The sequence below is a fragment of the Rheinheimera texasensis genome (assembly GCF_964031785.1).
Taxonomy (GTDB): domain Bacteria; phylum Pseudomonadota; class Gammaproteobacteria; order Enterobacterales; family Alteromonadaceae; genus Pararheinheimera; species Pararheinheimera texasensis_A.
In genome coordinates, this window is record NZ_CAXIRE010000021.1 from 1152077 (window position 1) to 1209747 (window position 57671).

The window sequence follows — 57671 nt, forward strand, 5'->3', positions numbered from 1 at the left end:
CGTTGTTTTGAAGACGAAAACGTCATTCACGTTGCCAACAAAGTGGACCCGGCTGACGACATCGACACTATCAATATGGAATTAGTGCTGGCTGATATGGACAGCGCAGAAAAAGCCATTTTCCGCGTCAGCAAAAAAGCCAAAGCCGGTGATAAAGACGCCAAAGCTGAAATTGAAGTGCTGGAAAAGGTGAAAGCTCACTTAGAATCAGGCCTGACACTGCGCCAGCTGGAGCTGTCACCGGAAGAAACGGCGCTGATTGCTTACATGAATTTCCTCACCATCAAACCAACGATGTATATCGCCAACGTACTGGAAGATGGCTTTGAAAATAACCCGCACCTGGATGTTGTACGTGAAATCGCTGCCAAAGAAGGCGCTATTGTCGTGCCGGTGTGCGCTGCGATTGAGTCAGAAATTTCTGAACTGGAAGATGACGAAAAAGCCGAATTCTTAGAATCGATGGGCCTGAGCGAGCCAGGTCTGAACCGGGTGATCCGCGGTGGTTATTCGCTGCTGAATCTGCACACCTATTTCACCGCAGGTGTGAAAGAAGTGCGCGCCTGGACTATTCCGGTCGGTGCCACAGCGCCACAAGCTGCTGGCGTTATTCACACTGACTTCGAACGTGGTTTTATCCGGGCGCAAGTAGTGTCATTTGACGACTTTATCGCCTGTAACGGTGAAGCCGGTGCCAAAGAAGCCGGTAAACTGCGGGTTGAAGGTAAAACCTACGTCTGTAAAGACGGCGACGTGATGCACTTCCTGTTTAACGTCTAAGCTCTTTTTACCAATAAAAAAGCCCGCACTGCGGGCTTTTTTATTTTCTTACAGATCAGGCTGCCCGATAGTTATCCACCAGCTGATAACGTCTGGCATACAAAGCAAATACTGCGGCTGCCAACAGCGCAAACCCAGCAAAGAAATACATCAAAAACGCGGTTTGACTAAGGCCGGTACTGTCGACATGCGACAACACAGTTTCACTGCGGATACTGTTATTGGCCAGCAATACCCACAAATTGCCGATAGTCACCGACAACTGCCAGAAGCTGGTGATAATGCCTTTCATCGCGGCCGGCGCCTGACTGTAAGCAAATTCCAGCCCGGTCGCTGACACCATCACCTCACCAAAGGTTAATAATGCATAGGGCAACATCTGCCATAAAATACTGACGATATGACCGTTATCGAGCCAGACCTGCAGACTGCCGGCCACTATCCAGGCAAGACCGGAAAAAGCGATACCCGCCCCCATCCGGCGTAATGCGGTAATTTTTAAGCCTGACTTTTCCAGTAGTGGGTACAGTACAAAGTTATTAAACGGAATAAGGATCATCACCAGCAGCGGATTTAACGCCTGCATCATCGCCGGTTCAAACCACTCTGGCCGGCTCATTTGATTGGCCTGCAACACCCAGGTTGAGGCTTTCTGGTCGAATAAAGACCAGAACGGCGTCACTAAAGCAAACAACACTAAGACACGCAATACGACCCGTACACCGTCCACGGCGGCAGCCGGATGCACGGCACGGGCGCGGTCGAGCTGCAGCGCTGCACCGGCGCCGCCAAAGCCCATAATGCACACCAGTGCCAGACAAAAAGCCGCGACAAATCCCAAATTGGGCGTTTGTGATATGGAAAACAGTGCTAACGCCACACCAGCACAAGCTAAATACAAGCCTTTACCCGCCTGACCAGCTTGTTTGCTCAGCAAGGCGGTTTTCACCACCTGCAAAAAACTATGTGGATTGTCCGGTTCCGGCGCCACATGCACGTAGCGGGCACGGCCTAACCAGAAAAATAAGGTCGCCAGCGCCATCAAAGCTCCAGGCAAACCAAAGGCCCAGGCCGCGCCATAATGTTTTAACACCAGCGGCATCGATAACGAGGCGAAGAAGGAGCCGAAATTGATAGTGAAATAAAACCAGTCAAAGGCCTTACGCGCCAGATGTTTATTTGACTGATCAAATTGATCGCCCATAAAAGCCGACACCAGCGGTTTAATGCCACCCGAGCCTAAAGCAATTAAAAATAAACCGGCGTAAAAGCCTTCTTTATTGGTCTCAAACACCGCCAGAAAGGCGTGACCAATACAGTACAAAATACTTAAGTACAAAATAGTGCGGTATTTGCCGAGGAATTTGTCGGCAAGGTAACCGCCCAGCAAAGGGAAAAAGTACACGCCGATGACAAAGGAGTGAAAAATGTCTTTGGCTTCACCGGCGCGGAACTGTTCAGGGACAGATAACAGCAGCGCTGTCATCAAAAACGGCGTTAATATGTTGCGCATACCGTAAAAACTGAAGCGCTCGCAGGCTTCACTGGCAATAATATAAGGTAGCTGGCGCGGCCAGCGCGCAGTTTGTGCTGTCATAAGTCATCCAAATACAATTTTTTGCGTATAAAAGGTCGGGCTGATACTAACGTAAAAGCGCATGGCGCCAAACCTTATCTGTCCGGGCGGCGATGATTTCGCCAGAAAATGCTGCGAACTGCAGCAAGGCGAACAGAATTTCAGCAAACGATTCAAATGCATGGATTTGTGGCAAAAAAACGGTTGACGCAAAAAAGGCGGATGCGCATAATACGCGCCACTTGCTTAGGACAACTAAGACATAGTGGCTACATAGCTCAGCTGGTTAGAGCACAGCACTCATAATGCTGGGGTCGCAGGTTCGATTCCCGCTGTAGCCACCACTTTCTCTGCGTTGTTCGCCGTAGATTGCGGAAATGGCGAAATTGGTAGACGCACTGGATTTAGGTTCCAGCGCCGCGAGGCGTGAGAGTTCGAGTCTCTCTTTCCGCACCAAAGCAAGTAAGAATTCTGCAGTTTCTGCAGGGGTATAGCCAAGCGGTAAGGCAGCGGGTTTTGATCCCGCCATTCTGGGGTTCGAATCCCTGTACCCCTGCCATTAAATTTAGTGGCAGTATGGTCATCAGTTCATACAAATAGCGCCACAAAATTTCTGCAGGGGTATAGCCAAGCGGTAAGGCAGCGGGTTTTGATCCCGCCATTCTGGGGTTCGAATCCCTGTACCCCTGCCATTCTTTGATAACCCAGCTCCGGCTGGGTTTTCTTTTTCTGACGGCAAAAAAAATCAGGCTGCATATTTATAGCCTGACTCTATTCAAATATTTGATTTTTAAAGCGTCAGACTAAACCAGCCGCATATCTCCCAACGTAAGTTTTCAGTGGCCCTGCTTTCGCTGCGACCTGCAATCCGAGCCGACGCAGCTGGACTAAAGGTGTCAGCTTGCTACTGAATACCTGATAAAACACATCCATTGCCGACATCATCAGCAAGTTTGCTTTGCGACGTTCTGATTCATATTGTGCCAATAGTGCCGGCGCCGCCAAATCAGCACCTGCTGAGAACTGCTTAACCAATAATGCTGAAAGACATTCGGCGTCAGCAAACCCCAGATTCACACCCTGCCCCGCCAATGGATTGATGGTATGGGCCGCATCACCAACCAAGACCAACCGGCCTTTGACATATTGATTGGCGTGACTGCGCGTCAGCGGAAAATAACCTTGTTTCACGACGCAGAATTCCCCCAGCGCCGCCGGGAAATGCAGACGAATTTGTTGCTCCAGCTGCGCAGCTGTTAAAGCTGCCAGCTGCTGAATGCGCAAATGGTCGTCATACCAGACTAAAGACGCTTGTTTGCCGGGTAATGGCAAATAAGCCCGTGGCCCTTGTGGCGTAAACTGCTGCCAGGTCATAGGTAAAGCGTCATAGCTGGTATTCACGTGTACCAGCAAACAAGCTTGTTGATATTGCCAGCCTTGCGAGCCAATACCAGCCAGTTGTTTCAACTGTGACTGCGCGCCATCAGCGGCTATCAGCAAGCGCGCTTTAATCTCGCCTTGGTCGGTCTGCAGACAAGCGTGATCTTCGAACTGTTGATATCCACTGAGCTGCACCGGGCAAAACTGCTGAACGGTATCGGGCAATTGCTGCCATAACGCCTGCTGGATATGTAAATTCTCAATAATGTGCCCCAGGTGATTTTCACCCAGTTCTGCGGCGGTAAAATCCAGCGGCGCGGCATTGCCTTCAAAAGCCCGCAAAGTTGCGTATGGCGCCAGCCGGTTGACCGATAACTGCTGCCAGGCACCCAGCTGTTGCAGCCAGGCTTCACTGCGCCGATTGATGGCACTGACCCGCAAATCACAGTCGCTGTCATCAGTGATACGGCTGGGTTGTTGCCGCTCCAGCAGCGCCACTTTCATGCCGGCTTGTGCTGTTGCCACAGCCAAAGCCGCGCCGACCATACCACCACCGACAATTGCAATATCAAACACACCGACCTGCCTTATTCATGATGACCATCAATCACTTATTCTGACCCAGTATTTTACGCAGCTTCGACACCTGAAAGCTGCGGTAAATCACAAAATGATAATTTTTTTCATTCGTTGAACAAAAATACGCTGACTGCGGGTCTGTTGACTCCAGAGACTTTAAGCAACCAAAGGCCCAGGTTATGACCCGTATATATAAAATGTTGTTGTCCATCCCGCTGCTGCTCTGTACTTATTTTGCCAGTGCCGCAGACATCGCATTAAAGCCCGAGCAGATCAGGCCTCTATTAAACGGCCAGACAGTGCCTGCTGGCTTACAGGTACAGGACAGTGCCGGCAAAACTGTTGATCTATCCGCGCTGTTGAGCCAACAAAAAACCATTCTGGTATTTTATCGCGGTGGCTGGTGCCCTTATTGCAACACGCAGCTGGCCGGTCTGCGCGATATCACGCCGCAACTGCAGAAGCTCGGTTACCGCATTTTAGCCATCAGCCCGGAACTGCCGGCGGCCAGTGCCAAGTCTGAACAAATGACCAAAGATGCTGCTCTTAATTATCAGCTGTTGTCCGACGCCAATCTGCAGGCATTGCAGGGTTTTGGTATCGCCTACTACATGGATGCCGCCACTGAAAAAACTTACAAAAATACTTATGGCATCAAGCTGACTTACGATGCGACCGGCCAGGCCGTATTACCTGCGCCGGCAGTGTTTATCATCAGCAAAACCGGAGAGATCCAGTTTAGCTATGTCCATATCAACTACAAAACCCGGCTGCAGCCACGCTTGTTGTTGCTGGCCGCTGAGCTCGCCAATCAATAACCAATAATCAAAACACCGGCAAAACCGCATAAAAACCCGATGATTATCCGCGAATGACGCATAGAAATTCGCGGATAATTCATGTGTACCAAGCAGCAGAAAAATCAGCAAAATTTCATTGACCGCCGGGTGAAAATCCGGCATTTTGCGCGGCCAAACTGCATTATGTGCCAGTCCTTTGCGCGTTGTCAGTCTTTGCTGCGACGATGATAAGTGGCTAAAGTAATGTGTCCGTTTTTGTTCTTTTGCCAGGAGATGCTTTGCATGCGTAAGGTAACTGTTGCTGCCACTCAGATGATCGGTGGCTGGAATGTGGAAGAAAATATTGCCCGCGGTGAAAAACTGGTGCGTGATGCCGCTGCAAAAGGCGCGCAAATTATCCTGCTGCAGGAACTGTTTGAACGTAACTACTTCTGCCAGAAACAAAAACCAGAATATTTAGAATTCGCGACGCCACTGGAAAATAATCAGGCCGTGGCGCATTTCACTAAGATTGCCAAAGAGCTGAACGTGGTTTTACCAATCAGCTTTTATGAACGTGCCGGCAACTGCCTTTACAACAGCGTGGCCGTCATCGATGCCGACGGTTCTTACCTTGGCACTTATCGCAAAAGCCATATCCCGGACGGCCCGGGTTACAGCGAAAAATACTATTTCACCCCGGGCGACTCCGGCTTTAAAGTCTGGGACACGGCCTATGCCAAAATCGGTATCGGTATTTGCTGGGATCAGTGGTTCCCGGAATGCGCCCGCGCGATGGCATTGATGGGCGCCGAGCTGTTGTTCTACCCTACCGCCATTGGCAGCGAGCCGCATGACCCAACCATTTCTTCACGCGACCACTGGCAGCGCACGCAACAAGGCCACGCCGCGGCGAACCTGGTGCCATTGATTGCGTCCAACCGCATCGGCACTGAATCGGAGCAGGATTTCTCAATCACTTTCTACGGCAGTTCATTTATCGCCGACCAGTTTGGCGCCAAAGTGCAGGAAGCCGACGAAGTCAGTGAAGCCGTACTGGTACATAGCTTTGATTTAGACGAGCTGGCGCACATCCGCCGCAGCTGGGGCGTGTACCGTGACCGCCGCATCGATTTATTTGACACTTTGTTGACCAAAGACGGCAAAACAGTGCCAAAGAACTCGGCGCAGTAAACCGTTAACCGGTTCACAACTTCCTTTCCAGGCCAGATTTTCTGGCCTGTTTCGCTTTCACCGGGTCTTGAACCCAGCCGCCTGCAGAGTCAGGGCGGCATTTCAGAAGGATAAAGCTACAGTGAGCGGATTCATCTCTGATCGCACTTTAACCAGCACACCACGCGCCGATGGTTTTTATATGCCAGCCGAGTGGGCCCGTCACAAGCAAACCTGGCTGGTGTGGCCAGAGCGCACTGACAATTGGCGGATGGGGGCAAAACCAGCACAACAAGCCTTTACTGCGGTGATCCGCGCCATCGCCCGCTTTGAACCTGTCACAGTGATGGCATCGGCCAATCAATTCGCCAATGCTCAGGCCCAACTCAGTCTGGAGCCAACTGTACACCCTATCCGGGTCGTAGAAGTCTCCAGCGATGACGCCTGGTGCCGAGATACCGGGCCGACCTTTGTGACCAATGGCAAAGAAGTTCGTGGTATCGACTGGACATTTAATGCCTGGGGCGGCCTGAACGGTGGTCTGTACTTCCCTTGGCAGCGCGATGATCAGGTCGCACAAAAAGTACTGAATATTGAAGGGCTGCCACGCTACCGGACTGAAGGTTTTGTACTCGAAGGCGGCGCTATTCATACCGACGGTGAAGGCACTTTGCTGACCACCGCCGAATGTTTACTCAATCCAAATCGCAACCCGCATCTGACCAAAGCACAGATTGAGCAACAACTCAGCGATTACCTGGGTATTGATAAAGTGATTTGGCTGGAAGAAGGCATTTTCAACGACGAGACCGATGGTCATGTTGATAACATGTGCTGTTTTGTCCGCCCGGGTGAAGTGCTGCTGGCCTGGACCGATGACGAAACCGACCCGCAATATGCCCGCTCGCGCGCCGCGCTGACAGTGTTAGAAAACAGCACAGACGCCAAAGGCCGGCCTTTTATTGTGCACAAACTGCCGGTGCCAGGCCCGTTGCTGGCCAAAGCAGAAGAATATGCCAGTGTTGACCTGACCGGCGCTGCAGTACCGCGTGAAGCGGCAGCCCGTCTGGCTGGTTCTTACATCAATTTTTATTTGTGTAACGGCGGCTTAATTCTGCCCACTTTTGATGACCCAATGGATAAAGTTGCCGCTGATATTCTGGCCAAAGTATTCCCACAACATCAGGTGGTGACTGTGCCTGGCCGGGAAATTCTGCTCGGTGGTGGCAACGTCCACTGCATTACGCAGCAGCAACCGGCCTAATCTCAGGGTGATTGGCTCCAAAAGCCCCGCCATAGTGCGGGGCTTTTTATTGGCCGCACAAAAAACAATCAACAAAATTACATATTTTAACTTTTTAGTGACTTTCAATCCCAAAATGCTAGCATCCGGTGGAGCTGCCTGAAGCAGTCGCCCAATCAGGGTCAACCAAAAAAATCAGAATCCAGGATTTGTTATGCATTTTATTCAAAAATCTGCGCTCTCTGCTGCAGTGCTGCTTGCGCTCAGCGCCTGTGGTGGTGGCGGTGACAAAAATAACGCCCCAACTGCGGTCAACGTCAGTATTGCCGCCGGCAAAAGCTGGTTACCACAAACCGGCTCTTTTAAAGCCACTGATATTGACGGCGACAATCTGCAAGTCACCGAGCTCCTCGAAGGTGGCAAAGCAGTCAGCCCGGTTAATGGCGTTTACAACCTCAAAGGCGGCACTTTAACCGTCCAGGGCCTGAATTTCATTTATACGCCGCAGCAAGGCCAGGCCAGCAGCCTGCAATATGTGATCAGTGACGGTTTCCTCACTGCCAGTGCCACACTGGAGATCCCGGCTGCTGCAACAGATCCGCTGGTTAATCAGCAATGGCATCTGCGCAACACTGGCCAAAAAGCCTATGCCTTAGGCGAAGGCCTGTATGACTATCTGGTCGACAGTTTCCAGGCGCAAGGCCTGTCGGCAGAAGATGCCGTAAAACTGGCAAAAACCCGGATGGCCAACTGGGAAAAAATCCTGGTACCAGGTGAAGACATGAACGTTGCCGCTGCATATAGCCAGGGCGTTACCGGTCAGAATACCATTGCCGTCGTCGTCGACTCTGGCCTTGAAATCGCCCATGAAGATTTAGAAGCCAACGTATTACCGAACCGTTCACTGAACTTTGTCGAAGGCGCATTAAATCCAACAGATCCAACCAACGGCGCGGTAGACGGTGACCACGGTACCAGCGTGGCCGGTCTGATTGCAGCTGTGGGCTGGAACGGTAAAGGCGGCCACGGTGTGGCACCGGACACCAAGCTGATTGGCATGAACTATTTGGAAGCACAGTCTGACCTGGCCTATTTCCTGTCGCACGGTATTCCTGGCAGTGGTATCACGCCAAATGAGCCTGTCGCAGTGTTTAACCGCAGTTATGGTATTACCTACCCTTCAGCACTTGCCTATGACGAAATGGAAGAAGCACTGCAGGAATTCACTGCAACTGAACTGCGCAGTGGCAAAGGCGTGGTCAACACCAAGTCGAGCGGCAACTCTTTCCTGTCTGGTCGCAGTACACTGGAAAACAACTTCTGTAGCGCCAGCGGAGCCCGCACTTTGGGCCTGACCTGCTACAACGCCAACATGGAAAACTCTCAGTCATCGCCGTATTACTTCAGCATTGGCGCGGTGAACTCAGACGGCCGACACACCAGCTACTCCACTGCCGGTGCCAACCTGCTGGTAGTCGCACCTGCCGGTGAATATGGCGACACGGCGCCAGCAATGGTGACCACAGACCAGATGACCTGTCTGCGTGGTTACTCCAGCTTTGCCTCCGCTGATTTTTATGACGAATATTTTGGCCCGGGTTATTTCGGCGCCATTTATCCGTTTAACAATCCTGGCCATGAAGACAACAGCAGCTGTAACTATACCAACAGCTTTAACGGTACCAGTTCGGCAGCACCAAATACTGCCGGTGTGGTCAGCCTGATCCTGTCAGCAAATCCTGCGCTGACTTACCGCGACGTGCGGCATATTCTGGTCAGCACCTCCACCAAAGTGGACGCCAATAACGCGCCGGTGAAGCTGACGCTGCCGGACGGTGAATTTGTTGCGCATGCCGGCTGGGTGAAAAACAAAGCCGGCTTTGAGCACAACAACCTGTACGGCTACGGCCGGGTGAATGCCGGTAAAGCCGTCGAAATGGCCAAGAGCTATAAAGCGAACCTCGGCGAGCTGAAACTGACAGCCTGGACTGGCCTTGGCGTTTACGCGGCTAAACCAGAAAAACTGACCAACACAGTGCCGGACAACTCAGCCAAAGGTGCGGAATTTACTATCGACGTGGCGGATGACATGGTGCTGGAAGGCGCGCAGTTCCGTCTGACAGTGGCGAACAGTGAGATGACGCTGGGTGTTGATGCCAAAGGCGCGTTATACAAAGAGTTTCACACCACAGCCGGTGCCGACCTTGCCATTGAAGTCACATCGCCACAGGGTACCCGCAGCGTGCTGCTGAGCTCTAAACAAGCCATGCTGATGCCAGCCGCCGGCGCGAATTTCTTCCAGGGTTATATTCTGAAAGATTCGGTGATGTTGTCGCAGGCATTTTATGGTGAAAAAGCCAAAGGCACCTGGAAAATCAAGGTACTGGATGCCAACGGTGCGGATATCAACGCCACTGGCGGTTTGTTAAAAACCAAAGGTTATCTGAACAACACGGCACTTTCGACTGTTGAAGGTGTTGCGATCCGTGTCTATGGCCACTAAGCCGGGAGCAGAACAAAATGTATAAATCAATGATTACACTGGCAATGGTGCTGAGCCTGCCATTGGCCCAGGCACAGCAAGTTCGCGAAATCCCGGAACTGCAGGGGCAAAATGCTGCGATTACTGCCGAACAAGTGACAAGCGCCGGCAAAGAACAGCCGTTGCAGGCTACTTTTGGCACTTATGTCACAGTCGCCGGTTTCAGCGCAACCACGGCGGATACGGTGTTAACCGCAGACGCAGTGGCGACTTTGGGTGAGCACAAAGTCTACGCCAACCCGGCGCAGGCAAAACCTGCAGTGCTGACTGAAAACACTGTTGTACGTAACTTGCTCAGCGGTGAGCTGGCGATTGTAACAGGCCGCATCAGCGTACTGACGCAAGACGTTGCAGCGCTGAACGCTGCTGCGGCTAAGTTAGGCTTAAAGCCACTGAAAAGCCTGCGCAAAGGCCAGCTGCAGATGTTGCAGGCCGGTGCCAACGCCGATTTACTGCAGCTGACACAGCAGCTACAACAGGTTGCCGGCGTGAAGACCGTCAAACTGGATGTGCTGGACAAGCGCCACACGGCGCAATAACAACTCAATCCCTAAGTAAAAAGGCGCCCTGAGGCGCCTTTTTTATCACTTACTGGTATAGATTTTGTCAGCGGGCTATCAAGCAGCTTTTTTCGCCGCGATATACTGGTCCACTACCCGTTCCAAAATTGCCAGTGGCATAGAGCCGTTTTGCAGCACAACGTCGTGGAAATCGGTCAGCTTAAATTTATCGCCGAGTTCCTGCTGCGCTTTGCTGCGCAGTTCGAGTAATTTCATCATACCGACTTTATAAGCGCAGGCCTGGCCCGGCATCACGATATAACGCTCAATTTCAGACTCAACATCGGATTTCGCCATGCCGGCATTGCCGGACATATAAGCAATGGCCTGTTCCCGTGTCCAGCGTTTGTGATGGATACCGGTATCCACCACCAGTCGGATCGCACGGAATAACTCGGCCTGTAAGCGGCCTAAATCACCAAAGGGGTCATCTTTATACAAACCCAGCTCCGCCATCAGCCGCTCGGTGTAAAGCGCCCAGCCCTCGGCATAAACGGTAAAAGGCAGAATATTGCGGAAAGTCGGCAGGCCTTTTAATTCTTGCTGGATCGCAAGCTGGAAATGATGGCCCGGAATACCTTCATGCACGGCCAGCGTTTTCATGCCAAATTTTGGCGTGGCGCGGATGTCGTAGAGATTGGCGTAAAACAGCCCCGGCCGTGACCCGTCCATGGCCGGTGGATAATAATAAGCGCCTGGTGAGGTTTTTTCGGAAAACTCAGGTACGCGTTTCACTTCTAAAGCTGCTTTAGGCCTGATATTAAAAGCTGGAGCCAACAGGTGTTCATTTGCGTCTAACAGCAATTTATAGTCCGCCAGGATCTGGGCGCGTCCTTCGTCGGAATCCGGATATAAAAAACCTTTGTCATCGCCAAGTGCAGTCATCATCTGCGCGACATTATCACCACTGATGCCTTGAGCATGCAAAATTGTCAGCATTTCCTGTTGGATCCGCGCCACTTCCGACAGTCCCATCTGATGGATTTGTTCAGGTGTCATATCGGTCGTGGTATGTTGTTTCAGAATATAGGCATAGTACTGATCACCATCCGGCAACTTCCAGACACCATCATCCTGCGTTGCGGACACCACAGCGTCAGTCCAAAAATCAGTCAGTTTCTGATAGCCAGGTAATACTGATTTTTCTATCGCGGTTTTGGCATCCGCAGCGATCTTTTGCCGCTCTGCGTCTGTAAGCTCGGGCATTTTTGCCATCGCTTCGACCAGATGTTTATACATCATATTTTGTTCAGCCCCGCCCGCAGTAAAGCCTTTTACCTCAACCAGCACTTTTTCAAGGACAAAACGGGGCGGTACAATACCTTTGCCAGCGCGAATATTTAAATCTTCAATCACCTGGCTAAACACCCGGTCAAACTGGTTAAGCCGGCTGACATATTGCTCAGCGTCAGTTTTATCTTTTAATCGGTGGGTGGTGGTCATAAACCGCGGCAATACGTTCTGTACGCCAAATAACTGATTGACCGGATACTCGTGGTAACGCCACTTCTCCCCTTCTGCTTGGTGGGCCATAAACCATTCCAGCATGTCGTAGTTGAGTTTTTCACTGTCCGACATACCGTCCCGGTCATAACTGCGCAGAGTAGCCAAATCCTGCTTCACTTTGGCATATTGCTTGTCCCCGGCGGCTTGCGAGCGGTCATCCAATTCCGCATTGTGACCACGTAAGCCAAAACTTTCTAACAATCCGAGTTGGCTCAATAATTCTGGACTGTTGAAGCCAAATTCAAGGAAAACCCTTTCGTAAAATACCCGGGCTGAAAGCGGTTTAAACCAAACCGCATTCACGACAAACGCTGTCAAAACAAGCACCGCTAACAACAATAAGCGCCCTAACCACTTCCACATCTTCACTTTCCTTTTTTTAGTTATAAATTAGTTATCCAGATACTTTTTTGTTACATCTTTACCATACCCGTAACTGCTGAAAAAAAACACAACCAAACAGGTCCGATTAGCAGGTTTTTTTCGTCGTAAATTTCGATTAAACTACGCACCCAATGCAAAAGGTCCGCCCCGGATGGCAGAGCTGCTCAATTTAAGTGGTAGGAGTACTCAATATGGCCAAAGCCTGTGCATGTCATATCCTGGTAAAGACCCAGGAAGAAGCGGAACAACTGAAAAAACAACTGGCCAAAGGTGCCAATTTTCAGGACCTTGCGAAGAAACATTCCTTATGTCCTTCCGGTAAAAAAGGTGGTGATCTCGGTGAGTTCAGACCGGGTCAGATGGTCAAAGCTTTTGACGACGTCGTGTTTAAAAAGCCGGTACTGGAAGTACATGGCCCGGTGAAAACCCAGTTTGGTTTCCACCTGATTAAAACCTTGTATCGCGCCTGAAGCGCACTTCAAGCGAGCCCTGCATGCAAATTATTCAGTGCCAGTATGAGTCCGAAGCGGCGCAGATCCTCGAGATCTTCAACCACGCCATTTTGCATACCACGGCTCTTTATGAATACAAACCGCGCACTATGGCAACCATGCAGCAGTGGTTCGCCAATAAAACAACTGGTAATTTCCCGGTGATTGGCCTCAAAGCCGACGATGGGACTTTATTGGCCTTTGGCAGTTACGGTACTTTCCGCGCCTTTCCGGCCTTTAAGTATTCGGTCGAACATTCGGTGTATGTGCATCCGGCGCATCAGGGCAAAGGCCTTGGCCGCCAGATGCTGCAGTTGCTGATTGAAGCAGCAAAAACTCAGGGTTATCACTTATTGATTGGTGGTATTGATGCCAGCAACAGCGGCAGTATCGCGCTGCATCAGAAACTCGGTTTTGTGCACAGCGGTACTATCAGCCAGGCAGGCTTTAAATTCGGCCGTTGGCTGGATTTAGCTTTTTATCAGCTGACGCTGCCAACACCGCTGCAACCGCAGGATGATTAATACTCTTTATCGCAAAACGCCCGCTTAACGCGGGCGTTTTTTTCCGGTCAGTTCGGCGCGCAGCCGGGCTTTTTCCTGCGACAACTTGCGGTTATTGGAAAACTTCTTCTTCGGTTTCACTTCATCCTGCTCGTCAGCCGCTTTGTGCGTACCTTTGCTGGAATGGTTAAACCGCGGGTCGTGGTCGTAGCCGGGGAACACCTGCTGGGTGATGACTTGTTTGGTCAGAAGCTCAATCTCTTTAAGCATCGGCAAATCGTCTGGCGTCACCAACGTGACCGCGAGGCCGACGTTACCGGCCCGACCGGTGCGACCGATGCGGTGCACATAATCTTCCGCTTGATGCGGCAGGTCGTAATTGACCACTATCGGCAGCTCTTCAATATCCAGCCCACGCGCGGCGATGTCGGTTGCGACCAACACCCGTACATTGCCTTCTTTAAAATCCTGCAGCACCTTAGTGCGATGGCCCTGACTTTTATCGCCATGAATAGCCTGAGCATCGATGCCATCAAGCTGCAGCTGTTTACTTAAACGGTCAGCGCCAAACTTAGTGCGACTGAAAATCAGCACCTGCTGCCAGTTCTTTTTGCCGATGACTTCAGAAATCAATTCACGTTTACGCTGGGAATCAACCCGGTACGCCAACTGCTCAACGCCTGCAGCGGTGGAGTTGGCTTTGGCCACTTCCACCAGCACCGGGTTATATAACAAGGAATCCGCCAGCGTTTTTATTTCCGGCGAAAAGGTCGCCGAGAAAAACAACGTCTGCCGTTTGGGCGGTAACTTCGCCATGATGCGGCGAATATCGTGGATAAAACCCATATCGAGCATGCGGTCGGCTTCATCCAGCACCAGTACTTCCAGCTGATACAGGCTAATGCTTTGCTGATGTAAATGGTCCAACAAACGCCCCGGTGTCGCAATGAGAATGTCGAGGCCCCCAGCGGCTTGCTCCAGCTGCGGATTGACCGACACGCCGCCATAAAATACTGCGGTTTTCAGCGGCAGATGCCGGGCATAAGCGGCGACGTTGTCGGCCACTTGCTGCGCCAGTTCACGCGTTGGCGTTAAAATCAGGCAACGCACTTGTTTCGCCACTAAGGATATGGGGTTGGTGCTGAGCTTTTGTAGAATAGGTAAGGTAAAAGCGGCGGTTTTGCCGGTGCCGGTCTGAGCGCCGCCTAACACGTCTTTACCCTGTAAGATCAGCGGAATGGTTTGTTGCTGGATAGGCGTTGGCGTCTGATAGCCTTGTTCGGCGATGGCCGTTAGAATAGGCGGCGCAAGGGCCAAATCGGTAAATTGCATAACACCTCAAATAAAAAACCAGCTGCAGGAGCCGCATTGCAGAGCGCGATTATAGCAGAAACAGCCGAGGCGTCGCAGTGGCAGCTTTATCTGGTGCGAACCAGCAGCGGCAGCCTGTATGCCGGTATTTCGACAGACCCAAAACGCCGGCTGCGCCAGCATCAGGGCGAGCTTGCCGGCGGGGCCAGAGCCTTGCGCGGCAAAGGCCCGCTGCAGCTGGTCTGGACTTTCACCGCCTGCAACCGCAGCCATGCCAGCACGCTGGAATATCAGCTGAAGCAACTGAAAAAAGCCGACAAAGAACGCCTGGTTCAGGGCCAATGGCAGCCCGACTGGCTGCAGCACAGTCCTGCCCCTCAAAGCGTAATCGACTTACCGCAGCCAGCTTCCACCGAAGTCGCATAGGCAAGTGGTTGAAAAACCGCTAATCTCCTGCAGAACCTGTTGTCTTCTACTCTGAGATTTATTGCCCCGTGGACAATTTTATCCTGATCCTGATTTACCTGAGCCTGGGTTTTGCGATGCGCCGGGTGCCGAAATTCCCGTCTGAAACGCCGGTCGTGCTGAACACTTTTGTCATGTATGTCGCGCTGCCGGCGCTGGTGCTGCAGAAAATCCCGTCGCTGCATTTTTCCTGGGATTTGCTTATTCCGGCTTTAGTGCCCTGGATATTATTGCTCATCGTCAGCGCCTTGATAGTCACGCTCGGCCGCTTGCTGCGCTGGTCACGTGACATTATCGTCGCGCTGCTGATTGTGCTGCCATTAGGCAATACCTCGTTCCTCGGTTTTCCGATGATTGAAGCGCTGTTTGGCGGCGACTGGCTGCCTTATGCGATGATTTACGACCAAATCGGCTCTTTTGTTGCGCTGGCCACCTGGTCGACCATTCTGGCGGCGCTCTATGGCGTGAATGCGGCGCAAAGCAAAGTTTCCCCTACAGCGATGGCGATACGTATTCTGACCTTTCCGCCATTTCTGGCACTGATTGTCGGGTTATCGCTCAAAGCCTGGACTTATCCGCCACTGCTGCAAACCACGCTGGATAATCTGGCCGTCACGCTGGTGCCCCTCATCATGTTTGCCGTTGGTTTTCAGCTGAAGTTTTCGCTGGCCGGGGAGCGGTTGTCGCCACTGTTAAGCGGCCTTGGCATTAAACTGCTGTTGATGCCGTTGTTGGTGCTCTGTGGCGCCATGCTGTTGGGATTATCCGGCAAAGCGGTGCAGGTGTCGGTATTTGAAGCGGCGATGCCACCAATGATCTCTGCAGGCGCTATTGCGATGATGGCTGGCCTGGCGCCACGGCTGGTGGCGGCGCTGGTGGGTTTTGGTCTGCTCTTGAGTTTTATCACCTTGCCGCTTTGGGCATGGCTACTTCACCAAATCTGAGTCGTCACTCGTTTTTTTAACGCTCAGCTTTTTATCGCTGGCTTTTTATCGCTTAGTTTCGAGTCGCAGCACGCTCAAATCCGCCTGGTCCAGCAACAACAACGCGGACAAAATGGTGTCGCTGACTTTATGATAAAAACCAATGTCAGCGCGCTCGAAAGTGTCGGTCGGCTGATGATAATCCGGATGGTCCGGCACGCCGAAATAAACAAACGGCACCCCTTCTTTGGCAAAACTGCCGTGATCGCTGGCGTCACTCCAGTCCTGTACCCGCCCTGCCACTGCCGCGGGTCGGTCGTGGCCAAACTTCAGCGCCACCAGACTGCCCTGCTGCAACGGCTGTAACAGTGGCAATAACGCCGGATACTGATAAGTGCCGACCGCAAACAGTTGCGCTTTGGTATCGCGGCTTAACATATCCAGATTCACGTTCAGCGCCAGTTGCTTTGGCTGTAACAACTTACCGGCAAATAACTGTTTGCTGCCATGCATGCCTTGTTCTTCGTGATCCACTGCCGCAAAAATCAGTGAATGACGCGGCGGATGCGCCTGAAAATAAGCCGCCAGCGCCAGTAAAGCAGCCACCCCTGAAGCATTATCGTCTGCGCCCGGAAACATCCGGTCCTGATGCACACCAACATGATCATAATGGGCAGTGACCACTATGGCCGGTAACTGCGCGGCAGTGCCGTTGATTTTGCCGATAAAGTTCACGCCATCGCTTTGCCCGTCGGTCTGGTAGGTCTGAGCAAAGCCGTCTGTGCCGGCGGCAGCAACTATTGGTATCAAGCCAAGCTCAGTAAAACGACGTTGCAGAAACTGCCGCGCCAATTCACTACCGGGTTGACCTGGCCGCCGGCCTGCCATCTCTGTGGACGCCAGTGTGCTGAAATCTGCCGTTTGCTGCAGCTGGTCGAGCCGGGGCTGATAACTGCTGCGGCTGACACCTGGCTGTGCGTCAATGCGTGCCTGTTCTGAGCGGGTTAACTGCTGCTGACCGACCTGATAAAAAGGCCACAGCGTGGCTGCACAGACCACACCAACCGCCAGCAACTGGCTAACACGCCTCAACCATAACGCCATCGACACACTCCTGTTTTTTCTATGCGACCCAAGCTGCTTCTTGATCAAAAATGGCGGTTTGACCGCCATTTTTAAAACATCACTTTACAACCGGCGCAATCAATAATCCCGCGCCAGCTGCAGTAACTTGGGTAAAAACTCTTTATCCATTTTCGCCAGTTCAATTTGCTCATCCAGCACGTCGTGCAGGATTTGATCTGTCGTCAGCGGATTGGCCAGCACGATGCGAAACACCACTGTATCCTGCCGATAGTAACGAGCCGGCGTCAAGCGGGTGCGCGAGACAAAAGATTTGCCCTCTTCGCGCTGCCGCTTCTGGATAAATTTGGTGAGACCACTAAGCAAATCATTGAATTTTTTAAGTTTTTCAATGTCGCCGGCAGCTTTGGTTTTGTGCATGGCCTGCTGCACCGTTGCCGGCACATAACGATAGGTCAGCAAACAAAGCTCAGGCGCAGTGACTAATTCAAAATCAGCGTGCAAATCAATCAGGCCGGCAAAATAACGCGCTTTTTCTAAGGAGCGGTTGATCAGAATTTCATAACCTTTGCGGCCAATCACCTGCAAACAGGCGTGCACCAGCATCGCCATGCCCGGGCGTGAACCTTCTAAAGTCTGGCTACCTAAATCTTTGGAGCCTTTGCGCAGGATATATTCGGCGTGATGCTCAATGGCATGCGCACTGGACGGATGCTTAAACACCACCATGCCCGCGCCCATCGGCACGTACATTTGCTTGTGCGCATCGATCGTCACTGAATCGGCCAGCTCTATCCCTTTGAGCAGATAACGGTATTTGTCTGACAGCAAAGTCGCGCCGCCCCAGGCTGCATCGACATGGAAATGACACTGCAACTCAGCCGCCAGCGTCGCAAGTTCGGCTAACGGGTCAACATTACCGGTTTCAGTAGTACCGGCCACCCCAACAATCGCCATCACGCGGATATGCCGGGCCTGCAACTCCAGCGCTTTTTCGCGCATTTTCGCCACATCGACTTTGTTGTCATCGCCAGTTGGAATGGGGAGCAGCATATCGCGGCCAATGCCCAATAAATCAGCGGCTTTTTTCAGCGAATAATGGCCACGTTCTGACACCAGAATGGCCAAATCGTCATAACCATAATGCCGCATGGCGCGGAACAGGCCTTCTTTGGCGACACCTTTAAAATCGCCGTCCGGTTTCAGCAGGCGGTTACGCGCAATCCACAGCGCGGTCATATTGGCGACAGTGCCGCCCGAGCAAAAAGCCCCAAGCGAATGATTGGCGCTATGCTGCCATTTTTTGTAGAAACCTTCGGTTTCGCCATACACCAGATGATGCATCATGCCGAGCACCTGGCGCTCCAGCGGTGTAAAGGCTTTGGAAGTTTCGATTTTGACCAGATTCTGATTCAGCCCGACCATCATTTTTGACAGCGGCAACACAAAATACGGTAAGGCTGAGGTCATGTGACCAATAAAACTCGGTGCCGCAGTATGGACTGAATGCGCCACCAGCTTTTGCATAATATTTTCGGCGTAATCAGAGACAAAAGTCGGTTCCGCCGGGATCTGATAGGCCTGAAAATCGCGTTCGATTTGCCACAGCGGCTTTTCCACTGCGACAATACTTTCACGCAGGAAACCGGCCAGATTCTGCGAAATATTCTGCTCGATGATGCTGAGCGTAGAGTCCGGCGCTTCAGGGACGGTAAAGATCCGCCACAGAGCCTCTTCGGACGCTGTTGCCAGTCGTTTGTTATCTGTCATTTATCCTCGCCGTGGTGAACTCAGACTCTGTGGTCTGTTGGCGCTTAAAAGCGCGTGGGCTCTGTGATGGCCCAAAGGAAGCAATGTACTAAAACACATCGCAAAAGTCTTTAAAAAATGTGCAGACTGGTCTGTGCAGTATGAATTGCGCAGTGCGGCCTGCGGGCGCTGGCCAGCCACTGCACCATCTTATTCTTAGCTACGCAGGCCCGTGCCGCGGCGGATCAAACGCATCGCGATACCAAACAACACAACAATCAGGCCAATCAGCACTGAATACGCCAGCGTCAGACTGACGTCGGAATGTCCGAGAAAACCATAGCGAAAGGCATTGACCATATAAACAATCGGATTCAGTGTCGACACGCCCTGCCAGAGCTCTGGCAACAGGCTCAGCGAATAAAATACCCCACCTAAATAGGTCAAAGGCGTCAGCACAAAAGTCGGCACAATGCTGATGTCGTCGAAGGTTTTGGCATAGACCGCATTAATCAACCCGCCCAGTGAAAACACTGCCGAAGTCAGTAACACAGTGCTGACGATGACCCATAAATGATGGATACGGATATCAACAAAAAATAAACTCAGTACAGTGACAATCAACCCGACCAGCACGCCGCGCGCCACGCCACCACCGACAAAGCCCAGCACTATGATGTAGTTCGGTACCGGTGCGACCAGCAGTTCTTCAACATTACGCTGAAACTTGGCGCTGAAAAAACTCGACGCCACGTTGGCATAAGAATTGGTGATCACTGACATCATAATGAGGCCAGGCACAATAAACTCCATGTAACTGAAGCCGTGGATTTGGCCAATCTGGCTGCCGATTAAGTTACCAAAAATAACAAAATACAGCGTCATGGTAATGGCCGGCGGTACCAGGGTTTGCACCCAAATCCGCAGGAAACGATTAGTTTCTTTATTCAGAATACTTTGCAGCGCAATCAGATATCTTGGTTTAAACATCAGTGTTTCCCCTCACCAATCAGGCTGACAAACAGCTCTTCCAGCCTGTTGGCTTTGTTCCGCATCGACAACACTGTGATGTCCTCTGCTGCGAGTGCGGAAAATACGGCATTGAGGCCCTGATTTTTCTCCACATCCACTTCAAAACTATGTTCGTCGAGTTTGCGGGTGACAAAACCCGGCAGCGTCAAATCAGCGCGGCCAGCTTTTAAATCCAGCACAAAAGTTTCTTTATTCAGTTTGCCCAGTAACGCTTTCATCGAGGTGTTTTCAATGATGCGGCCTTTGTCGATGATGGCAATATTGCGGCACAACATCTCGGCTTCTTCCAGATAATGCGTGGTCAGAATGATAGTGACGCCTTGGGCGTTAATCTCTTTGAGGAATTCCCACATAGAACGGCGCAGCTCGATATCTACGCCGGCGGTTGGCTCATCGAGGATTAACAGTTTGGGTTCATGCATCAAAGCGCGGGCGATCATCAGCCGGCGTTTCATACCACCGGATAATTCGCGTGAGCGGGCGTGACGTTTTTCCCAGAGGCCGAGCTGGCCGAGGTATTTTTCCGCCCGTACCAAAGCAACACTTTTGGGCACGCCGTAATACCCCGCCTGATTGACCACAATCTGCAGCACAGTTTCAAACTGGTTAAAATTAAATTCCTGCGGCACTAAACCTAACTGGCTTTTGGCATCTTCAAGCTGAGTATCAGTATCAAAATCAAAGACTTTGACCGAGCCGGACGTTTTATTGACTAAAGCACTGATGATGCCAATCGTTGTGCTTTTACCCGCTCCATTGGGCCCCAGCAGTGCGAAAAAATCGCCTTGCTGTACATCTAAGTCGATGCCATTTAAGGCTTTGGTGCCACTTTTATAACTTTTGTGCAGATCACGAATGGATAAGGCCAGCGTCACAGCGTGTTCCTCTTTAATCGCCAGGCGATTGTATGTTTGGATTCAGTAATCCCTGATGTGAATTAATCTTTGGCAGTCTGAGGTTGATAACCCCAACGCGGCATCAGCTGCTGCGGCAATCCCAAATGGTCCAGCAATCGGGCCACCATAAAATCAATCAAATCTTCAATAGTCTTGGGCTGATGATAAAAGCCAGGCGCCGCCGGCATAATAGTGGCGCCAAGTTTGGCTAACACCAGCAGATTTTCCAGATGCAAGGCACTTAATGGCGTCTCGCGCGGCACTAAAATCAACTGGCCTTTTTCCTTGATAACGACGTCCGCAGCCCGCTCAATCAGGTTGTCGCTCATGCCATGGGCAATAGCTGCAACAGTGCCGGTCGAGCAAGGGCAAATCACCATGGTTTTGGGCGCAGCCGAACCCGACGCCACTGGCGAGAACCAGTCATCTTTGCCGTAGACAGCCAGTAAGTTGGGGGCACAGCCAAAGATTTCAACCAGCTGCGCCTGACAAGCCTGCGGATTGCCATTGAGTTTTAAATCATGTTCAGTGGCAAACACCACTTTAGCGGCGCTGGAAACCAGCAAATGCACTTTAACATTCAGACTCAGCAGCACCTGCAGCAGGCGCCAGCCATATAAAGCACCGGAAGCGCCGGTAAACGCCAGCGTGACTTCACGCTGGGGGGAAACATTGTGTTGAACGGTCAGATCATTACTCACATGCATAAAAGTGCCTTTTTGCTGAACGCAGCTGGCTTATGCCGCAGCCAGCGCCTGTAATAACTTATCGTGAATGCCGCCGAAGCCACCGTTACTCATCACCAGAACCGAATCGCCCGGCTGCGCCGTTGCGACAATAAGTTGAACCAGCCTGTCGATATCCTGTTCCACCGCCGCCGGAATGGCGCATTGCTGGCTGATTTGTTCTGCCAAAGCGCCAAGCGACCAGCCGCTGCTCGCCGGTTCAAATAAAAACACTTCGTCGGCTTTAGCAAGGGAAGCCGGTAACGCCTCTTTATGCACGCCCATCCGCATCGTGTTTGAACGCGGTTCCAATACGGCCAGAATACGGTTTTGGCCCACCCTGGCACGTAAGCCGGCTAAGGTCGTCTCAATCGCCGTCGGGTGATGAGCAAAATCATCATAGACGCTGATGCCATTGACCACGCCTTTTAATTCCAGCCGGCGTTTCGGCGCGACAAACTGGCTCAGCGCTTCAACCGCTACCGCCAGCGGCACGCCGGCATGTTGCGCTGCCGCGAGCGCCATCAGGCCATTGTCAACACTGTGCTGACCACATAAAGCCCAGTTCACCGTGCCTTTGACTTCGCAGCGGAAACTGACTTCAAAGGCAGAACCGTCGGCCTGCAGCAAGCGCACCTGCCAGTCAGTCCCACTTTGTTGCTGTTCACTCCAGCAGCCCATCGCCAGCACTTGCTGCACGGCCGGTACATCCGCTTGCGACAGCACTAAGCCATTGCCCGGCACCATGCGCAATAAATGATGGAACTGACGCTGGATCGCCGCCAAATCCGGGAAAATATCAGCGTGATCAAACTCAAGATTATTCAGGATTAAGGTCCGTGGCCGGTAGTGTACAAACTTGCTGCGTTTATCAAAAAACGCTGTGTCGTATTCGTCAGCTTCAATGACAAAAAATGGCGCTTCGCCCAAACGCGCCGACACATCGAAGTTCTGCGGAATGCCACCAATTAAAAAGCCAGGTTTTAACCCGGCAAATTCCAAAATCCACGCCAGCATCGTCGTGGTAGTGGTTTTGCCGTGCGTGCCAGACACCGCCAGTACCCAGCGATCGCGCAGCACTGTTTCCGCCAGCCACTGCGGGCCTGAGGTATAAGGGATATTGCGATTTAATACATATTCAACGCATGGATTACCACGGGACATCGCATTGCCAATGATGACTAAATCCGGTGCCGGCTCCAGCTGCGCCGGGTCGTAGCCCTGGGTCAGACTGATGCCAAGTTCTTCGAGTTGTGTGCTCATCGGCGGATACACATTGGCGTCAGAACCTGTGACCCGGTGGCCTAAACTTTTGGCAATGGCTGCAATGCCACCCATAAAAGTGCCGCAAATACCCAAAATATGAAGATGCATTCAATAATCCTGTTCTGCCTGAACCAGCATCGCTCTGCAAACAACAAATGCAGAGCCGCTCGCCGGTGTTTTGTCGCATTGTAACAAAAGAAAAGCCGGCTTTTTCGAAATAAAATCGGTGATAAAAATGCAATTTTTAGCCAGATTCTTTAAACTCTGGGCCCACTATCAAGTGCACGGTCAGGTACGCGGCCAACAGAGCCACAATTAAGCGACCGGCCTGGCTTCACCCCTACACTAACAGAAGGATATACCGATGCGCCGTCTGGCTCCTGTACTGCGACAAGATGGGGTCGATACCGACCTGATTGCTCTGATTAAAACCATTCTGGCCGCCTGTAAAGAAATCTCCTTCCGGGTCGGGCAAGGCGCATTAGCCGGCGTATTAGGCTCGACGCTCGATGAAAACATTCAGGGCGAAACGCAGAAAAAACTCGACGTGCTGGCCAACGAATTGCTCAAAGACATGATTTTGGAAACCGGTGTGGTCAAAGCGATTTCCAGTGAAGAAGAAGACCACACGGTCGCCGGCAATCCACAAGGCCGTTATCTGGTGACGTTTGACCCGTTGGATGGTTCTTCCAACACCGATATTAACAGCCTGATTGGCACCATTTTTTCAATTCTGCCGGCGCGTGATGACGTTGACGCCGCTGATGCCGCGCAGTTTTTGCAGCCCGGCACCGCCCAATTGGCCGCCGGTTATGTGTTATATGGCCCTTCTACTATGTTGGCGCTGACCACTGGCCAGGGCACTCGCCTCTACACACTGGATAAAACTTATGGCGGTTTCCTGCTAACCCAGGAAGAAGTGGCTATTCCGTCAGTCACCGCCGAGTTCGCCATCAATATGTCGAACCAGCGTTATTGGCAACCCGGCATGCAGGCTTATGTCGGTGATTTACTGCAAGGTAAAGCCGGCCCGCGCGGCAAAAACTTTAATATGCGTTGGATTGCCGCCATGGTCGGTGACGTGCATCGCATCCTCTGCCGTGGTGGCATTTTTATGTATCCAACCGACAACAAAGACCCGAACAAACCGGACAAACTGCGCCTGATGTACGAAGCCAATCCGATGAGTTTTCTGGTAGAACAAGCCGGCGGCGCAAGCTCCACCGGTTACCAGCGGATTATGGAAATTGAGCCGCACGACATTCACCAGCGTGTTGCGGTGATCCTTGGGTCTAAACACGAAGTGGACAGCTGCCTGAAGTATCATCAGGCCTGAGTGCGAACGACGCCCGACCAAAGTCAGGGCGGACAACCATAGCGATTTTTAGTGTCGCCGGTATAATAGGCGTCACTGCATGTTTAATAAATAAGGAAGCATCATGAGCTTAAGTCTGGTCCCGGCAGGTAAAAATCTGCCAGATGAAATCAACGTCATCATCGAAATCCCGGCCAATGCCGACCCAATCAAATACGAAGTCGACAAAGACAGCGGCACAGTTTGGGTTGACCGTTTTATGTCGACGCCAATGTTTTATCCATGCAACTACGGTTTTGTGAACCACACACTGTCTCTGGATGGTGACCCGGTTGACGTGCTGGTGCCAACGCCATATCCATTAGTACCAGGCGCAGTCATTAAATGCCGCCCGGTTGCAGTGCTGAAAATGGCTGACGAAGCCGGTGAAGATGCCAAAGTGCTGGCAGTCCCTATCAGCAAACTGACTAAAATTTATGACCACATTCAGGACATCGGTGACGTGCCTGAGCTGTTAAAAGGCCAAATCCAGCACTTCTTCGAACGTTATAAAGAGCTGGAACCAGGTAAGTGGGTCAAAGTGATTGGCTGGGGCGACAAAGCTGAAGCCAAAGCCGAGATCCAAACCTCATTTGAACGCGCGCAAAACAAATAATTTTGTGCTGTGTTAAAAGACAGGCCCGCACTGCCGGGCCTGTTTCATTAACTGAGCCAAATCGCGAATTTTCAGTACTATCCCATTCTTTACATTCATAAATTCTGTTCTAATGCCCTGAGATTGCTGCGCCAATCCAAATTGCTGTCTATACTCGAAAGTGATTTCAAATCAAAGATATTCAAAATAATACGGCCTTTGCGCTGATCCAACGGGGTAATCATCTATGGAATTTTTGCAACGCCTTTCGATTGCGAAAAAAATCTATTTAATCCCCCTCATTGGCACCCTGATGTTTGTGGTGTTTTTGGGGCTCTCAACAAAAACCGCTTTGAGTAACGTCAAAACTCTGGAAAGTACCAGAGATATTCAGTTCCCTGTGCTGCAAGCCTCTGAAAGCGCACTGGTTTCGCTGGAACGGTTAAAAGAATCGCTGGCTAGCGCCGTCACTACCGGTGACGAAGAAGCACTGAATGGCGCCAATAAACTCGCTGAACAGATGAAAAAGCAACTGACGACTGTTGGCCAGCTGGAATCTGAAGTCAGCCGCGAAGTCGGGCAAATCCTGCAATCTTTTGACGCTTATTACACCGTCGCCTTTAAAGTGTCGCAGGAAATGGTCAGTAATACCGCCGACATGGCAACCATTGGTGAACGTTCACAGAAAATGAACGCGGACTACGAAAACACCGTCAATAAACTTACTTCGTTTCGCGACGTGCAGTTAAAGCAATTTAAAAATGCCATTGATGATGCAAACGGCCAGGCGTCTCAGATGATTACGGTCGGTGTCATTATGATGGTCATCACTGTGTTGGCACTGTTTGGTACTGCGCTGCCAGTGGTCAAAGGTATCGACAGCAGTCTTGGTCATATCATTCGCTCGCTGCGGGATTTGGCGAAAGAAGACGGCGATTTGACAGTCCGGATCCAGACCAACTCAAAAGATGAACTCGGTGATTTAGCCTTCTGGTTTAACTCTTTTATGGAAAAACTGCAGGGCGTGGTCAAAGAAATCGTTAATACCGCGCTGCCATTGTCTTCGCTGGCTAAAGACCTGCACCAACTGACAGATGACACCAACAGAACTATCGCCGTGCAGCGCAAAGCGGCAGATCAGGCCAAAGTTGCTGTGGACGATATGAGTAACAGCGTCATCGCCGAAGCCAGCAGTGCCAATGAAGCATCAAGCGCTGCCAATGATTCCAACGTCGCTGCAGACCGTGGTCAGCAAACAGTTGGTGTCACAGTCAACAATATCCGCCAGCTGGCGAGCAATGTGCAGGAAGCTTCTGAAGTCATTCTGAAACTGGAAACAGATGCTAATCAGGTTGGTGCTGTGCTCGATGTGATTAAAGGTATTGCTGAGCAAACCAACTTGCTGGCACTGAACGCCGCCATCGAAGCTGCCCGTGCCGGCGAACAAGGCCGTGGTTTTGCCGTGGTCGCCGACGAAGTGCGTACTCTGGCATCCAGAACACAGAAATCTACTGAAGAAATTCAGAAAACCATTGAACAGCTGCAATCAGCCGCCCGCTCTGCAGTGCAGAAAATGCAGCAAAGTACGGTGCAAGCCGATCAGAGTGTGACTTCAGCCAATCAGGCCGGCGACTCTCTGCAGGCCATCACCACCAGTATCCGTCGTATTCGCGAGATGAACCAGCATATTGCTTCTGCCACTGAAGAGCAGCAAGTGATGGCCGGAACCATCGTGGGGCACGTGGTGGATATCGTCAAACACACTGAACACACTTCACAAAGCGCCGGCCACATCGCCAAGGCCAGCCGCGAACTGGCGAATCTGGCACAGAACCTGGAAAACATTGCCCGGTTGTTCCGCGTCTGATGCTTCCAAATGCAGCGGCTCCAGCCGCTGCAGCATAAAAAAATGCCGCTTAATGCGGCATTTTTTATGCTGAAAACTTCAGTATTTAAGGCTGCCAGCTGCGAATAAATGCCAGCAGTTCGGGGGTCGGCATCGGTTTGGCATACATAAAGCCCTGCACCTCATCACAGCCCATCGCTTTAACCACGGCCGCCTGCTCTGGCGTTTCAATGCCCTCGGCAATAGTCGATAAACCTAAGCGTTTACCCAGACTGACAATGGTTTCTGCAATGACAGAACCATTGGGCTTGGAACAATCCCGCACAAAAGCGCGGTCGACTTTAATCCGGTCCAAGGGCAACTGCTGCAGGTAACTCAAACTGGAAAAACCAATGCCAAAATCGTCAATGGCCACTTTAATGCCGTGCGCTTTGAGCTGACTCAAAGCCTCGATCACGATTTTCGGTTCGTCCATCACGACGGATTCTGTAATTTCCAGTTCCAGCATTTGCGGATCAATTTTTGCTGCCTGCACCGCATCAATCACCGATCTGACAAAATTCGGGCTGCGGAACTGTGGCATCGACACATTCACCGCAATGCGCAGTGGCTCCAGGCCTTGAGCGGTCAGATAGTGAATTTGTTGGCAAGCCTGCCGGATCACCCAGTCACCAATTTCCACAATCAGCCCGGAGTATTCTGCCAGCGGAATAAAGACTGCCGGCGAAATATAACCACCCTGCCCATCTGGCCAGCGCAACAGCGCTTCCATACCGATGACCTTATTGTCGCTCAGCGAAATCTGCGGCTGATACCACAATGCGAGTTTGTCCTGAGCAAAATCCTGCCTTAACCGGCGCAGCAAAGCCAGGCGTTCGGCCATCTGGTCTTCCAGCTCAGCGTGATAAAACTCATAGTTTTGCGACAAGCTTTTTTTCGCCCGGTTCAGCGCGATATAAACCTGCTTCAGAATCCCTAGCCCCTGACGCACGGTATCGGTCAACCGGCAAAAACCAAAAGTTGCGTTGATTTGTAAGCTGTGCTCTGACGCCTGAAACGGCGTGGCAAAAACAGCGTTTAACTGCTGTGGCGTTAACTGTGCTTCAGGTCCGATCAAACCAAAGACGTCGGCACCGATGCGGGCAATCTGGGCGATATCACCAAACTTTTCCACCAGCCGGTGCGTCACCGCGACCAGTAACTCGTTGCCGACTTCCTGGCCTAAGCCGTCATTGACGTCAGAAAAATGGTCAATATCAATCAGCACTGCGACCGTCTGCTCTGGCGCCAGCCGGCGGGTTTCCTGCAGCAGTTGTGTGTATTCATTGCGGTTCGGCGTTTTGGTCAGTGGGTCAATATACGCTGCATGCTTTAGCTGCTGGAACAACGTGACATTTTCATACCCAATCGAAATGTTACTGAGGAACACCTCTATCAGCTGGCGGTCAAAATCTTCAATAGGCCTGTTGGTTTCGATATACACTGCGGCACTGTGTTCGGCATTCCCGAGATACAGCACGGTATCAAAGGCGGTAAATATATGGCGTTTTTCCGCCAGACAATGCAGGATTTGTTGAATGATCCGCTCATTGCCCAAGCGCTCCAGCTTGCATTTAATATAAGGCGCATAGTGCCCGGCAGCCCCCAGCACGTAAACATTATCGCTGGCCGAACCGTCGTCTTCAATCTGGGCACACAACACACCTTCAGCATGCAGGCCAATCAACGAGGAGATTTGCGTCACGACGCCTTCAGAAAACTCATGCAGTGAATGCTGCTCGAGTAAATTGGCGCCGGCATTGATGATTTTCTGTAAACCCAGCCGGTTTTGATTGATAGTGCGAATTTGTTGATAAGAACGGATCGAAGAAATAATCGAAGTGACCAGCTTGCTGCGCGTCAGCTCAGTCTTGGTTTTGTAGTCGTTGATATCATATTCTTTGATCACACTTTCTTCTGGCGCATAACCAGGCTGACCCGTACGCAACACAATCCGGACTTCGTCCATGCCCAGTTGTTCGCGGATTTGTTGCACAACTAATAAGCCGGCATCGTCGGATTCCATCACAACATCCAGCAGAATCACGGCAATATGCGGATTTTTCTTCAGAAATTCGATGGCAGCGCGGCCAGAATAAGCATGATGAAACACCAGCTTACGGCCCTGTACCAGCAAGTCACTCAGGGCCAGTCGTGTGACAGTGTGGATTTCTTCATCGTCGTCAACAATGAGCAAATGCCATTCCCCAGTGACCTGAGGCGCCGGCGTATAAACACTCTCGTCTTCTGCGAGGAACAGAAAATCATCATCTGTTACTTTTGAAACCATTCAACGACCTTATCCTTAGAGTCTCACCGGGCAACACTGACGGGAATTCCATGTTGTTGTGCCTGAACGGGTCCGTTCATACCACCTGTGAGCCAACATCAACGACTGAATTAGTGCTTTCTTACACTATACCCTTAACTAAAAAAAGCAATCAATTTTACGTCGGGTTGCCGGGCAAACCGGCCTAAACAGGCATTGTGACAACCCACTGACAGAAGTTTTTAGTAACCAGCAGTAGCGGTCAGGGATCTGTGGCCGATACAATGAATTTGCCATACTTAGATAGGGAAGCGCGATGAGTAAAGTGCAACATATGTCGGGACAGCAGAGACTGAAACATCTTGCCAAACATCAGCTCGGTCAGGATTTGAATGCGCAGACCAAGTCCGCAGAAAATGCCGGCAACACCATTTCTATTCAGCAAATCCGCCATGCTCAGGCTGTGCATCAGCAACTGTCAGCCCGCGCCGGTGTTGCACCAGACACGGAATTACCAGAAGACAGCATCCGCAGCCGGGCGGCCCGCCGTCGGCAGATGACATTAGAGCGGCAACAATACAATCTGGAAAAAGTGATGGTACTGGCGCAGGAATACTGTACAGATCAGGCCGTCACTCAGGATATCGACCCCGATTGGTTTTATCATTACTGCGAACATGTGCAGAATATTTCAGCATTGGCCATGCAAAAACTCTGGGCGCGGATCCTGGCGGCTGAAATCAGTTCACCGGGCAGTTTCTCCTACAAAACGCTGAATATTCTCAGGCAAATGCATCACAAAGATGCACAGGCCTTGCAGTTAGCCAGTAGTTTAAGCTGCCGCATTTCGTCACTGGAACCTGCGCATATTTATTTCAGTTATCTGCAACAGGGTTCGTTCTGGCAGTGGATAAGGGGTCGTAATCGTGGGGTGCTTAATCTAAGTCAGTTTGGACTGACATATCCGCAAATTCTCAGTCTGATTGATTTAGGCTTGTTGCATCCGGCAGAAATAGAAAGTGGCGTGATGGCAAAAGGCCAGCAGTTGCAGTGGCAATTTCCACAAACACCATTAACCGGGCGTCTCAAAGCCAACAGTATTGTGCTGCAATATTACAAATTTACCCACAATGGTGCTGAACTGATGAGCCTGCTGTACAGTCCGGTAAATCCCCTGTATTTACAGGCGTTACAGACCTTATACAGCAGTGTTATTGAGTTTCAGCCACAGGCCTGACCCGGGACAAAATGTGCGCGATTTTGCGTGCATCCAAAGGTTTGATCATCACGTCATCCATACCGGCAAGACGGAAACTTGCCGCTTCTTCCGGCAACGCGTGTCCGGTAAACGCCAATATAACGGTTTGCTGATGATGCCGCAGTTGGCGGATCCGTTTCGTGACTTCCACACCACTTAAATCCGGCAATTGAATATCCATCAGAATCAACTGATAACGGCTGTTACTCGCAAGCTTTAACGCTTCTTGCCCGGTCACAGCAAAATCAATATTAATGCCGTGCCCTTCCAACATTGCACGGACAAAACTCAGATTAGTCTGATTATCATCGACGATTAACAGTTGCTGATTGGCAAACTGGCAACCCGGCGGCGGCAAGTCCTGCAAGTCTGCCAGCAGTAACGGCGAGTCAAACTGTGCAACGCACGCCATCTCGGCAAAAACAGCTTTTACAGGCTGACCGGTAAATACGACAAGCTGATAACGCAGACTCAGCTGCTGCAGTTGCTGGAGGTCGGCAGCATTAACGCTGTTATCATGCAAGTGGACAACAATTGTATCTATCAGCCGACTTTGCAGTACCTGCTGCAGTTCGCCGACGCTCGCGGTGGCGACAACCTGCTCACTGACGCCATGTAGACTCTGACGCCATATCTCCAGCCAGCCCAGGCATGGGTCAAATATCACCAGATTCTGAAAACGCTTGGTCTGTTGTCGGTCTCGTCCGACCACAGGCACATTGCAAGTCACCCGAGTGCCCAAATCTGCCAATTCCTGGATCTGCAGCTCTGCACCAAGTTGTTGCACCAGTAAATGACATAGTTCAAAAGCCACATCGGCCCATTGTGGCTCTGCACAGGGCCCTTGCAACAGGATTTGCCGGCTGCGGGCACTGAGACTTCGGCCGGTATATTGAAACTTCAGTTGTAGCCTGTCCCGGGTGCCACTTTCCAGACGATAACTGAGCTGCATTTCCTTACCATCGACCAACGGGCGTAACGCCTGAAGCAGCGAAAACATCAGATGGTGCAGTAAGTCACCATCCAGCACGACCTGACATCGCGTCGCTGCAGGGTCTTCATCCGGAAGTAGTAACAAGTGCTGCGGCCAGCTGCGCTGGATCTCGCGCAAGGCATTGGCAAAGCAGTGCGACAAGCTCTGCACGACCGGTTGCTGTGATTTTTCTGTTTGCTGACGCCACAACAGCAAAGCCAGCCAGTGCCGCACCTCCGGGTCGTTCATTTGCTCTGCCTGACCGGCCAGCAATTGCCAACACACTAATTCACGACTCAAATGTAAATGGCGCTGTTGGACCAGAGTCAGTTGTTGAGCCAGTTCATGCACGTGTTGTGTATGAGTCTGGTCCATTTGCTCGAGCTGCTGCTGCAAGTGCTGCAACTGATTGCTGCTTTCATGCTGTTGATTGACCAGTTGTGCAATTGCAGTCAGCAGCGGTTGAATACCTGACGGCATCTTTTCAGAAAGCTCAGTATCGTTGCGCAATGCCCGCCAAATCGGCTGATAACTGCGTTGCTGCCGGTGAACAAACCAACTCCCCGTCAGCCCCGCGATAACAAAAAGCACAGCGGAAAGCAACAGCCACAGCCAGGGAAAAGGGGCCTTTGCCACAGAAAGTAGTAATGCCCGGTTATCCGCCAGGGAAATCTTTAAATTCAAAGCGTCTTCGGGCTCCAGACCCACCGCCACAGCAGTGCTGCCTTCAGAGGTCTGGATCTGTAACGCCAACTGCGGTAACTCGGAAAGATTTTGTGCCAGAGTCAGAATTTCAGCATGGTTCTCAGGCTGCGCCTGTAAATGCTCAATGAGCTGGTCAGCCAGTTGCTGCAATTGCGCTTGATGTGTGCGTTGCTCATGTTGGTGATACCACCAACCCACTCCGGCCGTGGCAATTTGCAAAGCAATAAACACGGCCAGAAGCAGTTTTAGGTTTGACATGCGGCAAATCCGAATTGATAAAATCAGTTGGCTCTTCGCGAACAACAGATTCAGGGAAGTGTCAGTATAGCGGGCATGGAATCACCACGGCAACCGTTCGCGACACTCCCTCAGACAAATTTAATACATTTTATTTACAATATCAAAAATCTAAATACAGTCCGATAAAGCCGCCGGAACTGTTTGCCTGAACATCGAGGTGGTCACGGTCTGAGATGGTCAGCTTGTTATATTGCCATCCTGCACGTAAATACGCCTGAAACATTGCGATATCAATAAAGCGCCAGGCGATCCCTGCTTGCCAGTCGTAATTCAAATCGCTTTGATATCGGCTGTAATTGCCATTGGCGAAAAAAACGGTATCTGTCCCCCACACACCTATTTCCGTATCGAGGAAAAGCAGCGGAATGAACACGGATAAATCTGCTGAATTGTTCAAAACACTGGTATTGAGTTCAGATTTTACCCTCAGCTTGCGAGCTGTGAGACCAATATCAACACTGAGCAGCGGGTTATCGAGTAGCTCATAATAGGCCGTCATATCGTAGTGTTGATATTTTTGGTATTGCCAGGTGTTTTGACCTGCGCTGTATCCAGTTTGTCCAAGTCGCAAACTGTCCAGCAGTGGCTCCTGCGCGGAATAATCATTTTGCTGAAAACGTGCAGCTACATTTGGAACTAGCGGAATCGGGTGTTCAAAACGCGCCGCCCAGGCCTGGCCGCTTGCATCTTGCAGAGACCACCGGCCAGCAGAGCCCGTATTTCCTGCTACCACATCGGGCTGTGCGCGCCAATATTCCAGTCCGGCACGGATACCAAGCATATCAGCCGTTGCCGGCCCTGTTAAAAACAATAAGCTACAGCCGAACCAGGCCAATAATTTCATCTTCTATCCTTGTGACAACAATTCAGTTAAATCAATCAGCGCAGCATTCGCGCGGGAAATGTAGTTAGCCATGACCAAACTATGATTGGCTAAAACACCAAAACCACTGCCATTTAACACCATAGGCGTCCATATCGTCTGTTGGGTCGATTCCAGCTCACGGATAATTTGCTGCAGACTCACAGTAGCGTTTTTACGTTGCAGCACGTCGGCGAAATCGACTTCTATCGCTTTTAAAAAATGTAGCAACGCCCAGCTGGCTCCACGGGCTTCATAGAACTCGTTATCAATTCGCCACCAGGACGTTTTGATCATCATTTCCTGAGGAGTCTGGGTGGACTGTCGTGCTGCTGCATCTCCGGCTAAATCGGTGTTCAGCCGGTCCTGACCGACACTGGCACTCAAACGCTGACTGTAACTACCGAGTCGCTTTTCGGCCTGTTTCAGCCAGTCACGCAGGTTATCTGCACGGGCAAAAAACTGATGCTCCTGATTATTCGGGTCCATCAATGCCTGGCGGTATGCACGTAATAGTTTAATAGCTGCGGTATACTCATCTTCCGGCGTGGGTACCGCCCAGCTGCGATGCTCAATGTTAAATTTAGGCTGCACCTGCTTCAACAAGCTGTTTTCGACCGATTGCGATTGAGAACGGCTGAGGTCCGTGCGCATCGCTAAAGCGAGATCCCGGATCATCTCCAGCGCACCAAGCTCCCATGCCGGCATATCGTCCATCAATACAAAAGGTGGCAAAATATCGTTACTGATAAAACCGCCGGGTTTGTAGAGCAACGTTTCAGTGACATGAATGAGCGTGTTAGTAGTAGTAAACCCGACCACAGGTTTATCGTGACCCGCTGCCGTCTTTGCGACCAAAGCCACATCAAAGGCTGCCGGCTCATCGCTGTAATACAGCGCCATGCCCCAACCAATCAGTAAAGTACAGAGCAATAACGCGCCACCTATCATCAGCTTTTGCATGACAAATTCCTATTGTTTCGGGATCCGCGTGACACTGGCCTGGACTTCCTGTGAAGAGCCATCTGACCATTGCAATCGTAACTGCACCTGCTGGCCAAGGCTGATTTTTTGCACAGGCCGAAACAGCATCAGATGCAAGCCTCCAGGTTGTAAGTGTACCTGCTGACCGGGTTCAACCACCATTTGGTCGACTTGGGTCATTTGCATCATGCCGTCGACCATTTGATGGGTATGCAGCTCAATAGCACCAAAATTGTTGCTGCTGACTGACACTAAGGCGACTGGTACAGCCCCTTTGTTATGCAGAGAGAAATAACCGGCACTGAGGCTTTTTCCCGGCAATGGTTCCCGCACCGTCGCATTAGTGATATCAACCTGTGCGGCCCATAGGTTAAACGTAAATAAACTGGCAGCAAACAACACAAATTGTCGCATCAGAAGCTCCTGCGTTGGCAATCTGCCTATCTTACACAGGAGCCAGGCTTTTGTCAGACCACATAACGGTTTGGCAGAATTAATGCCGCAGCCAGATAAGCGACCAGCAAGACACTGGGCATCGCCAGAAACGCGAATACTGCGACACAACGAATGAGTGTCGCATTGTGCCCATAAGCGCGGGCTAAGCCACCGCAGACGCCAGCAATTTTGCGATCCGCTTTATTACAGTACCAACGATTATCACGATGAGTTCTCATCACATTCTCCCGATAGTTAAAGTTCAATTAGAGACAATCAATTCACATGCCAGTATTTTTATACTTAAATATCAATGTGTTATTTGAAAGTCTAGAGATAAAAAACCGGACCAGTGAAGAAAAAAACCAACTTTTGGAGTTTCATCTTAAAAAATAGTGAATTTAACGAAATGAGGGCATCTGAAAAAAATGTAAAAAAAACCCGGTACTGCTAGGACCGGGTTGTCGAAGGGATTTCAGTCGGTGGCAAAAACCATAACCAGAGTTTCGCCGTGACAAAGATACTGATGACAGGGAGCAAAAACATCCCGAATAATTGTGGAGACAAGGCCAGAATCACCATGTTACTCCACGATGGTTGCTTCGGTGCTGGCAAGTCCTGCGACCACTTCGGACTCTGCACCTTCAGCATCTTCTGCTACCACGTCTGCCAGACTTTCAGTCAGAGACTGTTGTAACTGCTCGGCCAGATTCACTTTCATCGCTGCGGCTTGTTCAGCGATTTGTGCGGTAGCAATTGCGGTCAGTTCACTGACCGGATCAGCCATCACAGCTTGAGCACCAAACATCAGGGCTGTGGCGAATAAAACTTTGTTAATTGCTTTCATGATAATTTCCTCGTTGGTTGAATTCACTGCTTTCAGACAATGAATTACAATCCCTGTGCCAACTTGAAAATTAGTTATATCTATTTGTTTACAAAAGAATTTATTTAAACTTTGTTCGAGCGGCGAGCCAAACGAAAAATATCAAATACCAAAAATTAGTGAAATAAACTAAATTTTAGCCAACCTCTGGAACCTTAGCCAAAGCAGCTTCTAAAACTTCAGGGCCGCTGCTGGCAAGATGACCAATTTCGCTTAAATAGCGACGCCACTGCCGTGCCCCAGGTACGCCCTGAAATATGCCGAGCATGTGACGAGCGATATGCCAGAAGCGGGCTCCTTGCTGCATTTGCTGTTCGATATAAGGCAACATCTGACGAACCACCTGGTGTGGTGTTGGAACCGGGGTCTCATCCAGATACAGGGCGCGATCAATCTGGGCCAGTAACAGAGGGTTGGTATAAACCTCTCTTCCAATCATGACGCCATCAAGATGCTGCAGATGTTGCAAACAATCCTCAACGGTCTTAACCCCCCCGTTAATGGCAATATCCAGTTCAGGAAACTGCTGTTTCAACTGATATACCCGCGGATAATTCAGTGGCGGTATTTCGCGGTTTTCTTTCGGGCTCAATCCCTGCAACCAGGCTTTGCGAGCATGAATAATAAACTGGGAACATCCTGCATCTTTGACTACGCCGACAAAATCAGTCAGAAACTGCATGTCATCCGAATCATCAATACCAATCCGGGTTTTCACCGTGACCGGGATATCAACCACCTCGCGCATAGCGCTGACACAGTCAGCAACCAGCTCCGGCCTTGCCATCAGACAGGCGCCGAACATACCATTTTGCACCCGATCAGACGGGCATCCGACATTGATATTGATGGCGTCATAGCCATATTGCTGACACAACACAGCGGACTTTGCCATGGCAGCCGGATCTGACCCACCCAACTGCACAACCACAGGGTGTTCTGCTTCGTTAAACGACAGGTAATCTCCCTGCCCAAACAGAATAGCGCCGGTCGTGACCATTTCGGTATACAACACAGCGTGACGACTCAATTGGCGATGAAAATAACGACAGTGTTTATCGGTCCAATCCAGCATCGGCGCGACAGAAAATTTATGATTCACGGTAACCTCCAGCAAGAGGGCTATTTTAACCGGAATCCGCCATTATTCCGATGGGTTCGGCGATTTATCCATTTTTATTCTGTGTTACACTGCGAAAAACGAAGCAACAGGTGCAAGCCCCGATGTCAGTTGAAAATTTAGTGGTCAGAGCACAGCAGATTTGCGCACAAAATGGCGCCAGATTCACCTCAATCAGGGAAAAAGTTTTCCGTTTATTGGCCGAGACGCAAAGTGGCGTTGGCGCTTATGAGTTATTAGAGCAGCTCAAACAGACCGAACCTGCCGCGAAACCGGCAACAATCTATCGTGCACTGGAGTTTCTGACCGAACAGGGCTTTATTCACAAAATTGAATCCAGCAATGCTTTTATGCTTTGCCATCATTTCGAACATCACCACCCGGCGCAATTATTAATTTGCCAGCAGTGTGGTCATGTCGACGAATTACATTCTAACGTCTTATTTAAAGAATTCAGCAACCTGGCGAGTGAACTTGGGTTTAAAATTCAACAACAAACGATTGAAGCCCGTGGGTTATGTAAAAACTGCCAGAATTGAGTGGCCGACAGCCAACAGAATCCTCCTGCGTGCAATGAGATATATTTTGCCGGATTTTTTAGCAATTTTATGTGTGAAACTATCTCAAAAACAAAGAGCTAGTCTTGTTTATTCTAAAAAATCTGCCTAACCTTATTGTCAGGGTCAATAGCCAAGTGACGAAACACAGCAGCGGGTCTTTTCAATGAATGTCGAGTATGTAAATCCATTCTTATCGTCGTTAGTGAATGTGCTGAGCACTATGGCCAATACAACTATTGTGCCTGGGCAACCGAGAATTAAAAAAGACGAAGTCGCACGCGGCGATGTGTCCGGCCTCATTGGCATGATCGGTCCACAAACCAAAGGGTCTTTTTCGGTCAGTTTTGAAGAGTCGCTGGCGCTGGAAATTATGAACCGGATGCTCGGCGAAAAACCGAAAACCATTAATGAAGAAGTAACCGACATGGTCGGTGAAATCACCAATATGGTGACAGGTGGTGCCAAACGCATCCTGGGTGAAAAAGGCTATGAATTCTCTATGGCCACGCCAGTCGTAGTATCTGGCAAAGGCCACACCATCACACACAAATGCGATGGTCCGAAAATCCTGATGCCGTTTGATTCAGAATTTGGCAAAGTGCATATCGAAGTCAGTTTCGATAATCAGGGCGGCGGTTAATCACCTGCTCGTATTCAGCAAAAAAGCCGGTTTAAATGACCGGCTTTTTTGTCGCTCTACTACTTTCGTTGTTAGTCGCTGACATATCGGAATTGGACCCGGCTGGTAATATTACACAGCAATTCGTAGGGAATAGTCTGCACCTGCTCGGCAATTTCTTCGACCGGCAATTCTTCCCCCCACAAAATCACCTGAGCACCATGGCAAATATCGTCATCGCCAATATCAACTGTGGTCATATCCATCGAGACGCGACCAACAATAGGGTAGCGTTTGCCATTAATGAGGACCGGTGTGCCACAGGGTGCATTACGCGGATAACCATCCCCATAGCCGATAGCGACCACGGCTAACCGGGTATCTTGCGGGGCTGTCCAACTGGCACCGTAGCCGACCGCATCGCCTTTTCTGACCTGTCGCACTGCAATCACCGAACTGCTGAACGTCATCACCGGACGCAATCCATGGGTAGCAGAGCGGCCTTTGTCCATCGGCGAAACGCCATACAAGGCAAGGCCTGGTCTTATCCAATCACCATGGCTTTGTGGCCATCCAACCACGCCGGCGGAATTGGCAATGCTAAGTTCGCCCGCAGCATCCCCAATCGTTTGCCGGAACAAAGCCAGCTGTCGCACAGTTGCCAAATTATCAGGCTCGTCGGCACAGGCAAAATGTGTCATCAGCCGCATCGGCTGCAGAATATTTTTACTCAGGGTTAGTTTGCGATAAATTTCGGAAAAATCGGCAGGATCAATGCCCAGCCGGTGCATTCCGCTGTCAACTTTCAGCCAGACATGCACAGGTGATTCCAGCTCCGCTTTTAACAAAGCGTCAACCTGTGCCGGATGATGTACTACAACCTGCAGGTTTGACGCGACTATCTGCGGTAATTCGTCGGCATGAAAAAAACCTTCCAACAAGACGATGGGTTTTACAATACCGCCAGCCCGCAACATCAATGCTTCGTCAATCCGCGCGACACCAAAGGCCTGAACGTCTTTCAGCTGGGCGGCGACAGCTAACAAGCCATGGCCATATGCATTGGCTTTTAAAACTGCAAGGATTTTGCTATGCGGTGCCATTTCGCGAATACGGTCGACATTGTGTAATAAAGCGCTGGTATTAATTTGCGCCAGAGGCCTGCGACTCATCAGTACTCGTCCTCAAAACGGGCAGTGCCGGCATAGTTATCAAAACGCGAATAACGGCCATGAAACGTCAGACGAATACGGCCAATAGGACCATTCCGCTGTTTACCGATAATCACTTCAGCCGTTCCTTTGTCCGGGCTGTCATCGTGATAGACCTCGTCCCGGTAGATAAACATAATGAGGTCGGCGTCCTGCTCGATAGAGCCTGATTCACGTAAATCTGAGTTGACCGGGCGTTTGTCTGCGCGCTGTTCCAGTGAACGGTTCAGCTGGGAGAGTGCTATAACCGGCACTTTTAACTCTTTTGCTAATGCCTTTAACGACCTGGAGATCTCAGCAATTTCCAGTGTACGGTTATCTGATAAACCCGGCACTGTCATCAGCTGCAAATAGTCGACCATGATCATCGATAGGCCACCATGTTCGCGGGCAACTCGTCGCGCCCGTGAACGAACTTCTGTTGGCGTTAAGCCGGAGGCATCATCGATATACATCTTGCCTTTGCTGTTTAACAGTTCAATCGCCGAAGACAAGCGGGCCCAGTCTTCATCATCTAACTGCCCGGTCCGCACTTTGGTTTGATCGATACGGCCCAGTGAGGCCAGCATCCGCATCATGATTTGTTCGGAAGGCATCTCTAAACTGAAGATAAGAACTGGTTTATCACTGCTAATCGCGGCATGTTCGCAGAGGTTCATTGCAAAAGTTGTTTTACCCATCGACGGACGCGCCGCGACGATAATCAAATCTGACGGCTGCATGCCGTTGGTCATCTTATCCAAATCCATATAGCCGGTCGACACGCCGGTCAGGCCACCGCTGCTAGGATTGCGAAACAAAGCATCGATTTTATCGATAGTTTTCGCCAGAATACTGTTGATAGGCTCAGGACCCTCATTGGCATTGGCACGCTGTTCGGCGATCTTAAATACTTTGGTTTCGGCGAAATCCAGCAGTTCTGCGCTGTTGCGGCCTTGCGGATCATAACCAGCATCAGCGATATCGTGGGCAACCGAAATCATATCCCGCACTACGGCACGTTCACGCACGATGTCGGCATATGCAAGGATATTGGCGGCACTTGGCGTGTTTTTCGCAATTTCGCCTAAATAGGCGAAGCCACCGACGTCATCAAGCTGTTGATTGCGCTCCAACCATTCTGATACGGTAATAAGGTCAATCGGCTGATTTTGCTCAGCAATAGCTGCCATCGCCTGAAAGATATGCTTGTGCGAGCGCAGGTAAAAATCCTGCTCAACGACTTTTTCCGAGACCTTATCCCAGGCGTCGTTATCCAGCATCAGACCACCGAGCACAGATTGTTCGGCTTCAATGGAATGCGGCGGCATTTTCACCGCGGCGACTTGTTTATCTTTTACGTTTGCCATAACACCTGAACGCTTCCAGAAAGCGGAGACATTGCGAATTCAGCGGCGGATTGCTCACACAGACAGTGTGTCGTGCCGCGGAAAATAAGAGCCATAGCCTAGCATTTTTCGACAGACAGGACAGAACAAATTTGATGCTGCCGCATACGTACGATGCACAAATAAGCAGAAAAATGAGGATGTAATTCAGAAGGGGGAAACGGACACAGCACTCAGCGCTGTGTCCGTCAAAGGCTTACGCCTCGGCAACAACAACCAGTTTAACGGTTGCAGTCACTTCAGCATGCAGCTGCAGGTCGATGTCGAAAGAACCAACGTCACGCAGAGTGCCGTTTGGTAATTTCACTTCGGCTTTAGTCACAGCTACACCGGCTTCAGTGATCGCATCAGCGATATCACGGGTACCGATAGAACCGAACAGTTTGCCTTCGTCGCCAGCTTTAGCAGCGATAGTAACTTCGCCCAGCTCAGCAACTTTAGCAGCACGTTCTTGCGCAGCAACCAAGTTAGCAGCCAGTTTGGCTTCTAACTCAGCACGGCGTGCTTCAAATTTTTCGATGTTAGCTTTGGTCGCTGGAACTGCTTTCCCTTGTGGGAACAGGAAGTTACGCGCATAACCAGATTTAACAACCACTTTGTCGCCTAAACCACCCAGGTTAGCAACTTTATCCAACAGAATAATATCCATTGTTTAATCCTCTCTGTATCGTTGAACCAGGCTTATGCGTGTGAATCGCTGTATGGCAGCAGAGCCAGGTAGCGGGCGCGTTTGATTGCACGAGCTAATTGGCGCTGATACTTAGCGCTGGTACCAGTGATACGGCTAGGAACAATTTTGCCACTTTCAGTGACATAATTTTTTAAAGTAGCGGTATCTTTGTAGTCGATCTCTTGCACGCCTTCGGCAGAGAAACGGCAGAATTTACGGCGACGGAAATAACGGGCCATGAACTTTCTCCTAACTTAAAATTTCAATCTGTTGGGCATGGAGCACAAGCTTTGCCTGACCGCTCCGGGTCTGATGCCGGTTTAAAAAGCCTTGCACCCTGACCACACTACCCTGCATCAAATTGTGACTTTGTCTGCTCAACTCGCCGGCCACCACCACATGAATGCGCAGGTAACTGGCTCTGTTGTAGCCGGCTTCCAGTTGCATCGATTTGTGCTCAAGCACAAAGTACAGATGCGGAATACCAGCGGGACTTTCGTTCCGGTCAGGCTGACGGCATACGACGCCAGTGAGGACCAGACAGTTGTCCATCAGATTACTCGTCGTTTGCTACCTGCTCTTCAGCATCACGTGGAGCACGGTCACGACGTTCTTCACGAACTTTAGCCATTGGTGATGGCTCAGTGACAGCGCCGTTAGTGCGCATGATCAGATTACGCAGCACAGCATCGTTGTAGCGGAAGTTAGTTTCCAGTTCATCGATCACTGCTTGTGGCGCTTCTACGTTCAGCAGAACATAGTGGGCTTTATGCAGCTTTTCGATTGGGTAAGCCAGTTGACGGCGGCCCCAGTCTTCCAGACGGTGGATTGAACCGCCAGCTTCTTTGATAGCACCAGTGTAACGTTCGATCATACCTGGGACTTGTTCACTCTGATCAGGGTGAACCATAAACACGATTTCGTAATGACGCATGGTAGCTCCTTACGGTTAATTAGCCTCGGGTGAGCTCGACCAGACTCGCATAGAGGCAAGGAACATGGATGTGGGTCGAAGGTCGCGTATTTTACGGATCGATCGGCCGAAATACAAGCAGTTAATCCGCTTTGGCATAAATCAGCCGGCCAACCATCAGTTTTAGCTGCTGGTACGCTGGCGTACGGCTTCGTATAAGCAAATGCCGGTCGCGACGGACACGTTTAAACTCGAGACGGCACCAAACATCGGGATTTTCACCAGTCCGTCACACAGCTCTTTGGTCAGACGACGTAAACCGTCTCCTTCAGCCCCCATCGCGAGCGCCAGCGGGCCTTTCAGACTGGCCTGATAAATCGTGGTTTCGGTTTCACCGGCAGCGCCCAGCACCCAAACACCAGCATCTTTTAATTCTCGAATCGTACGGGCAAGATTGGTCACGGCAATAAATGGCACCGCCTCCGCAGCACCACAAGCCACTTTACGTACCACGGCGGTGAGTTTCGCTGCGCGGTCTTTCGGCGCTATCACCGCATGCACGCCGGCAGCGTCAGCACTGCGTAGAATGGCGCCAAGGTTATGCGGGTCGGTAATACCATCCAGAATCAGCAGGAACGGCTGCGCCTCCGTGTCCAGAATGCGTTTCAGATCATGCTCGTCACCGGCATCAGACAGCCGTGCTTTGGCTACAACGCCTTGATGTTGGGCGCCATCAACTTTTTCGTCCAGCGTTTTACGCTGACAAAACTGCACTGAGATCCCAAGCTTACGCGCTTGCTGAATAAGCGGCGTCATGCGCTGGTCGTCGCGGTCTTTTAAAACAAACAACTCGAGGACGTCTTGCGGATTACGTTCCAGGAAAGCGCTGACCGAGTGCAGGCCAAAAATAAAATCTGTGCTCATATGAGATCTCAAAGTGCAACAGGCGCAAAAGCGCCTGTTGTGGTCGTTGACCAATACCGGTCTGTGGGATGGACGGCAGTGTAGCAAAAATCGACTCTAAATTCAGCCTGCCGTTTTCTGTGACTGCTTACTTGCGACGACGAGGGGCTTTTTGGGCCGCTGCGGTATCAGCTTTTGTACCAGATTTACTGCCGCTGCGCCCGGCTTTGGTTTTGCCCGGTCTTTGCGTCGGGTCTGCTACAGCACGGCCTTTTTTACCCGAATGGCCTTTTTGCTTTTTGCCTTCATTGCCGGGCGGCAACTTTTTCGGCGCGCCTTTGCCACTTTGTAAAGTGGTGACCACACCCAAATCAATTTTGCGCGCTTCGAGATTAACCGCCAGCACTTTGACTTCCAGCAAATCACCCATACGATAACTTTGTTTACTGTGCTCACCGAGCAAAATTTGCCGTTCAGTATCAAAGTGATAGTAATCATTTGGCAGTGAAGTGACGTGTACCAGACCTTCGATATACAAGTCCACCAGGCGCACAAACAGACCAAAACTGGTGACGGTCGCCACCACGCCCTGGAACGTTGACCCTAAGTGGTCCTGCATATACTCGCATTTCAACCAGTCGGAGACTTCGCGGGTGGCATCATCTGCACGGCGTTCAGTCATCGAACATTGTTCACCCAGCGGTACCATCTGTTCGTGGCTATAACCACGGGCGCCGGTCACCACCTCGCCTTGTTTATGCAGGACAGCTTTAATAGCGCGGTGCAACAGCAAATCCGGATAGCGGCGAATTGGCGAGGTGAAATGGGCGTAAGCCTCCAGCGCCAGACCAAAATGGCCTTGGTTATCCGGCTGATACACGGCTTGCTTCAAAGAACGTAACAACGTCGTTTCAATCAGTTCTTTGTCAGGCCGATCGCCAATTTTCGCCAATAACTGCGTCAGCTCGAGTGGTGTGGGCTCAACCGGTAAATCCGCCGTGATGCCAAGCTCCAGCAGGAAACGCTTAAAGTTGGCAAAACGGTCACCGTCTGGCTGTTCGTGCACCCGATACAGCGCTGCCGCTTCATTTTTTTCGACCAGTTTTGCTGCAGCCACATTCGCCAGAATCATACATTCTTCGATGATCTTGTGCGCTTCGTTGCGGTGGATTGGCACTATCTGCTCAATCTTCCGATGGCTGTTAAAAATAAACCGGGTCTCTACCGTTTCAAACTCAATAGCGCCGCGTTCTGCCCGAACTTTTGCCATTTGTTTATACAGAGAATACAAATTGTCGATGTTGGTCAGATTTTCTGCATATTGCTGACGCAGCTCCGGCTCGCCCTGCAGAATTGCATGCACTTTGTTATAAGTCAGGCGGGCTTTGGAATGCATCACGGCTTCATAAAAGCGATAGCTGCCTAATTTACCCTGTGCGCTGATATGCATATCGGCGACAAAACACAGCCGGTCTACATGTGGATTGAGTGAACATAAGCCGTTTGACAAGGCTTCTGGTAACATCGGTACCACGTGGTCTGGGAAATACACTGAGTTGCCACGGTCCAATGCCTCACGATCCAGCGCAGTATCCGGCTGGACATAAGCGGTGACGTCCGCGATAGCAACCAGCAAGTGCCAGCCACCATCGTCTTTGCGCTCGCAATAGACCGCGTCGTCAAAGTCACGGGCATCTTCACCATCAATAGTGATAAGACCAATATCAGTTAAATCAACCCGGCCGGCTTTCGCTGATGCCGGCACTTCGCTGCCGAACTGGCTGACTTGTTGCTCAACCGCCTGTGAAAATGTATGTGGAATGTTGTGGTTACGGATAGCCACTTCGATTTCCATGCCTGGTGCCATGTGTTCACCGAGCACTTCCACCACTTTACCCACGGCATTAACACGTTTTGACGGCCGCGCTGTAACTTCTGCCAGCACTATCTGGCCATGGCGGGCACCGTTCTCTTCACCGACCGGAATGACAATATCCTGTGCAATCCGCGGGTCTTCCGGCACCACCACCGCAAGGGCGAAATCTTTAAAATAGCGGCCGACGATCGGCTCTTTACGCGGTTCCAGTACCCGGACAATTCGCGCTTCGACTTTGTCTTTGCCTTTAATTTCGCCGGCACTGGCCAGCACCACATCGCCCGGTAACAGGCGCTGCATTTCAAAATTAGGGATATACCAGTCTGGCCCGCCCTGTTCCAGCTTCAAAAAGCCGAAACCTTCACGATGACCAAGCACTGTGCCTTTCACCAGGTCCAGGTCATCGACCAGGCCATAACGTTTGGTTTTGGTGAATAACAACTGGCCGTCACGTTCCATAGCACGCAGACGTTTTTTCAGCGCGAATAATGCGTCTTCGTCGCTCAGGTGAAGTTCTGCCGCGAGTTCGTCGAAATAGGCAGGTTGTTGCCGTTGTTTGATGTGTTCGAGGATAAATTCCCGACTGGGGATGGGGTTTTCGTATTTTTCTTGCTCACGCGCAAGATGCGGATCTTTGATCGTCATGGAGACTCTTACTTTGAATAACTGTGCTCAGTCTAACAGTCTGACCGCGAATTTTCACGGTTACTGTGGAAAACTTCAGCAAACTGTCATCAAAGCGGCTTTTTCGCCCGGGTCAGCACCGCTTCAGGCATACGGCCAGCAAGGCCTTTTAAAGCTTTTTCGATGCGGGCATGCAGGTCTTTATCGGCGGTTATTGCATGATGCAACCAGCGGTATACGGTTTCATAATCAGCTGGGCTGCCCTGATTGGCCAGAAACAATTCGGCCAGCCGCACCTGAGCATTGATATTGCCCATAGCGCCGGCTTCATACAAATAATGCTGCGCTTTGGTCAGATCTTTTTGCACCAACTTGCCTTGCTGATAATAACGGCCGACTTGTTCCAGACCTTCCGGCAAGCCTTGTAAAGCCGAGGCCAGCATCAGGTCCCAGCCACGTTCAGCGTTTTTGGGCACACAAACGCCAAAAGCCAGCATATCGCCAAATAAAAACTGGTAGGCAGGCAGTTTCATAATATCCGCCCGGGCTTCGATATCTTTCACCAGCTGACATTCATCCGCCCGTACCCGTTTTAAGTGCGTGTTAGAACGGATCATTTCAAGCAATTCGTCTTGGGTGTACAGCTGGACAACGCCGAGTTCGGTGAGTGCTTCCTGTGCTTGAACAGGTCTGATAAACACAGCGCAGCACAGAATTATGACGGAGCAAGACCAAACGAACTTTTTCACAGCAGCCACCAGATCAGAATATTGACGCTATACACTTGCATAGCAACTTATGCTCAAAAGAATACAAAATTTATGCCTGAATGAGAAATCCGGTCAAAGGCTGTCGTGCATCGCCGAAATATTGCTCCTGCAATTTCGGCATACCGTACTTCCTGTACATAAAAAAACGCTGCCGGAGCAGCGTTTTTCTGATTACGCCTCGTAAGGATGGCGTAAGACGATGGTCTGGACCCGATCCGGGCCTGTCGACACAATGTCGATTGGCACTTCGGTGACTTCTTCCAGACGTTTGATGTAGTTACGTGCGGCTTGTGGTAAGCCTTCCAGCGACTGCACACCAAAGGTCGATTCTGTCCAGCCTGGCATGGTTTCATACACCGGCGTCACCAGCTCATAACCTTCGGCAGCCATTGGTGGCACTGTCGAGACTGAACCGTCTGGCTGGCGATAGCCGACGCAGATTTTCACTTCAGTCAGGCCATCCAGCACGTCCAGTTTTGTCAGGCAGAAACCGGAAATACTGTTCAGTTGCACGGCACGGCGTACGGCAACAGCGTCAAACCAACCACAACGACGTTTACGGCCAGTGGTAGCGCCAAATTCGTGGCCTTTCACACCCAAGTGTTCGCCTACTTCGCAATCCAGTTCCGTCGGGAATGGGCCTGAACCGACGCGGGTGGTATAGGCTTTGACGATGCCCAGTACGTAATCCAGATAACAAGGACCAAAACCGGCACCAGTTGCCACGCCACCGGCCGTGGTGTTCGATGAAGTCACATAAGGGTAAGTACCGTGATCGATATCAAGCAAAGTGCCCTGGGCGCCTTCGAACATGATTTCTTTGCCGGCTTTACGCGCCTTATCCAGCAGGTCAGTCACGTCGACAACCATCGACTTCAGCATATCCGCTAAAGCTAATGCGTTGTCTAAGGTGGTCTGATAATCGACCGCATCAACTTTGTAGTATTGGGTCAGCGTGAAATTGTGCAGTTCCATCAGCGCTTTTAACTTCTCGGCGAACAGTTCTTTATTGAACAGGTCGCCAACACGCAGACTGCGACGGGCCACTTTGTCTTCATATGCAGGGCCGATACCACGACCGGTAGTGCCGATTTTTTTGTCGCCACGCGCCTGTTCACGGGCAACGTCTAAAGCGACATGGAATGGCAGAATCAGCGGACAGGCTTCAGATAATACCAGGCGCTCACGCACTGGCACGCCGCGCTGCTCCAGCATGGTCATCTCTTTGAGCAAAGCTTCCGGAGATAACACCACGCCGTTGCCAATCACACATTTTACGTTGTCACGTAAAATGCCTGACGGGATCAGGTGCAGTACAGTTTTTTCGCCGTCGATTACTAAGGTGTGACCAGCATTGTGGCCGCCTTGGTAACGTACAACGAAACTCGCCTTGTCGGTTAATAAATCGACGATTTTACCTTTTCCTTCGTCACCCCATTGGGTGCCGAGCACAACAACGTTCTTGGCCATGGTTCCTGCATCATGGAAAAAAATTAGGCGGGGATTCTAGCAAATTCAAAGTCAAAGTTCAGCCGCAAGGGCAAAAAAAAACCAGCGAATAACTCAGCTGGTTGATTTCACGTGAAATTCTCATCAGGACGTCTGGATTTCTACGGTTGCAATAACCACCAGAGCCAACAACTGCCGGCCACCACCAGTACAAAACCGAGTTGACGTAAATTTTGCGCCGGTTCTGTGGCAAGCTTACGCATATAAGCTTGCCAGCGATTTGGAAACAACAATGGCCCGACGCCTTCGATGATGAGCAGCAACGCCAATGCTGGCCACAGCCAGTCCGACATCATGCATCTACCTGAGAAAGGCAGCTCAAATCAATATCAGCCGAGTCATGATACATAGCAAAACCAAACCGCAGACGATCACCGCGATAATCGGTTTCGATATGCCGGCTTTTAAGATAAGCGGACAACGCTGCGACACTTTCTGCATCCGGACCACGAAATGTGAGGAAATGACCATGACAAGTCAAATCTGTCGCCAGCAAATTGTCCCTGTTAAGCCAAACATGCTGCAAGTTGTCTAATTTCGCTAAGAAGACTTGCTGTAACTGCTGGACATGCTGATGAATAGCAGCAACATTGACCCCGTCAGCCGCAAACAACTCCAACACTGCCTGCAGACGATATAAAGCGGTCAGGTCCATCGTTGCGCCGGCAAACTGGTAGCCATCTGTAGCATAACCAACCTGCTGGCTTTTTACGCCTGCCAATGCGCCAAATTCGGCGAACCAGCCGGTATAGAGCGGCCGGAATTGATTCTGTGCTGGTACCAGCATAAAACAACAACCTTCCCCACCCTGGGCGTATTTATAAGACCCGGCCAGATAAAAAATCCGCCCCTCTAAGGCTGACAAATCTGTCGGCAGCGCCATAAAACCATGATAACCATCGACGGCAACAGTCGCCAGGCAACACTGCTCTAACTGACTGACCAGGCTATCCAGCTCAGTCACAACCAGGCCGGAGTTAAAAAACACCTGACTGAAAAACACCAGATCTGGTTGCAGTGCTGTCGCCGCCGCAACAAAACGCTGCGGAAAAGTGGCAAAAGGTTCAGTTGGCACTTTAACAACCTGCACACGGGCATCTTCTGCTAAGCGATTAATTTGTCTGCTAAAGGAGTGAAATTCGCTGTCTGTCGTCAACACCTTCAAACCGGCCGACCAGTCAAAACAGCTGAGCAGGCGAAACAATAACTCGTGCGTATTGGGTGCAAACACCAGCTGCTCGGCCTGACGGACCTGCAAAATATCAGCTATCAAGCGCTGCACTCGCGGGACTTTCTGGCCAAACATCATGTCCCACTTGTCGTCGACCAAGCGGGCCGTGTCGTCCCAATACTGCAACATCGCGTCGCGGGTCACATCCGGCCAATAATGATGCGAGTGGCAGGCATAATGCTGGGTTTGTGGATGGGCCTGAATAAAACGTTGGTAATATTTTTTATAACTCATGCAGCACTCCGCGCGGGCTTTTGCATTACTGATGGTTTTTTATGCCGCCAAAGACCTGTCAACGCCAGGGCGTGTTGACATTTGGTGTTTTAGTTAAAAAAAAGGCCCGCAAGCGGGCCTTTTCCGGCAATCTTATCAGTTACCTGACATCGATTGCATATGTTTGAAAAACTCATTATCCGGCTGGATAATCATCACGTCGGCTTTGTTCTGGAAGCTGTTGCGATAGGCTTCCATGCTTCTGACAAAGCTGAAGAAATCAGCATTTTTGCTGTAAGCGTCGGCATAAGTTTTTGCCGCTTCTGCGTCGCCTTCACCTTTAGTGGTACGGGCATTACGTTCAGCATCCGCCAGCATGATGGTGACTTTCGCATCAACATCTGAACGCAGCACTTCTGCCTTTTCCATACCACGGGCACGGTGTTCTTTCGCCACTGCGGTACGTTCAGCGCGCATACGCTGGAAAATGTTGTTACTGATCTCGTCCGGCAGGTTAATCTTCTTCACCCGCACGTCAACGATTTCAATACCCAGCTCATCTGAGCCCTTAGACGCCTGCGCCATGGCTTTCACCATCAGCTCAGAACGTTCACCTGAGACAATTTGCTGGATAGTTCTGGTACCAAACTCTGTACGCAGACCGTTATTAATATACTGTTTTAACAGGTTTTCCGCGCGTTCAGTCCGACCGCCGGTTGCCAGATAGTATTTACCGAAGTCCTTGATTTTCCACTTCACGTAGCTATCGACCAACAAGTCTTTTTTCTCGGAAGTAACAAAGCGGTCAGCAGGGTCATCCAGCGTCTGGACTTTGGCATCGAGCTTGCGGACTGTCTCTACCAGTGGCAATTTGAAGTGCAGGCCAGGCTCAAACACCCGAATTGCGCCTTCGCTGGTCCGCTGAATTTTGCTGAACTGGAACACGATGCCCCGCTCGCCTTCCTGCACTACAAACACAGAAGAAGTTGCGACAAAAACACCAACAGCGATAAGACCTAACAGGAAATTTTTCATGGCTTAACCCCTCCCTGTCCGGCCGCTATCAGATCTGGGCGTTGCAGAGCGCGCATCTGCAGGCCGGCTTTCCGGCAGCTGTAAGCGTGGCTCAGCAGACTGCGGCTGTGTCACTGCACCTGAATTTGACTGATTAATCATTTTATCCAGTGGGATATACATCATGTTGTTGCCGTTTTTCACATCCACCAGCACTTTAGAAGTGTTGGCGTAAACCTGTTCCATCGTTTCGATATAAAGACGCTTGCGGGTGACTTCCGGCGCCGCCAGATATTCCGGCAGTAATTTCTGGAAGCGGGCGACTTCACCTTGTGCTTTTAACAAGGTTTGTTGCTTGTAAGCTTTGGCTTCCTGCTCCATCCGGTACACCTGACCACTGGCTCTTGGCTCGATTTCGCGGGCGTAGGCTTCGGCTTCACGGATAAAGCGTTGTTCATCTTCCTGTGCCGCGATCGCATCGTCAAACGCCGCTTTGACTTCTTCCGGTGGACGAGCATCGCGGAAGTTTACGTCAACAATCTGCAGACCCAGATTGTACGGTTTAATGATGCTGTCTAATTCGACGCGGGTATTCTGCCGGATCAGCTCACGACCTTTGGTCAGCACGTCATCCATTAAAGAATGACCAACAACATAACGCAGTGCGGCATCTGTCGCCTGCATCAGGCTGCTGTCAGGGTCTACTACAGCAAATTTATAAGCACGTGGATCTTCAATGCGGTACTGCACTTCAAAGGTTACGCGCACCAGGTTTTGATCCTGTGTCAGCATAAAACCATCGGTTTTCAGCGTTTCTACGCTGGAAACATCCACCGGTAATACCTGATCGATGAAAGTTGGCTTCCAGTTAATACCTGGATTCACTTCACCGTGGTACTGGCCTAAACGCAACACTACGCCACGCTCTGATTCTTTGATGGTGTAAATACCGCTGGCGAGCCAGCCCAACAACGCCAGAATCAGGATCAGCGTGATCAGAGCAGAACTGCCGCCATTGCCGCTACTACTGGCACCGCCAGAACCGCCACCGAAGATGCCACCGAGTTTTTTACTCAGATTGCGGAAAACTTCATCCATATCAGGAGGACCCTGATTACGTCCGCCCTGATTCCAGGGGTCATTATTCTTGCCGTTGTTACCCGGCTCGTTCCAAGCCATACGTTACTCCGTGTTGCTTCAGAAGGTTAAAAGTTACTATATCAAAATCTCAATCAGTCAGGACACAGCTTTGTAACAATGTCTGACTCTGCTTGTTCAGTCGCTCCCACAGGGCGACTGACAGCTGGATCTGGAGCAGGCAATTGCCCTGTTCATCAAAATGTTCCTGCCGGACACAACCGGCTTCATGCAACCTAGCCCGCCAGCTCAGAGCATCAGGCGGTAATTGCAATTGCATTGCGATAAAACGATCCGACAGTCTGGTCACTATAGCCTGACGCAACAAATCCAGCCCAATCCCGGCTTGCGCAGAGATGAACACGGACTGCGGTACACCATATTCGTCATACTCGATCCGGGCCTGCTGATCAGTCCGGTCGATTTTATTAAACACTTTTAATTGCGGCAGCTCGTCCGCTTCGATTTCGTGCAACACATGCTGAACCTGAGCAATATTATCTTCAACGCGTGCGTCAGAGATATCAATTACATGCAGTTGTAAATCAGCCTCACGCGTTTCCTGCAAGGTCGATTTAAAAGCCGCCACCAGATCATGTGGCAAGTGGCGGATAAAACCAACGGTATCAGCAAAGATTAAAGCGCCAAAATCCGGGAAACGGATTTGCCGCAGCGTCGGGTCCAGGGTGGCAAACAATTGATCCGCCGCGTAAACGTCAGCCTGAGTCAGCCGGTTGAACAATGTCGATTTACCGGCATTGGTATAACCGACCAGCGACACCACAGGGACTTCAGCCCGCTGCCGCGCTTTGCGGCCCGTTTCGCGTTGTTTACTGACTTTATCCAGGCGTTGCATCAGCATACTGATACGGTCACGCAGCAGCCGGCGATCAGTTTCCAGTGCGGTTTCACCTGGGCCACGCAGGCCAATACCGCCTTTTTGTCGCTCGTTATCAAAACCGCGAATTAAACGGGAAGCCAGATGCTTCAGCTGCGCCAGTTCAACCTGCAACTTACCTTCAAAGCTGCGGGCGCGCTGGGCAAAGATATCGAGGATCAGAGTGGTACGATCGATGACTTTGCACTGACAAAGTCGCTCCAGATTGCGCGTTTGCGCGGGCGATAAACTGTGGTTAAAGATAATCACATCTGCCGCATGCTGCTGCACTGCAGTGGCGATTTCCTGCGCTTTACCACTGCCAACAAACAAACGCGCATCAGCGGTCTGACGCGGGCCCGTGATCACGGCAGCTGCGACAACGCCTGCAGACGCAACCAGCATCTGCAGTTCATCCAGATCTTCCCGCGCATGTTCCTGCGGAAAGGTGATGTGGACAAGGATCGCTTGTTCAGCCGGCTGATGATGGTCAAACAAGCAATAATGCCCCGATTACTCTTCCAGTTCGTCGTCGCCAGCGCCACTGCCATGTGCCGCCATGGTATTGACTGCACGAGCCGGCACTACTGTAGAGATTGCATGTTTATAGACCATCTGGCTCACAGTATTTTTCAGCAGAATGACAAACTGGTCAAAAGACTCAATTTGGCCCTGCAGCTTGATACCATTTACAAGGTAAATGGAAACAGGAATACGCTCCCGCCGTAAAGTATTTAAAAATGGGTCTTGTAAAGATTGGCCCTTTGCCATTTGCCGCTTTCCTTTTTCTTTGTTCTGATTCTTGATATATGGATTATTATATTATTTTCAAGTCGTTAAATAACGATTTTTTTCTTCACTAATTTAGCGTAGCGAAGATAAAACAGCTTGCAAGTTTTCTTGCTGAGTTAAATCTGCATTTAACCAGCGCAAATTCTGCCAGCTGCGAAGCCAGGTCAGCTGGCGTTTTGCCAGTTGTCTCGTTGCGGCAATACCACGATACACCATCTCGTCATAAGGCACTAGCCCGTCCAGATAGTCCCACATCTGGCGGTAACCCACGCAGCGTATCGACGGTAAATCCGGATGCAGATCAGATCTTTGCTTCAAAAGCCGCACTTCCTGCTCAAATCCCTGCGCCAGCATCTGCTCAAACCGCAATGCGATCCGGCGGTGCAGTTCAGCGCGCTCAGTCGGTGCGATGGCAAATTGACAGACCGGATAAGGAAAAGGTTCCCCTTTTTCTTCGGTGAGTTCAGTCAGATTACGACCGGTCAGCCGGTAGACTTCCAGCGCCCGGTTGATGCGCTGCGGGTCGTTCGGATGAATACGGGCTGCAGACACCGGGTCGATGACGGCCAGCTGTTGATGTAACCCATCCCAGCCCAACACTGCAGCTTCGGCTTCAATCTGTGCCCGCACTTGCGGATCTGCTTCAGGCAACGGCGAAATGCCGTCCAGTAGCGCCTTAAAATACAACATGGTCCCGCCAACCAATAAGGGTAACGCTCCACGTTGCTGAATGTCAGCGATAAGCCGCAGTGCGTCGCTGCGAAAATCTGCGGCTGAATAGGCCTGCGCCGGGTCCAGAATATCAATCAGATGATGTGGCACTGCTGCTAGTTCTGCAGTATTTGGTTTAGCAGTGCCAATATCCATGCCGCGATAAATTAATGCACTGTCGACACTGATAATTTCCACCGGGCGTTGCTCGGCAAGCGCCAGCGCCAGCGCGGTTTTACCAGACGCCGTGGGCCCCATCAGAAAAACAACCGGGCTGGTCATTGCACATGCTCCTGCAGTAGTTGTCGGCTAATTGATAAATCTACCGGAACAGCCTGCCACAATTCTGGCTGCTGGAACAAAGCCGGCTGATGTTGCAACAGGGTTGTCGCGGCCAGCCATTGCCGCTGCAGCAACAGTTGCAGTAATTGGCGCCAAAGCTCCGGTAATACCGTCTGCTCCGGCCATTGCGACCACCACAAAGGCAACACTGTTGCCAGCGGCACGCCCTGCAGCAACTGCGGCACTGCCCGGATAATCAGCACCTGATTGCTTAGCACCAAGTCGAAGCCCATCTGCGATAAAGGACTGGCATGCGCCGTCAGCAGGCTGATTTCTGCCAGTTCCAGCCGCAGACGTTCCGGCAGCAATAGTGCGACAGAGGGAAGGAATTGCTGACTCAGCAAAGCGCCAAAACTGGCCGGCATATCAAGTAAATAAAGTTGCTGCTGATGTGTCAGCAATAATTCAGTCGGGCTTAATAATAAACTACCAGCCGGAGCTTGCAGCGCTTCAGTACTCACCAGCGCCGCCGTCGCAGGTCTCGCTTCGTGAACTGCCGCGGGTAAATCCTGCACAGCAGCCGACCAGTGGTGTGTTGCGCCGCTTTGCCCGGCTGGCTGATAACTACCATATGTCGCAGCCCGGCAAGAAGGCGCAGCACTGTAGCGGAATTGTGCTGGCGATGGCTGGTGCGAACGAGGCCCCACAGCAGTAAAAGACGCAGGTGCTGAGTACGCCGGCCTGGCTTCTGCATCTGCGGTTGGTTCAGCAATCAGCGGAAATTCAGCCGCCTCTGCCTGCGCCAAGGCGTTGGTCAGCGCACTATACACAAAATCGTGAACCAGGCGGGCCTGATGAAACCGCACTTCATGTTTGGCCGGATGCACATTCACGTCCACCTGTTCCGGATCTACCTCCAGATACAACACAAAGGCCGGCAGCGCTTCCGGCGCCAGTGCATCGGCATAAGCCTGGCGGATCGCGTGATTCAGCAGTTTGTCGCGCATCATCCGGCCGTTGACATAACAATACTGCACTTGCAGCTGTGAGGTGCATAGCGCGGCCGGCAACACCCAACCAGACAGCTGCATCAGGTCATACTGACTTTCGACATAACAGGCGCTTTGGGCAAAATTACGCCCGCATAACTGCGCCAGCCGCTTGTGTTTGCCGGCATCGTCCGTCACCGCTTTGAGCTGTCGTACCGTCTGACCATTGTGGGTCAGCGTCCAGCTGACGTCGTAACGGCTGAGCGCCAGGCGTTTGACCAGCTCGTCGATATGACTGAATTCGGTTTTATCCGATTTGAGAAAACGCCGGCGCGCCGGTGTATTAAAAAACAAGTCCAGCACTTCGATACTGGTGCCCACCGGATGTGCGGCTGGTTTGATTTGTACCGCCATATCGCGCCCTTCAGCCATAGCCTGCCAGGCTGATTCCTGCGTTGCCGGACGAGACGTCAAGGTCAGGCGGGAGACTGAGCTGATACTGGCCAACGCTTCACCGCGAAAGCCCAGGCTGACAATTTTGGCCAGGTCGGCAAAATCATGAATTTTTGATGTGGCATGCCGACTCAGCGCCAGGGTCAGTTGGTCTTTGGCGATGCCTGAACCGTTATCGCGCACCCGCAGCATTTTACTGCCGCCTTTTTCCACATCGATGTGAATCTCAGTGGCGCCGGCATCGAGACTATTTTCTACCAGCTCTTTGATCACAGACGCCGGCCGCTCCACCACTTCACCGGCGGCGATTTGATTGGCCAGTTGCGGCGGCAGCAGCTGGATCGTCATCGTTGCGGCACCCTGAGATTCTGGCCGATACGAATGTTATCTGACTTTAACTGATTGAGCTGGCGCAGCTGTGACATTGGCACGCCATATTTGCGCGCCAGCATCGACAAGGATTCGCCGGATTTCACTTTGTGCATCAGGATACGGCCACTCCCCTGGCTGCCAGACGGCAACACAGGTCCGGCGACACGCACAGGCGGAGTTGCCGCAGTTGTTTTAGCCGATGTAGTTTTGGCCGGCGTTGTCACTGCAACAGCTGTGTCATTGCGAACCGGTGCTGAACGCTGCGCCGGCAACTGCAGATCCGACTTGCCGCGCCGCTGTGCGATGGCACTGTCAGCCGGTGGCGCATTCTGGAAGTGCTTTTTTAACGCACGGAAAATTGCTGCCGCCAGTTTTTGCTGATGCGAGGCCGTTTTTAATTTCTGTTCTTCGCTGTGGTTAGAGATATAACCGGTTTCGACCAGAATGGACGGAATATCCGGCGCTTTCAGCACACCAAGGCTGGCGGCCTGAGGCTCTTTTTTATGCAGTTTGGTGACATCGTCCAGTTCACGTAATACCGCAGCGGCAACATCAAAGCCGGTAGTCATCGAATGATTCATCGACAAATCCAGCACAGTTTGCGCCAGATAACGCTCATTGGCGGAATCTTTAATGACTTCTGCCACACCACCGAGCAATTCAGAATGCTGTTCGGTTTGCTCCATCATCCGACCCACTTCGGTGGTGGCTCGTTTGAGCGACAACACCCAGACCGAGGCGCCGCTGGCTTTGCGGTTTTCTGCCGCATCCGCATGAATAGACACTAATAAATCAGCTTGTTTACTGCGTGCGACGTCCGGTCTTTTACTCGGATAGATGTAATAGTCGCCACTGCGCGTTTGTACTGCTTTAAACCCGGGCTCTTTATTGATCAGTGCCGCCAGTTTTTCAGCAACCGACATCGTGATGTGTTTTTCGTAGGTGCCTTTTGGACCAACTGCGCCTGGATCGTGGCCACCGTGGCCGGCGTCAATCGCGATGATAATGTCGCGACCACCACCGCTGCTGGCGCGGTTTCTACTGGAAGGTGGCGGTGCGACAAAAGCTTTTTCTGCCTGCACGTCAGTGATGTCCAGTACCAGCCGGTGGCCGTAGCGGTCGGAAGGCGGCAGCGCAAAAGCTTTTTCCGCCGACTCGCGGCTTAAATCCAGTAACACCCGCACTGAGGCCTTGCCACTGACTTTTTGCACGCGGATGGATTTGACTAACTCTGATTCACCGGACATTTTGCCCAGCTTCGGCTCATTGATGCCGTCAATTTCCAGCGTGACCAGCGCGCCTTGTTTTGGCAATAACCGAAACACTGGCTTTTGCTGCATGTCGAATACAACCCGGGTGCTGTCCGGCGATGGCCAGATCCGCACACTGTCGATTTTGTTTGCTGCCAATACCGCAACACTGAAAAAAGTCAGGCAAAGGCCTAACCCGAACATCCGGGAAAAATTCATATCAGACAATCAGTTCCAACATCGCTGCGCCTCGTGCCGTCAGTGCATGGATCTGCAACAGACGTGCTTCGGCGCTGGTTATTTTTAGTTGCAGGTCCAGATCCGGAACCGGTAACAACGGCTGCCCCCGCTCCGGCCATTCCACCAGACACAGATGCTGTGCGGCAAAATAATCGCGGATCCCCATGAATTCGAGCTCTTCCGGGTCATGTAAACGGTACAAATCAAAGTGAAAAACCTGTAAACCTGAAAGTTCGTAGCTTTCCACTAACGTGTAAGTCGGGCTTTTTACATTGCCCTGATGGCCCAGCGACTGCAACAAATACCGGCTAAAAGTGGTTTTGCCGGCGCCAAGGTCACCATGCAGATACAAGACGCCACCGTCGCGACAGCCTTGCGCCAGCCGGCCGGCGATTTGGCGGGTGGCATCTTCATCGCGAAGTTCAATCTGATACGACAGTCCGGACATCAGCAATTGGGCCTGCAAAATATGAATACTGCCGGTATGCTACCAAA

At 51.2% G+C, this 57671-nt stretch carries 54 protein-coding genes and 4 tRNA genes (1 of these 58 cut by a window edge); 20 read left to right on the forward strand and 38 right to left on the reverse strand.

Annotated elements, in window-relative coordinates; genetic code table 11:
• Nucleotides 1-780, forward strand: the 3' portion of a protein-coding gene (gene ychF, locus ABNT34_RS16675) for a redox-regulated ATPase YchF (protein ID WP_348733613.1). 312 nt of this gene lie to the left of the window's left edge; the window shows 780 of its 1092 coding nt (coding positions 313-1092); its start codon lies beyond the left edge, outside the window; the stop codon is at nt 778-780.
• 55 nt (nt 781-835) lie between these two features.
• On the opposite strand, the gene ABNT34_RS16680 is transcribed toward ychF, so the two are convergent.
• The gene (locus tag ABNT34_RS16680; protein ID WP_348733615.1) at nt 836-2377 is read right to left on the reverse strand and encodes an oligopeptide:H+ symporter; all 1542 of its coding nucleotides are present in this window, start codon (nt 2375-2377) and stop codon (nt 836-838) included.
• A gap of 246 nt (nt 2378-2623) precedes the next feature.
• On the opposite strand from ABNT34_RS16680, the gene ABNT34_RS16685 reads away from it, so the two are divergent.
• From ABNT34_RS16685 to ABNT34_RS16700, 4 genes are all read left to right on the forward strand, one after another.
• Nucleotides 2624-2700, forward strand: a tRNA-Met gene (locus ABNT34_RS16685).
• Nucleotides 2701-2727: 27 nt separating this feature from the next.
• Nucleotides 2728-2812: transfer RNA gene (locus tag ABNT34_RS16690), tRNA-Leu, on the forward strand.
• 28 nt (nt 2813-2840) lie between these two features.
• A tRNA-Gln gene (locus ABNT34_RS16695) sits at nt 2841-2915 on the forward strand.
• Nucleotides 2916-2973: 58 nt separating this feature from the next.
• Nucleotides 2974-3048: transfer RNA gene (locus ABNT34_RS16700), tRNA-Gln, on the forward strand.
• Nucleotides 3049-3154: 106 nt separating this feature from the next.
• Here the strand turns inward: ABNT34_RS16700 and ABNT34_RS16705 are convergent.
• Nucleotides 3155-4312 carry an FAD-dependent oxidoreductase gene (locus tag ABNT34_RS16705; protein ID WP_348733617.1) on the reverse strand — a complete coding sequence of 386 codons (1158 nt, stop codon included), beginning with the start codon at nt 4310-4312 and terminating at the stop codon, nt 3155-3157.
• 182 nt (nt 4313-4494) lie between these two features.
• On the opposite strand from ABNT34_RS16705, the gene ABNT34_RS16710 reads away from it, so the two are divergent.
• From ABNT34_RS16710 to ABNT34_RS16730, 5 genes are all read left to right on the forward strand, one after another.
• The gene (locus tag ABNT34_RS16710; protein ID WP_348733619.1) at nt 4495-5133 is read left to right on the forward strand and encodes a peroxiredoxin-like family protein; all 639 of its coding nucleotides are present in this window, start codon (nt 4495-4497) and stop codon (nt 5131-5133) included.
• Between the two features lie 264 nt (nt 5134-5397).
• Nucleotides 5398-6288 carry an N-carbamoylputrescine amidase gene (aguB, locus tag ABNT34_RS16715; RefSeq protein ID WP_031568516.1) on the forward strand — a complete coding sequence of 297 codons (891 nt, stop codon included), beginning with the start codon at nt 5398-5400 and terminating at the stop codon, nt 6286-6288.
• A 121-nt stretch (nt 6289-6409) separates the two neighbouring features.
• Entirely contained in the window at nt 6410-7531 is a 1122-nt protein-coding gene (gene aguA / locus ABNT34_RS16720) for an agmatine deiminase (protein WP_348733622.1), read from the forward strand.
• A gap of 193 nt (nt 7532-7724) precedes the next feature.
• The gene (locus ABNT34_RS16725) at nt 7725-10013 is read left to right on the forward strand and encodes a S8 family serine peptidase (protein WP_348733624.1); all 2289 of its coding nucleotides are present in this window, start codon (nt 7725-7727) and stop codon (nt 10011-10013) included.
• Between the two features lie 17 nt (nt 10014-10030).
• Nucleotides 10031-10591 (forward strand): hypothetical protein, encoded by a 561-nt coding sequence (locus tag ABNT34_RS16730; protein ID WP_348733626.1) that lies wholly within the window; start codon nt 10031-10033, stop codon nt 10589-10591.
• A 78-nt stretch (nt 10592-10669) separates the two neighbouring features.
• Here the strand turns inward: ABNT34_RS16730 and ABNT34_RS16735 are convergent, their stop codons facing one another.
• On the reverse strand, nt 10670-12481 hold the full coding sequence (locus tag ABNT34_RS16735) for a DUF885 domain-containing protein (protein ID WP_348733628.1): 1812 nt from the start codon (nt 12479-12481) through the stop codon (nt 10670-10672).
• Nucleotides 12482-12693: 212 nt separating this feature from the next.
• On the opposite strand from ABNT34_RS16735, the gene ppiC reads away from it, so the two are divergent.
• Nucleotides 12694-12972, forward strand: a complete 279-nt coding sequence (gene ppiC / locus ABNT34_RS16740) for a peptidylprolyl isomerase PpiC (protein ID WP_348733630.1) — start codon at nt 12694-12696, stop codon at nt 12970-12972.
• Between the two features lie 23 nt (nt 12973-12995).
• Complete coding sequence (locus tag ABNT34_RS16745; RefSeq protein ID WP_348733632.1) at nt 12996-13517, forward strand: N-acetyltransferase family protein; 522 nt, start codon at nt 12996-12998, stop codon at nt 13515-13517.
• Nucleotides 13518-13541: 24 nt separating this feature from the next.
• On the opposite strand, the gene ABNT34_RS16750 is transcribed toward ABNT34_RS16745, so the two are convergent.
• Nucleotides 13542-14828, reverse strand: coding sequence for a DEAD/DEAH box helicase (locus ABNT34_RS16750; protein WP_348733634.1), 1287 nt, complete (start codon nt 14826-14828; stop codon nt 13542-13544).
• A 36-nt stretch (nt 14829-14864) separates the two neighbouring features.
• Between ABNT34_RS16750 and ABNT34_RS16755 the strand changes: the two genes are divergently transcribed.
• Together ABNT34_RS16755 and ABNT34_RS16760 are read left to right on the forward strand one after the other, a co-directional pair.
• Nucleotides 14865-15233, forward strand: a complete 369-nt coding sequence (locus ABNT34_RS16755; protein WP_348733636.1) for a GIY-YIG nuclease family protein — start codon at nt 14865-14867, stop codon at nt 15231-15233.
• 68 nt (nt 15234-15301) lie between these two features.
• Nucleotides 15302-16216, forward strand: coding sequence for an AEC family transporter (locus tag ABNT34_RS16760; RefSeq protein ID WP_348733638.1), 915 nt, complete (start codon nt 15302-15304; stop codon nt 16214-16216).
• Nucleotides 16217-16261: 45 nt separating this feature from the next.
• Here ABNT34_RS16760 and ABNT34_RS16765 read toward each other — a convergent pair whose 3' ends face one another.
• The 6 genes from ABNT34_RS16765 to mpl form a co-directional block, all read right to left on the reverse strand.
• Nucleotides 16262-17299 (reverse strand): M28 family peptidase, encoded by a 1038-nt coding sequence (locus tag ABNT34_RS16765; protein WP_348733640.1) that lies wholly within the window; start codon nt 17297-17299, stop codon nt 16262-16264.
• Between the two features lie 99 nt (nt 17300-17398).
• Nucleotides 17399-19048, reverse strand: coding sequence for a pyridoxal-dependent aspartate 1-decarboxylase PanP (panP, locus tag ABNT34_RS16770; RefSeq protein ID WP_348733642.1), 1650 nt, complete (start codon nt 19046-19048; stop codon nt 17399-17401).
• Between the two features lie 195 nt (nt 19049-19243).
• Complete coding sequence (locus ABNT34_RS16775; RefSeq protein WP_348733644.1) at nt 19244-20017, reverse strand: ABC transporter permease; 774 nt, start codon at nt 20015-20017, stop codon at nt 19244-19246.
• Nucleotides 20017-20934: an ABC transporter ATP-binding protein gene (locus ABNT34_RS16780; protein WP_348733646.1), complete on the reverse strand. Its 918-nt coding sequence runs from the start codon at nt 20932-20934 to the stop codon at nt 20017-20019. The genes ABNT34_RS16775 and ABNT34_RS16780 overlap by 1 nt, the downstream gene beginning before the upstream one ends.
• Before the next feature lie 62 nt (nt 20935-20996).
• Nucleotides 20997-21662 carry a flavin prenyltransferase UbiX gene (locus ABNT34_RS16785; protein WP_348733648.1) on the reverse strand — a complete coding sequence of 222 codons (666 nt, stop codon included), beginning with the start codon at nt 21660-21662 and terminating at the stop codon, nt 20997-20999.
• A 30-nt stretch (nt 21663-21692) separates the two neighbouring features.
• Entirely contained in the window at nt 21693-23054 is a 1362-nt protein-coding gene (mpl, locus tag ABNT34_RS16790; RefSeq protein WP_348733650.1) for a UDP-N-acetylmuramate:L-alanyl-gamma-D-glutamyl-meso-diaminopimelate ligase, read from the reverse strand.
• Nucleotides 23055-23310: 256 nt separating this feature from the next.
• Here mpl and ABNT34_RS16795 point away from each other — a divergent pair, with 256 nt between their 5' ends.
• The 3 genes from ABNT34_RS16795 to ABNT34_RS16805 all read left to right on the forward strand — a co-directional run bounded on the left by ABNT34_RS16795 (nt 23311) and on the right by ABNT34_RS16805 (nt 26762).
• Nucleotides 23311-24282 (forward strand): class 1 fructose-bisphosphatase, encoded by a 972-nt coding sequence (locus ABNT34_RS16795; protein WP_348733651.1) that lies wholly within the window; start codon nt 23311-23313, stop codon nt 24280-24282.
• Nucleotides 24283-24385: 103 nt separating this feature from the next.
• On the forward strand, nt 24386-24916 hold the full coding sequence (ppa, locus tag ABNT34_RS16800; RefSeq protein WP_031568541.1) for an inorganic diphosphatase: 531 nt from the start codon (nt 24386-24388) through the stop codon (nt 24914-24916).
• A 226-nt stretch (nt 24917-25142) separates the two neighbouring features.
• On the forward strand, nt 25143-26762 hold the full coding sequence (locus ABNT34_RS16805; protein WP_348733654.1) for a methyl-accepting chemotaxis protein: 1620 nt from the start codon (nt 25143-25145) through the stop codon (nt 26760-26762).
• An 85-nt stretch (nt 26763-26847) separates the two neighbouring features.
• Here the strand turns inward: ABNT34_RS16805 and ABNT34_RS16810 are convergent, their stop codons facing one another.
• Nucleotides 26848-29070, reverse strand: coding sequence for an EAL domain-containing protein (locus tag ABNT34_RS16810; protein WP_348733656.1), 2223 nt, complete (start codon nt 29068-29070; stop codon nt 26848-26850).
• A gap of 295 nt (nt 29071-29365) precedes the next feature.
• Between ABNT34_RS16810 and ABNT34_RS16815 the strand changes: the two genes are divergently transcribed.
• A complete protein-coding gene (locus ABNT34_RS16815; protein ID WP_348733657.1) occupies nt 29366-30286 on the forward strand; it encodes a TIGR03899 family protein in 921 nt (306 codons plus the stop codon).
• Here ABNT34_RS16815 and ABNT34_RS16820 read toward each other — a convergent pair.
• From ABNT34_RS16820 to dusA, 7 genes are all read right to left on the reverse strand, one after another.
• Complete coding sequence (locus ABNT34_RS16820; protein ID WP_348733658.1) at nt 30261-32243, reverse strand: response regulator; 1983 nt, start codon at nt 32241-32243, stop codon at nt 30261-30263. The genes ABNT34_RS16815 and ABNT34_RS16820 overlap by 26 nt on opposite strands.
• 142 nt (nt 32244-32385) lie before the next feature.
• Entirely contained in the window at nt 32386-33129 is a 744-nt protein-coding gene (locus ABNT34_RS16825) for a TIGR04219 family outer membrane beta-barrel protein (protein WP_348733660.1), read from the reverse strand.
• Between the two features lie 3 nt (nt 33130-33132).
• A complete protein-coding gene (locus tag ABNT34_RS16830) occupies nt 33133-34110 on the reverse strand; it encodes a DUF2333 family protein (RefSeq protein ID WP_348733662.1) in 978 nt (325 codons plus the stop codon).
• A 9-nt stretch (nt 34111-34119) separates the two neighbouring features.
• Nucleotides 34120-34545, reverse strand: coding sequence for a copper chaperone PCu(A)C (locus ABNT34_RS16835; protein WP_348733664.1), 426 nt, complete (start codon nt 34543-34545; stop codon nt 34120-34122).
• A 53-nt stretch (nt 34546-34598) separates the two neighbouring features.
• Nucleotides 34599-34805: a PspC domain-containing protein gene (locus tag ABNT34_RS16840; RefSeq protein ID WP_348733666.1), complete on the reverse strand. Its 207-nt coding sequence runs from the start codon at nt 34803-34805 to the stop codon at nt 34599-34601.
• A gap of 344 nt (nt 34806-35149) precedes the next feature.
• Nucleotides 35150-35413: a hypothetical protein gene (locus ABNT34_RS16845; RefSeq protein WP_348733667.1), complete on the reverse strand. Its 264-nt coding sequence runs from the start codon at nt 35411-35413 to the stop codon at nt 35150-35152.
• Nucleotides 35414-35588: 175 nt separating this feature from the next.
• Nucleotides 35589-36554, reverse strand: coding sequence for a tRNA dihydrouridine(20/20a) synthase DusA (gene dusA, locus ABNT34_RS16850; RefSeq protein WP_348733669.1), 966 nt, complete (start codon nt 36552-36554; stop codon nt 35589-35591).
• 122 nt (nt 36555-36676) lie between these two features.
• Between dusA and ABNT34_RS16855 the strand changes: the two genes are divergently transcribed.
• Both ABNT34_RS16855 and ABNT34_RS16860 read left to right on the forward strand, forming a co-directional pair.
• The gene (locus tag ABNT34_RS16855) at nt 36677-37111 is read left to right on the forward strand and encodes a transcriptional repressor (RefSeq protein WP_348733671.1); all 435 of its coding nucleotides are present in this window, start codon (nt 36677-36679) and stop codon (nt 37109-37111) included.
• Between the two features lie 184 nt (nt 37112-37295).
• The gene (locus ABNT34_RS16860; RefSeq protein WP_031568563.1) at nt 37296-37772 is read left to right on the forward strand and encodes a chemotaxis protein CheX; all 477 of its coding nucleotides are present in this window, start codon (nt 37296-37298) and stop codon (nt 37770-37772) included.
• Nucleotides 37773-37843: 71 nt separating this feature from the next.
• On the opposite strand, the gene alr is transcribed toward ABNT34_RS16860, so the two are convergent.
• The 20 genes from alr to tsaE all read right to left on the reverse strand — a co-directional run bounded on the left by alr (nt 37844) and on the right by tsaE (nt 57624).
• Nucleotides 37844-38923: an alanine racemase gene (gene alr / locus ABNT34_RS16865; protein WP_348733673.1), complete on the reverse strand. Its 1080-nt coding sequence runs from the start codon at nt 38921-38923 to the stop codon at nt 37844-37846.
• On the reverse strand, nt 38923-40311 hold the full coding sequence (dnaB, locus tag ABNT34_RS16870) for a replicative DNA helicase (RefSeq protein ID WP_348733675.1): 1389 nt from the start codon (nt 40309-40311) through the stop codon (nt 38923-38925). The genes alr and dnaB overlap by 1 nt, the downstream gene beginning before the upstream one ends.
• Before the next feature lie 235 nt (nt 40312-40546).
• On the reverse strand, nt 40547-40999 hold the full coding sequence (rplI, locus tag ABNT34_RS16875; RefSeq protein ID WP_031568570.1) for a 50S ribosomal protein L9: 453 nt from the start codon (nt 40997-40999) through the stop codon (nt 40547-40549).
• A gap of 32 nt (nt 41000-41031) precedes the next feature.
• Complete coding sequence (gene rpsR, locus ABNT34_RS16880; protein WP_031568572.1) at nt 41032-41259, reverse strand: 30S ribosomal protein S18; 228 nt, start codon at nt 41257-41259, stop codon at nt 41032-41034.
• Between the two features lie 10 nt (nt 41260-41269).
• The gene (gene priB / locus ABNT34_RS16885; RefSeq protein WP_348733678.1) at nt 41270-41572 is read right to left on the reverse strand and encodes a primosomal replication protein N; all 303 of its coding nucleotides are present in this window, start codon (nt 41570-41572) and stop codon (nt 41270-41272) included.
• A 4-nt stretch (nt 41573-41576) separates the two neighbouring features.
• Nucleotides 41577-41954 (reverse strand): 30S ribosomal protein S6, encoded by a 378-nt coding sequence (gene rpsF / locus ABNT34_RS16890; RefSeq protein ID WP_031568578.1) that lies wholly within the window; start codon nt 41952-41954, stop codon nt 41577-41579.
• Nucleotides 41955-42116: 162 nt separating this feature from the next.
• Nucleotides 42117-42857 (reverse strand): 23S rRNA (guanosine(2251)-2'-O)-methyltransferase RlmB, encoded by a 741-nt coding sequence (gene rlmB, locus ABNT34_RS16895; RefSeq protein ID WP_348733680.1) that lies wholly within the window; start codon nt 42855-42857, stop codon nt 42117-42119.
• Nucleotides 42858-42984: 127 nt separating this feature from the next.
• Nucleotides 42985-45357 (reverse strand): ribonuclease R, encoded by a 2373-nt coding sequence (gene rnr / locus ABNT34_RS16900; protein ID WP_348733682.1) that lies wholly within the window; start codon nt 45355-45357, stop codon nt 42985-42987.
• 89 nt (nt 45358-45446) lie between these two features.
• Complete coding sequence (locus tag ABNT34_RS16905) at nt 45447-46037, reverse strand: flagellar protein MotX (protein WP_348733684.1); 591 nt, start codon at nt 46035-46037, stop codon at nt 45447-45449.
• Between the two features lie 240 nt (nt 46038-46277).
• Entirely contained in the window at nt 46278-47576 is a 1299-nt protein-coding gene (locus ABNT34_RS16910) for an adenylosuccinate synthase (RefSeq protein ID WP_031568588.1), read from the reverse strand.
• 140 nt (nt 47577-47716) lie between these two features.
• Entirely contained in the window at nt 47717-47911 is a 195-nt protein-coding gene (locus ABNT34_RS16915; RefSeq protein WP_348733686.1) for a DUF2065 domain-containing protein, read from the reverse strand.
• A complete protein-coding gene (locus ABNT34_RS16920; protein ID WP_348733688.1) occupies nt 47908-49080 on the reverse strand; it encodes an aminotransferase class V-fold PLP-dependent enzyme in 1173 nt (390 codons plus the stop codon). Before ABNT34_RS16920 ends, ABNT34_RS16915 begins: the two co-directional genes overlap by 4 nt.
• Nucleotides 49081-49215: 135 nt before the next feature.
• Nucleotides 49216-50094, reverse strand: a complete 879-nt coding sequence (gene hflC / locus ABNT34_RS16925; protein ID WP_348733690.1) for a protease modulator HflC — start codon at nt 50092-50094, stop codon at nt 49216-49218.
• Between the two features lie 3 nt (nt 50095-50097).
• Nucleotides 50098-51252 carry an FtsH protease activity modulator HflK gene (gene hflK, locus ABNT34_RS16930; RefSeq protein ID WP_348733692.1) on the reverse strand — a complete coding sequence of 385 codons (1155 nt, stop codon included), beginning with the start codon at nt 51250-51252 and terminating at the stop codon, nt 50098-50100.
• A 49-nt stretch (nt 51253-51301) separates the two neighbouring features.
• Nucleotides 51302-52585 carry a ribosome rescue GTPase HflX gene (hflX, locus tag ABNT34_RS16935; protein ID WP_348733694.1) on the reverse strand — a complete coding sequence of 428 codons (1284 nt, stop codon included), beginning with the start codon at nt 52583-52585 and terminating at the stop codon, nt 51302-51304.
• A gap of 15 nt (nt 52586-52600) precedes the next feature.
• Nucleotides 52601-52858, reverse strand: coding sequence for an RNA chaperone Hfq (gene hfq / locus ABNT34_RS16940; protein ID WP_031568600.1), 258 nt, complete (start codon nt 52856-52858; stop codon nt 52601-52603).
• A gap of 93 nt (nt 52859-52951) precedes the next feature.
• Nucleotides 52952-53872, reverse strand: a complete 921-nt coding sequence (miaA, locus tag ABNT34_RS16945) for a tRNA (adenosine(37)-N6)-dimethylallyltransferase MiaA (RefSeq protein ID WP_348733697.1) — start codon at nt 53870-53872, stop codon at nt 52952-52954.
• On the reverse strand, nt 53869-55662 hold the full coding sequence (gene mutL, locus ABNT34_RS16950; RefSeq protein ID WP_348733699.1) for a DNA mismatch repair endonuclease MutL: 1794 nt from the start codon (nt 55660-55662) through the stop codon (nt 53869-53871). Before mutL ends, miaA begins: the two co-directional genes overlap by 4 nt.
• Nucleotides 55659-57155, reverse strand: a complete 1497-nt coding sequence (locus ABNT34_RS16955) for an N-acetylmuramoyl-L-alanine amidase (RefSeq protein WP_348733701.1) — start codon at nt 57153-57155, stop codon at nt 55659-55661. The genes mutL and ABNT34_RS16955 overlap by 4 nt, the downstream gene beginning before the upstream one ends.
• A 1-nt stretch (nt 57156) precedes the next feature.
• Nucleotides 57157-57624, reverse strand: a complete 468-nt coding sequence (gene tsaE / locus ABNT34_RS16960) for a tRNA (adenosine(37)-N6)-threonylcarbamoyltransferase complex ATPase subunit type 1 TsaE (RefSeq protein WP_348733702.1) — start codon at nt 57622-57624, stop codon at nt 57157-57159.
• Nucleotides 57625-57671: the final 47 nt, after the last annotated feature.

Bases quoted from the DNA above. Each gene is read 5' to 3' on its own strand.
- tsaE (WP_348733702.1), bottom strand. From the start codon at position 57,624: ATGTCCGGACTGTCGTATCAGATTGAACTTCGCGATGAAGATGCCACC.
- ABNT34_RS16765 (WP_348733640.1), bottom strand. From the start codon at position 17,299: ATGGCGTTATGGTTGAGGCGTGTTAGCCAGTTGCTGGCGGTTGGTGTG.
- rplI (WP_031568570.1), bottom strand. From the start codon at position 40,999: ATGGATATTATTCTGTTGGATAAAGTTGCTAACCTGGGTGGTTTAGGC.
- ABNT34_RS16835 (WP_348733664.1), bottom strand. From the start codon at position 34,545: ATGCGACAATTTGTGTTGTTTGCTGCCAGTTTATTTACGTTTAACCTA.
- ABNT34_RS16840 (WP_348733666.1), bottom strand. From the start codon at position 34,805: ATGAGAACTCATCGTGATAATCGTTGGTACTGTAATAAAGCGGATCGC.
- mutL (WP_348733699.1), bottom strand. From the start codon at position 55,662: ATGACGATCCAGCTGCTGCCGCCGCAACTGGCCAATCAAATCGCCGCC.
- alr (WP_348733673.1), bottom strand. From the start codon at position 38,923: ATGAGTCGCAGGCCTCTGGCGCAAATTAATACCAGCGCTTTATTACAC.
- dnaB (WP_348733675.1), bottom strand. From the start codon at position 40,311: ATGGCAAACGTAAAAGATAAACAAGTCGCCGCGGTGAAAATGCCGCCG.
- ABNT34_RS16845 (WP_348733667.1), bottom strand. From the start codon at position 35,413: ATGAAAGCAATTAACAAAGTTTTATTCGCCACAGCCCTGATGTTTGGT.
- ABNT34_RS16815 (WP_348733657.1), top strand. From the start codon at position 29,366: ATGAGTAAAGTGCAACATATGTCGGGACAGCAGAGACTGAAACATCTT.
- ABNT34_RS16855 (WP_348733671.1), top strand. From the start codon at position 36,677: ATGTCAGTTGAAAATTTAGTGGTCAGAGCACAGCAGATTTGCGCACAA.
- ABNT34_RS16915 (WP_348733686.1), bottom strand. From the start codon at position 47,911: ATGATGTCGGACTGGCTGTGGCCAGCATTGGCGTTGCTGCTCATCATC.
- ABNT34_RS16810 (WP_348733656.1), bottom strand. From the start codon at position 29,070: ATGGTTTCAAAAGTAACAGATGATGATTTTCTGTTCCTCGCAGAAGAC.
- ABNT34_RS16750 (WP_348733634.1), bottom strand. From the start codon at position 14,828: ATGCAATTTACCGATTTGGCCCTTGCGCCGCCTATTCTAACGGCCATC.
- ABNT34_RS16725 (WP_348733624.1), top strand. From the start codon at position 7,725: ATGCATTTTATTCAAAAATCTGCGCTCTCTGCTGCAGTGCTGCTTGCG.
- ABNT34_RS16745 (WP_348733632.1), top strand. From the start codon at position 12,996: ATGCAAATTATTCAGTGCCAGTATGAGTCCGAAGCGGCGCAGATCCTC.
- ABNT34_RS16820 (WP_348733658.1), bottom strand. From the start codon at position 32,243: ATGTCAAACCTAAAACTGCTTCTGGCCGTGTTTATTGCTTTGCAAATT.
- rlmB (WP_348733680.1), bottom strand. From the start codon at position 42,857: ATGAGCACAGATTTTATTTTTGGCCTGCACTCGGTCAGCGCTTTCCTG.
- mpl (WP_348733650.1), bottom strand. From the start codon at position 23,054: ATGCATCTTCATATTTTGGGTATTTGCGGCACTTTTATGGGTGGCATT.
- rnr (WP_348733682.1), bottom strand. From the start codon at position 45,357: ATGACGATCAAAGATCCGCATCTTGCGCGTGAGCAAGAAAAATACGAA.
- ABNT34_RS16830 (WP_348733662.1), bottom strand. From the start codon at position 34,110: ATGCAAAAGCTGATGATAGGTGGCGCGTTATTGCTCTGTACTTTACTG.
- aguB (WP_031568516.1), top strand. From the start codon at position 5,398: ATGCGTAAGGTAACTGTTGCTGCCACTCAGATGATCGGTGGCTGGAAT.
- panP (WP_348733642.1), bottom strand. From the start codon at position 19,048: ATGACAGATAACAAACGACTGGCAACAGCGTCCGAAGAGGCTCTGTGG.
- ABNT34_RS16680 (WP_348733615.1), bottom strand. From the start codon at position 2,377: ATGACAGCACAAACTGCGCGCTGGCCGCGCCAGCTACCTTATATTATT.
- hfq (WP_031568600.1), bottom strand. From the start codon at position 52,858: ATGGCAAAGGGCCAATCTTTACAAGACCCATTTTTAAATACTTTACGG.
- hflK (WP_348733692.1), bottom strand. From the start codon at position 51,252: ATGGCTTGGAACGAGCCGGGTAACAACGGCAAGAATAATGACCCCTGG.
- ABNT34_RS16955 (WP_348733701.1), bottom strand. From the start codon at position 57,155: ATGAATTTTTCCCGGATGTTCGGGTTAGGCCTTTGCCTGACTTTTTTC.
- ppiC (WP_348733630.1), top strand. From the start codon at position 12,694: ATGGCCAAAGCCTGTGCATGTCATATCCTGGTAAAGACCCAGGAAGAA.
- ABNT34_RS16795 (WP_348733651.1), top strand. From the start codon at position 23,311: ATGCGCCGTCTGGCTCCTGTACTGCGACAAGATGGGGTCGATACCGAC.
- ABNT34_RS16710 (WP_348733619.1), top strand. From the start codon at position 4,495: ATGACCCGTATATATAAAATGTTGTTGTCCATCCCGCTGCTGCTCTGT.
- rpsF (WP_031568578.1), bottom strand. From the start codon at position 41,954: ATGCGTCATTACGAAATCGTGTTTATGGTTCACCCTGATCAGAGTGAA.
- ABNT34_RS16735 (WP_348733628.1), bottom strand. From the start codon at position 12,481: ATGTGGAAGTGGTTAGGGCGCTTATTGTTGTTAGCGGTGCTTGTTTTG.
- ABNT34_RS16920 (WP_348733688.1), bottom strand. From the start codon at position 49,080: ATGAGTTATAAAAAATATTACCAACGTTTTATTCAGGCCCATCCACAA.
- ppa (WP_031568541.1), top strand. From the start codon at position 24,386: ATGAGCTTAAGTCTGGTCCCGGCAGGTAAAAATCTGCCAGATGAAATC.
- miaA (WP_348733697.1), bottom strand. From the start codon at position 53,872: ATGACCAGCCCGGTTGTTTTTCTGATGGGGCCCACGGCGTCTGGTAAA.
- ABNT34_RS16730 (WP_348733626.1), top strand. From the start codon at position 10,031: ATGTATAAATCAATGATTACACTGGCAATGGTGCTGAGCCTGCCATTG.
- ABNT34_RS16910 (WP_031568588.1), bottom strand. From the start codon at position 47,576: ATGGCCAAGAACGTTGTTGTGCTCGGCACCCAATGGGGTGACGAAGGA.
- priB (WP_348733678.1), bottom strand. From the start codon at position 41,572: ATGGACAACTGTCTGGTCCTCACTGGCGTCGTATGCCGTCAGCCTGAC.
- ABNT34_RS16785 (WP_348733648.1), bottom strand. From the start codon at position 21,662: ATGCATGTGAGTAATGATCTGACCGTTCAACACAATGTTTCCCCCCAG.
- ABNT34_RS16775 (WP_348733644.1), bottom strand. From the start codon at position 20,017: ATGTTTAAACCAAGATATCTGATTGCGCTGCAAAGTATTCTGAATAAA.
- rpsR (WP_031568572.1), bottom strand. From the start codon at position 41,259: ATGGCCCGTTATTTCCGTCGCCGTAAATTCTGCCGTTTCTCTGCCGAA.
- ABNT34_RS16860 (WP_031568563.1), top strand. From the start codon at position 37,296: ATGAATGTCGAGTATGTAAATCCATTCTTATCGTCGTTAGTGAATGTG.
- ABNT34_RS16805 (WP_348733654.1), top strand. From the start codon at position 25,143: ATGGAATTTTTGCAACGCCTTTCGATTGCGAAAAAAATCTATTTAATC.
- ABNT34_RS16825 (WP_348733660.1), bottom strand. From the start codon at position 33,129: ATGAAATTATTGGCCTGGTTCGGCTGTAGCTTATTGTTTTTAACAGGG.
- hflC (WP_348733690.1), bottom strand. From the start codon at position 50,094: ATGAAAAATTTCCTGTTAGGTCTTATCGCTGTTGGTGTTTTTGTCGCA.